The organism is Sphingomonas sp. CCH9-E2 (assembly GCF_001557215.1).
Lineage (GTDB): Bacteria > Pseudomonadota > Alphaproteobacteria > Sphingomonadales > Sphingomonadaceae > Sphingomonas.
In genome coordinates, this window is the sequence record NZ_LSJM01000318.1 from 1 (window position 1) to 55,450 (window position 55,450).

The window sequence follows — 55,450 nt, forward strand, 5'->3', positions numbered from 1 at the left end:
CCCGCCGATCGCAGGGCGGTCATGCCTTGCGCTCAGTCATTGCCGGAGTGTGCCGGGGCAGCGGCGATGGCGGGGTCGCGCACTCTGTCTTTTGCGTTCGGTGCGGGGGGCTGGCGGCAGCGGGTCGGCCTGGCGGCGCGGTCGGGCGATGGCGGGGGCTTGGCCCGGCGGCGCGGTGCGGCGGCGCGCAAGGCCGGGAAGGGGCAGGTTCGGGTTGGGGGATGTCGGGGATGGCGGCGTGTTGCCCCGGCGCTGGGGCACGGGTCCTGCATGGTGCCTGCGTCTTCTGGTCGCTGCCGGTGCGCCTGCCTGCTCCCGGTTTCGGGCAACCCCGGTGGCCGCGTTTGATGGCGGTCTGGCCGGATGACGGCTGCGCCTCGACTGCCTTGCCGCAACTGCTGCGCCGAACTTTCTTCCCCTGGGCTTTCCACCCCGCGCGCAAGCGCGCGGGGACCCCGGATGCGCCCATTCCTCGCGAACCAAGAAAGCCCGGCTTCGCAGTCCTTCGCTGCGCTGCGGGCTGACGCTGCGGCGGCATCGCGATCCGGCCGGTCGACGCCATCGCGGCCGCATGGGGCGGCCCGACATATCGGAGTAAGTGACATGGCGAATATCGGCAGCTTCAAGAAGGTCGGCGAGGACTATCAGGGCTCGATCGTGACCCTCAGCGTCCAGGCCAAGGGCGTCCGCATCGTCCCCGAGGACAACCGCCCGAACGAGAACGCGCCCACCCACCGGGTCTATGTCGGCCGTGCCGAGATCGGCGCCGCCTGGGCCAAGCAGTCCGCCGAAGGCCGCGACTATCTCTCGGTCAAGCTCGACGATCCGAGCTTCGCCCAGCCCATCTTCGCGAACCTGTTCGACGACGAAGGCAGCGAGACCTCGAGCCTGATCTGGTCGCGCCCGCGGCGCTCGGGCAACGACTGAACCAAGGCCAGGGCGCCCCGCCGGATGCGGCGGGGCGCCTTTTTGCGTGGCTGCAGCGGCGTGGAACTCGCGGCGCTATCCCCATGCGGGGAGAACGTCCGGCGCAGTGCGGGTCTTCGATGATGCAGCGGCGCTCGCGAGCCTTGCGGCCGGGAATTGTCCCGACCGGAGCGCTACGCCGTCGCTGTTCGCCCGCCTTTGCCAGCGCATGCCGCCGAGAGGTTCGCGACGCATGATCGCGCCGATTTCGCGCAGGAATTCCTGCGCCGGAGCCCGGCCTATCGCGCGGCCTGGAGCGCCGCGCGCGATGGCGATGCGCGCCGCTGGGGGCTGGTTCGGCTGTTCGATCCCGAGGCGTCGGTGCGCCTGGCGCCAGCAATCTGGCGCGCGACATGCGCCTCGCAAATCGTCGCGCTGGCGCCTGCGCCTGCCGGCGTTGCCGGCGCGGCGGCGCTGCCCGACGCCGCTATCGTGGCCGAACATCTCGCCGAGGGCGAGCGGCATCTCGTGCTCGATTGCCGCGGCGTGCGGCACCGGCTGCGCGTCCTGGCGGACGCGCGCCACGCGCCGCTTGTGATCCTGTTACCGCCGCTCGGCGATACGCTGCGCACCGCCGCATGCGACGCCGCGCGGCGCATGTTCGCCGGGCTGAGCCTCGCCGAACCGGTCGCTGCGCTGCGGCCAAGCGCCTTGCAGCAGCAGCGCCTCGCGCTGTTGCTGCGCGTGCTCGACGCCTGGCAAGCGGGTGCCAGCAACCGCGCGATCGGGCTCGGCATCGTCTATCCCTGGCTCGGCGACATCGACGCGGTCGCGTGGAAGTCGATGAGCGAACGGCGGCGCGTCCAGCGGCTCGTGGCCGAGGCCCGAGCGCTCGCGGCCTCCGGCTATCGCGCGCTGCTGCGCGGATAGGGGCGACAGTTTGGATGCTGCGGTTCTGGCCGCTCCTTCAGGGGCGCCGTCTGCCGCCATTGAGAGCCGGTGATTGGAACGGGCCCCCGGCATGCGCCGGACCCTCGCCGGAGACTTTTAATGACCAGCCAGCCCGTGCAGCCGTTGTTGCGCACCCCCGACGCCGCGCTCCTGCTCGGCCTGTCGGCACGCACGCTCGAGAAGCATCGCTGCTATGGAACCGGGCCTGCCTATCGCAAGCTCGGCGGGCGCGTCGTCTATGCCGTCGACGACCTTATCGCCTGGGCCAACCAGGGTGTGCGCCGCTCGACCTCGGACACCGGCCCCGGCATCGTCCATCCCCCCAAGCGCATCGATCTGAGCCTGCTCGACCGCAAGGGCGCGGTGCGGCGATGAGCGGCGGCTTTATCCCTTCCGGCGCACAAGCCTCTCCCTTCACGGGGATAACGACACTCGAACTGACCTGGGTCGAACAGCAAACCGAGCGCTGGATCCGCTTCGGCGCGCCGCTCTCGGACGCGATCCTCGACCGCCGCCGCCGCCGCTTGTCCTTCGCGGCGGGCAGCGTCTTCGCCTTCGTCCGCTGGGCGTCGAACGACTATGGCACGATCCTGTCGCGGCTCGCGATCCTGCGCGCCGTTGCGCCCGGCGAAGCCTATGCGACGTATCCCTGCGTCACGCCCGGCGGCGAAATCCTCCTCCATCTGCGCGGCTGGCCCCGTGTCCGCCAGGGTCTCGCGCTGATCGATGCGCTCGAAAATTCGGGCTTCGATCCGTGCGCTGTGGCGCCGGATTATTGGAGCCATGCGCACAACCGGCTGATCGTCGGCCATGCGCCGCGCGCCTATGCCCACGCGCGGCATCGCGCCTGGCTGCTGCGCCGCGAGATCGGCGCATGACCCGCTTTGCGATCCTCCTGACCGGCACCTGCGCGATCGGCGCGCTGCTGCTGCCCGTGCTCGCGCGACCGGCACCAAGGCTGGTCTGGAACCTGAGTTCAAGCGTCCCTGTCGGGCTCTATGCCGCGCATCGCTCGGCGCCCAGGCGTGGCGATCTGGTCGCGGCGCATGCGCCGCAGCGCATCGCGCGGCTGATGGCCGAGCGCGGCTATCTTCCGCTTCGCGTGCCGATGCTCAAGCATGTCGCGGCCGCCCCTGGCCAGCGCATCTGCCGGACGGGAACAAAGGTTACGGTCGATGGAATCGTCGTGGCGCAGGCGCGGCTGACGGATCGCGCCGGCCGGTCGTTACCGCGCTGGAGCGGCTGCCGGACGCTGCGCTCCGGCGAGCTGTTCCTGCTCAATCCAGCCTCGGCCGACAGCTTCGACGGACGCTATTTCGGGCCGGTTTCCGCGCGCTCGGTCGTCGCCGTGCTCGAGCCCTTGTGGCTCCCGGGCAGCCCTTCGCCGGCGCCCGCTCGGCGCGAATCCCCTCCCCCACCCGTGAGCAAAAGGAACGCGAAATGATCAGGATCGGCGAGTTTACCGTGCAGGGCGATGGCTATTGCGGGCGCCTGACGACGCTTGGAATCGACGCAGTAGTGAGCATCGTCCCGGCCGCGCGAAGCGATATCCGGAACGCGCCCGACTATCGCGTCCACGCCGGCACAAGCGCCGAGGGGCCCGAGATCGGCGCCGGCTGGAAGCGCACCGGTGCGCGCGCCGGGGCCTATGTCGCGATCGTCATCGACGATCCCCAGCTTCCGCGCGCGATCCGCGCGAACCTGTTCCGCCCGGGCATCGAAGGCCAGCCGCATCTGCTGTTCTGGCAGCGCGCCCAGCGCCGCCGCGAGGCCGCAGACGCGTGATGGCCCATGCGATCGCACGCCAGGTCACGCTGCTCCTCGCGGCGCTGCCGATCGCATCGTTTGCGCTGGCGCCAGCGCAGGCGCAGCCCGTGGCTGGGCCTTGCGGACCGGCAGCACCGCTCGCTCCTGCGATCACCCGCGCGTCGGTCCGCTTCGCGATTCCCGAGGCGCTGGTCCGCGCGGTGATCGCGGTCGAGAGCAACTGGCAGCCATTCGCGGTCTCGCCCAAAGGCGCGATGGGGCTGATGCAATTGATGCCCGGGACCTGGGGCGAACTGCGCGCCCGCTACGCGCTCGGCCCCAACCCGTTCGACCCGTGCGACAATATCCTGGCCGGCACCGCTTATCTTCGCGAACTGCTCGACCGCTATGGCGATCCGGGGTTCCTCGCCGCCTATAATGCCGGCCCCGGTCGCTACGAAGCCTATCTGCGCGGTGCCAAATCGCTGCCGATCGAGACGCTCGCTTATGTCGGCAAGCTCTCGATGCGGAAGCGCGACAATGATCGCAATGCCCCGGCTGCCCTGCCTGATCGCGACGCCTGGCGGCGCGGTTGGCTGTTCGCCGCAGATCGTGATCCCGAGCGCGAACCCACCGCCGGGCAGGACGCACACCCGTCCGATCCCCCACGCAACACCATCTTCGTGCCCCGCACGGGACTGCCGCAATGACGGCCCCGGGCGTTCAGCGGGTCCGACCGTCTGGACTGGCGGGAGGACGGATTCAGCAGGAGAAGGAGCGATGGCAAGATAAAAGCGCCGCCGTCGGCCGGGGCGCAAATGGTTGTTGTGATTGGCAAATTCGCGCCGTCACCCTGGGCGGGGTGCCGTCGCGCATCCGCTTTTCTCCAGCGATTTCAATGTCCCGCGCGCTGGCACCCCGGCCTCAGGCGCGTTCATGATGGCGACCGAGGACGACTTCTGCATCAGGCCCGGCAAGGCAGGCAACCGGGGTTCAGGGCATGCCCGGCCGCCCAGTCTTGCAGCGCAGGTCAGGCGCGCCGCCGCCCGGTCCGGAATCGTGTCGCGGTCTGCGCGCCGTGGCGGCGGCACCGGGCAGCTTGGGCGCGGCCGCGCGGTAGCGCTTGCCGGACGCGGGCAGGCGGCTGCGCGCCGGGTCGTGATCAAGGCGCGGATCGTGCGGCACGGCGGCGCGCGCTTCCGCGCTGCTCCGCTCGCGCGCCACATCGCCTATCTCGAGCGCGAGGGCGTGACCCGCGACGGTCGCGATGCATCCATGTTCGACGCGCGGACCGATCGCGCGGATGGCGACGCCTTTGCGGCCCGCTGCGCAGACGACCGCCATCACTTCCGCTTCACCGTCTCGCCGGAGGATGCCGGCGAGCTCGCCGATCTTCGGACCTTCACCCGCGAGTTGATGGGCGACATGGCCCGCGACCTGGAGACAGGCCTCGACTGGGTCGCGGTCGATCACTGGAACACCGACAACCCCCATGTTCACATCCTGGTGCGCGGCCGCGCCGATGATGGCGGCGATCTCATCATCGATCGCGATTACGTTTCGCATGGGCTTCGCAGGCGCGCGCAGGCTCGAGCCACGCTCGAGCTCGGACCCCGCAGCCAGGTTGAGATCGCTGCGGCGCTGGGCCGGGAGGTCGAGGCCGACCGGATGACCAGCCTCGATCGCAAGCTGATCGGGCGCGCCGACCCGGATGGCATCGTCGATCTGCGCCCCGACAGCGTGGCGGGTGGAGGTCGGGGGGACGTGCTGTTGCGCGGACGTGCCCAGAAGCTCGAACGCCTGGGGCTCGCGACGCCTGTGGGAGCGGCCCGCTGGAGACTGAAGCCCGATCTCGAGCCCATCCTGCGCGACCTCGGCGTCCGGGGCGACATCATCAAGACGATGCACCGCGCGATGCGCGGCGCTGGTCACGCACTCGATGGCGGCCGGCTCGCGATCCACGCGCCGGGTTCCGCGGAGCCGGTGGTCGGTCGCCTGGTGGCGCGCGGCCTTCACGATGAACTGTCCGGCACGGCCTATGCGGTCATCGACGGCATGGACGGGCGTCACCATCATCTGCGCTTCGCCGATCTCGACCTGACCAGCGACGCTGCCGCCGGCGCGATCGTCGAGCTGCGCGAATGGCGCGATGGCAGGGGCGCCGCGCGCGCCGCGCTTGCCGTGCGCAGCGACCTGCCGATCGACGCGCAAATCCGGGCCCGCGGTGCGACCTGGCTCGATCGGCAATTGCTGTCTTCCGGCCTTGCGGAGTCGAACCACGGCTTTGGCGGCGAGGTGCGGGCGGCAATGGCGGCGCGCGCCGAGCATCTGATCGGCGAGGGACTCGCCACCCGGCGCGGCGGCCGGGTGACGCTCGCGCCCGACCTCATCGAAAAGCTTCGCAGCGCCGACCTGCGCGCGGCCACGGCCGGGATCGCCGCGCGCACCGGACTGACGCCGCGCGAGGCCGTCCCCGGCATGCCCATTGCCGGCACCTATCGCGAACGGGTGACGCTTGCTTCGGGGCGCTTTGCGATGATCGACGACGGGCTCGGTTTTCAGCTGGTTCCCTGGCGCCCGGCGCTCGATCGGCAGCTCGGCATGACCGTCACCGGCACCCTGACACCCGGCGGGGTCGACTGGACCCTCGGCCGCAACCGCAGCCTCGGCATCTAGGAGACCCTAAGTGCAATCATCCCGCATCCTCTGGGGGCAGGTCTTCGCAGTGCTCCTGATCGTGCTGGCCACGACCTGGGGCGCGACGCAATGGACCGCCGCTGCGCTCGGCTATCAGGAGGCCCTCGGGCCGCCCTGGTTCAGGATCGACGATTACCCGATCTATCTGCCGCCCGCCTTCTTCTGGTGGTGGTTCAGCTACGATGCCTATGCCCCGAAGATTTTCGTGAAGGGCGCATGCATCGCCGCCTCGGGCGGGATCGCCGCGGTCATCGTCGGGGTGGCGATGTCGGTGTGGCGCGCCCGCGAGCTGCGTGCCGCCGAGACCTATGGCTCGGCGCGCTGGGCAACACCGCGTGAGATCAGGGCCGCCGGACTTCTCGGGGACGATGGCGTCGTCCTCGGGCGGCTGGGCCGCGACTATCTGCGCCATGACGGCCCTGAACATGTGCTGTGCTTCGCGCCGACACGATCGGGCAAGGGCGTCGGCCTCGTCATTCCCTCGCTGCTCACCTGGCCCGGCTCGGCGATCGTCCACGACATCAAGGGCGAGAACTGGACGCTGACCGCAGGCTTTCGGGCGCGGATCGGCAGGGTGCTGCTGTTCGATCCCACCAACCCCGCCTCGGCGCCCTACAATCCGTTGCTCGAAGTCCGCCGCGGCGAATGGGAGGTTCGCGATGTTCAGAATGTGGCCGATGTGCTGGTCGATCCCGAAGGCTCGCTCGAGCGGCGCAACCATTGGGAGAAGACCAGCCACACGCTGCTCGTCGGCGCGATCCTCCATGTCCTCTATGCCGAACCCGACAAGACCCTTGCCGGCGTCGCGGCATTCCTGTCCGATCCGCGCCGCCCGATCGAGGCCACGCTCGCCGCGATGATGTCGACCCGCCACCTGGGCGAGGCCGGTGTCCATCCGGTGGTCGCCTCGGCGGCGCGCGAGCTGCTCAACAAGTCGGAGAATGAGCGCTCGGGCGTGCTGTCGACCGCGATGTCGTTCCTCGGTCTCTACCGCGATCCCGTCGTGGCAAAGGTGACCAGCAGCTCGGCCTGGCGGATCGCCGACCTGGTCGAGGCCGATCGTCCGGTCACGCTTTACCTGGTCGTGCCGCCGTCCGACATCAGTCGCACCAAGCCGCTGATCCGCCTGCTGCTCAACCAGATCGGGCGGCGGCTGACCGAAGAGTTGCGACCGAGCGCGAAGCGGCACCGCGTCCTGCTCATGCTCGACGAGTTTCCGGCGCTCGGCCGGCTGGACTTTTTCGAGTCCGCGCTCGCCTTCATGGCGGGCTATGGGCTCAAGGCCTTTCTGATCGCCCAGTCGCTCAACCAGATCGAGAAGGCGTATGGCGCCAACAACGCCATCCTCGACAACTGCCATGCGCGCGTGAGCTTCGCGACCAATGACGAGCGGACCGCCAAGCGCATCTCGGACGCGCTCGGTACCGCGACCGAGATGCGTGCGATGAAGAATTATGCAGGGCACCGGCTCTCGCCCTGGCTCGGTCATTTGATGGTCTCGCGCACGGAGACCGCCCGCGCCCTGCTCACGCCGGGCGAAGTGATGCAGCTGCCGCCCGACGACGAGATCGTCATGATCGCCGGGACCCACCCGATCCGCGCGCGCAAGGTCCGCTATTATGCCGATCCACGCCTCAAGGCCCGGGTGCAGGATCCGCCCGCTCCGTCCGGGCATGTGCCGCCCTGCGCCAATGACTGGACCGACCGGCCGCAACCCGCCCAGCCGGGCCCGGCTCCTGCACCCGATCCCGCCCGCAGCGATCCCGCAAATGCGGGCATTCGCCGCGAACCCGAGCTTGCCGAGGAACAGGAGATCGTGCCCCGCCCCGCGCCGCCGCGCGGAGAATTCGAGTTCGAAGACGGGGCTGGCGACGATGCCGCCGCCAACAAGCGCGTGCGACACCGGATGCGCAGGGCCGCCCGCCAGGCCTCGCTCGATCCAAATGATGGAGTCGATCTATGAATATGCTGCGGATCAAACACACGTTCCGGCTACCGCCCGACCTGTCGCGCGGGCTTTCCGACTATGCCGCGCGCAAGCGGGTCAGCCAGGCGCTGGTCGTGGAAACAGCGCTCAGGTCCCTGCTTTCGGGAGACAGCGCCGAGCATCTCGAGGCCGTGCTGAGCCGCAGGCTCGACAGGCTTTCAAGGCAGGCGGACAAGCTGGCCTGGCATGTGGAGCTCGGAAACGAGACGCTCGCACTGTTCGTCCGCTTCTGGCTGGTCAACAATCCGCCGTTACCCGACACGGCGCTCGCTGCTGCCCAGGCCATGGGCAAGGAACGCTGGGAGCGCTTCGTTGCAACGCTGAACCGGCGAATGGAATTTGGACCGCGTCTGAAGAACGAGATTTCAGAGGATGTCGATCCGGAATCGGGAGCGTCCCAAGCCTGAGCGAACCTTCCTTTGGAAAGGTTCGCGCGGGCCTGCCTTAGCCCATCGCTATCCATCCGGCGTTACAGCAACGGCCCTGTTGCCTCGACGGAAGCCTTTCGCTTCACCCACGGCTCGGCTGTTCTTTCCATCGCAATCAGGTGGCTCGGGAAGCATCGCTGCTGAAAGCTGACCGCATCATCGAAACTGCCGCGGAGCCAGTGGTCATATTCGTCGGCGTGGAGCAGCACAGGCATGCGATCGTGAACCGGGCGGATCGCCTCATTGCAGTCGGTCATCACGCCCGAATAAACCGCGCCCCACTCGGCGCTGTCACGCCACAGACCCGCCCATGCGAAGATCGGCTGGTCCACAATGCTGAACCATGTGCGCGTCTTGCTGCCCTTCTCACCCTCGGCCTCGGCAAACCCGGTCACCGGGATCAGGCACCGCCATTGAGGCTTTGCCGCCAAGCCCTTCCACATCGGCTTGTTCAGGTCTGCGATGTTGTTGACAGGTTTCGGTTTCGACTCTGGCTTCATGCCCTTGAGGCGGAGCGGAAAGCCCCAGGTCATCGACTGGAGGACGCGGTGACCATCGACTTCCCGCACCACCATGCCCGGTGTGCCGGGGTATATCTCGTCAGCGGCGTTGAAGAGCGCCGGCTGAATTGCGTTGAAGTGCGCCGCGACCTCTGCGGCTGATTTGCGCACGGCGTATAGGTTGCACATGGGGGGAAGGTGCCAGCGAACAGGGCGGGAGTCGATGCTGCTGTCGTGCCCGGCAACGACGAGGTTGGATGACAGGATGAGGAAGCGACTGAAGGTCAGTCGGATCGAACAGGCGCTGGAATATTCGCTGATCGCGGCGTTGCAGCTCGGCAGCTGCGTTGCGGGCGCATTGGGCGCGATCAAATGGGCTTCGAGCTAGTCTACGCTCTGAACCGGCTGACCGCTCGCTTCCATTCCCGATCATCCGGCCAGGGCAGCTCAACGGTAGGTGCGCGCGTTTTCGTCGTGCTGACTGCTGCCCGGCTCTTGCAGATGTCACATTTGAGTCTGTCTCCCACGGCGCTCAGACGGTCATCCCAGCCTTTGGAATGAAACCGCCACCATAGCTGGTGCGGGTTGAAGATCGCGACCCGGCGGCATTGTGGCTTCCGACAAATTGCGAGGATGTTTGTGTGCCAGGCGGCGCACTCGAACAGCGTAGTCGGTATGCGTCCGCCGCTCTCATCAAACCGCGCCACTGCGGGTCACGATTGGCGCGAGGCAAACAACTCGGGCTGGATGCTCGGATCAGTCAGTACGCCCTTTGCCTTCTGCGCTGCGCTCACGGCCTGTCGGTAATGGACTGTGCCGAAGCGCTCGGCCTCGTCGAAGGTGGTCGGGGACCATTCTTCGCTCGGATAGACGGCATCGTAAATCTCGCGCGCAGCCGCACGCAACCGCAAGTCATGCTCCACGGTTCAAGCTCCATCGATGTGAACGGCCGCGAATCGCGGTAAGCCTTGAGTAGAACAATTAGGGAACATCGAACAAGGGCTCGTTATGGCGCATCTTCGTCCGAGTTGAGGTCAGAGGGATTTTGCTCGGGTGCAGTCGGGTATACGGTTGTCCGATCGCGGCCGATCGGGTGCTTCACCGCCTTCAGCCCGCCGGGACTCGTGAAGCAGTTTGCCGCGTTCAAGATCCACTCTATGCTCGCTTAGCGGAGGAGATGCGTGAGCGCGCAGGAACGCAGCGAACTGGCCGAAGACAGGACCGATCTTGCCGAGGACCGGACGGTCCTCGCGCATGAACGCAGCTTTGCCGGCTGGTGCGCACCGGCATGGGCGCGGTCGCTCTCGGTCTTGGGTTTAACGCACTTTTTCGAACGCTTGAGCCAGTCTGGATCGCCAAGGCGATCGCCACCGCATTCCTGTTGATCGCGATCTTCGTGTTTTTGTCCGCCGAACGGCGGGCATGCCGGATCATCAGCAAGCTCGAGGCGCATAAGGTGTCGAGCCTGTCCCCGATGCGCATCCGGCTGCTTGCGTGGATGCTGTCGGTCACGACTGCAGCGCTCTCCGCAGCAATCTGGATCCTGGTCTAGGCGTCACCCATTGCCGCGCTTGCGCCGAGTCTCCCAGCCTTTCTTCGCTGCAGCCGAGCGCTTTGCGGAACTCTGACTTGAGCCACTCTTGTGACCGCCGTTGCGGGCGCTTTCGTGGCTGTCCTTCTTACCGCGTCCGGAGCCGGACTTGTTGCCCCCGCCCGACTCCTTGTTCACCGTGGCCCACGCGCGGCGTTCGGCCTCCCTATGGCTGACGCCGCGATCCTCATAGCCTTCCTCGATATGGTCGGCTTTGCGCTTCTGCTTGTCGGTGTATTTGTCCTTGTCGCCTTGGGGCATGACCTGTCTCCCTTCGAAGATCGACGGCAGTTCAATCGCAATTTACGCGCACTTGGTTCCAAGCCATTCCGGTCCGCCAACATATGTCAGAATGGGCATTTTGAGGCATGGTCTTTGGGCCGGAGTTCTGAAACATGACCCAGACGTCCACGACTGAAGACATGTTCGTTGTGGCAATCCAGGATTTGCTGGACGCGACGCAGGCGTGAATCGAGCGATCCGACGCCCTGTGCGGCGCATTTCGGAAGGGCAAGCAAAGCAAGCGCGCCAGCTACGAAACCGCGATCGATCTGGCGGAACGCCTCGGCGACGCGCAGGCTCGCGGCACCCTGAACGCCTGCCGAGAGTAAAAGATCGAGGCCGATGCGCGGCTGGAGCAACTGCTGGTTGCGCTAGCCGAGGAGATGTGAGGCGGATGATCCTCACCTTTCCTGGTCCGGCTCGAACCAGCGCGAGACATCCTGATCGGTGGAAGGGGCGACGCACGCGCCCATAGAGTACTCCATGATCTCCAGCGCGGCATGGCCGTGCGAAGGGCAAACTGAGACCACGACGTCGCTTGGCACCCAGAGCCGATAGTCCCGCATATGGGCGTCGGCTGCGGTAACAAACACGCACATCTCAGTTGCGACGCCCGCCAGAATCAGTCGATTGATCCCCAATTTCGGCAGAAGAACAGGAAGATTGGTCGCATAAAAGCCCGAGAATTGCGGCTTGATGACGAAATAGTCGAAAGGTCGCGGCAAGACGGGCGCGATCTCCTTGTTCTTCTTCACACGCGCGATCATGCGCGACCGCTCGGAATGCCACTCCCCGAAATTGTCATTGATGTAGATAGTCGGGGATTGGGTACGGTCAGCGGCTTCTCTCAATGCTCTGATCCGTGGGACGACGTCGGGCAATTGCTGACGGGCGGACTCCGCATTAGGGAAATCGAACTGATTGATCATGTCGATGACCAACAATGCGTACCGATGCCTGGGCTGGTCTCGTGTAGGTGCGATTGGGGCGTCAGATGAGATGCGATTCATGATCCGCGATAACGCAGAACCGGCAGTTTGGTCTCAACCGACGGAGCCCTCGGCTGGGGAAACCGTCGTCTTTGGAAAGCGTTACAGCCACTCGAAGACGCAATGCGGGAAGCTGGTCCGTTCCCTGGCCAGTTGAACGCTGTCGGGACAACGGAGGGAGAAATGCACGACACGGCCTATTATCGTGAGCGCGCTCAGAAGGAGCGGCAGGCGGCGGCGCGAAGCGCGGACCCAGCGGTACGCACGGCGCATGAGGTGATGGCCGAAAGATATGAGCGACTAGCAGCAGGAGAGCGTTTGCTTATGGGGATCGTGGAGCGCTATTGAGCGCTGCTCGGCAGCAAGCTGCGGATTGGGCCCCGTCAGGCGGGTAGGCCGTCGTTCGGAAGAACGTCTCCGCCATCCCGGCGAAGGAACCTGATCTTTCCCTCTGGTTCGAGAATTGCCCAGGCGACGTCGTCGAGGCGTGCAATTTCTGCGAGGCGCATTTCCGACTCCGGTTCGCGGCGGGTGTGACGGTCACGCTTCAAGTCCGCCTCGATCCGCCGCCTCTTACGGAGCACCCAAGGCGCGCCTTCAATCCAGCGCTCCGCCTGCCGCCAGTGATAACCGACCCAGCCGAGTACGGTTCCCCAGAATGCGAAGGTCGACACGGCCAGCACCGCGCCGGTCAGGCTGAAATCATTGTAGGTTGAAGCCGTCCGACCACCCAGCTGAACCTGGTCGCTTATGGGTTCAAGGCGTAGCCGTCGGTGACCTTCGAATCGGCGGCGAAAAGCAGCAGGCATCCTTGCCGGCGGCCCGCTAAGCAGCCTTCGATATCCATGCGATCACGCCCAAGGTTTCTTCTTCTACGCTGTACCACGATCCGAATGACATTCTGTTGCCAAGCGTGAATTTCGTGCCTCCTTAGTCACCCCTGTCACCGGCGCACTCCCGCTCCGGACAAGTCGCAGGGTCACCGCAGTGAGCGTCGAGCCATTCCGTTCTGAAGCCTCGCGCCGGGGTGCCCGGATGCTCCGGACCGCGCTCGGATCCGCAATCGCCGAGTGGCTGGACGACGCCGAAGTCGTCGAAATCATGCTCAATCCCGATGGCCGGCTTTGGGTCGATCGGCTCGGTTCGGGGATGGCGGAGACCGGCCTCACCATCTCTCCCAGCGATGGCGAGCGGATTATTCGCCTCGTCGCCCACCATGTCGGCGTGGAGGTCCATCCCAAGGCTCCGCGGGTTTCGGCAGAACTGCCAGAAAGCGGCGAACGCTTTGAGGGCCTGCTGCCCCCGGTGGTCATTGCGCCAGCCTTCGCGATCCGCAAGCCCGCGGTCGCGGTGTTCACGCTCGATGACTATGTCACGGCAGGGATCGTCAGTGTCGCGCAGTGCGCCGCGCTGCGCTCCGCCATTCGTGATCGCACCAATATCCTCGTCGCGGGCGGCACCGGCACGGGGAAGACAACGCTCGCAAACGCGTTGCTCGCCGAGATCGCGGGCAGCAGCGATCGCATCGTCCTCATCGAGGACACGCGCGAGCTGCAATGCACCGCCCCCAATCTCCTCGCCATGCGCACAAAGGAAGGCGTCGCGTCGCTGACCGACCTGGTCCGCTCCGCGCTGCGCCTGAGACCGGACCGTATCCCGATCGGCGAGGTGCGCGGCGCGGAAGCGCTGGATCTGCTCAAAGCCTGGGGCACCGGACACCCGGGAGGGTTCGGGACCATCCATGCAGGCACCGCGCTGGGCGCGCTCCGCCGTCTCGAGCAGCTCATCCAGGAGGCGGTCACCACCGTGCCGCGCCCGCTGATCGCCGAGACCATCGGCTTGGTCGCGGTGCTCGTGCGCGACGGCGCCGGCCGCCGGCTTTCCGAGCTCGCCCGCGTGACCGGCCTCGATCGCTCGGGCGAATACCGCCTCGAATTTCTCACCAACGGAGACTTCGCATGACCTTGTCCCTGTCGACAATAGGCGCCCGAGCGGCAACGCTCACCGGCACCGCCATCCTCGCCCTCGCCGCAGGCCCGGCCTTCGCCTCCGGCTCCTCCATGCCCTGGGAAAGCCCGCTCCAGTCGATCCTGGAAAGCATCGAGGGTCCGGTCGCCAAGATCGTCGCGGTGATCATCATCATCGTCACCGGCCTGACGCTCGCCTTCGGCGAGAGCTCGGGTGGTTTCCGCCGCCTCATCCAGATCGTCTTTGGCCTGTCGATCGCGTTCGCGGCGAGCTCCTTCTTTCTCAGCTTCTTCAGCTTCGGCGGCGGGGCGCTGGTCTGATGGAAACGCTCGATCCCGGCGCGGCCGTTCCAGGCTATTTCGCGCCCGTGCACCGCGCGCTGACCGAGCACATCCTGCTTGGTGGTGCGCCACGCTCCGTCGCGATCGTCAACGGCACCCTGGCGGGCGCGATCGGCCTCGGGCTGCGCCTTTGGCTGGTGGGGCTGCTCCTTTGGGCAGCTGGCCATGCGGTCGCGGTCTGGGCAGCGCGCCGGGATCCCCAGTTCCTCGAAGTCGGGCGGCGCCATATGCGCTATCCCGCCTATCTGCGGACGTGAGACGGCCATGATGTCGCTTCGCGAATATCGCCGCCGCGGCGCAGCGCTCGCCGACTTTCTGCCCTGGGCCGCTTTGATCGCGCCCGGCATCGTGCTCAACAAGGACGGATCGTTTCAGCGCACCGCCGCAATCCGCGGCCCTGACCTGGACTCCGCGACCCCCGCCGAGCTGGTCGCCACCTCGGGCCGTCTCAACAGCGCGCTGCGGCGCCTCGGCTCGGGCTGGGCAATCTTCTTCGAAGCCCAGCGCGTCCCGGCGCAGGACTATCCCGCAAGCACCTTTCCCGATGCGGCATCGGCTCTGGTCGATCGTGAGCGCCACGAACAATTCGCCGAGGAAGGCGCCCACTTCGAAAGTGCCTATTACCTCACCCTGCAATGGATGCCGCCGGCCGAAGACGCCGCGCGCGCCGAGGGCTGGCTCTACGAAGGCCGCGCGAAATCAGGCGTCGACCCGCACGAACTGCTTGCCAGCTTCGTCGATCGCAGCGCCAGGCTCCTCCAGCTGCTGGAAGGCTTCGTCCCCGAGGCCCGGTGGCTCGATGACGAAGAGACTCTGACCTATCTGCACTCGACCGTCTCGACCAAGCGCCAGCGAGTTCGCGTCCCCGAAACACCGATGCACCTTGACGCGCTGCTCGTGGACGAAGCGCTCGTCGGAGGGCTCGAGCCGATGCTCGGCATTCAGCACCTGCGAACCCTCACCATCACCGGATTTCCGAGCGCGACCTTTCCGGGCCTGCTCGATGATCTCAACCGGCTGGCCTTTCCCTATCGATGGGTCACGCGCGCGATCATGCTCGACAAGACGGATGCGATCAGGCTGCTCGGCCGCATCCGCCGCCAATGGTTCGCCAAGCGCAAGTCGATCGCGGCCATCCTCAAGGAGGTGATGACCAACGAGGCGTCCGTCCTCGTCGACAGCGATGCCTCGAACAAGGCCGCCGATGCCGACCTTGCGCTGCAGGAACTGGGCAGCGACCTGGTCGGACAGGCCTATGTTACCGCCACCGTCAGTGTCTGGGACGCGGATGCCGGCCTTGCTGCTGAGAAGTTGCGGCTGGTCGAGAAGGTAATCCAGGGGCGGGATTTCACCGTCATTTCCGAGGGCATGAACGCGGTCGAAGCGTGGCTGGGCAGCCTGCCCGGTCATGTCTACGCCAATGTCCGCCAGCCGCCGATCTCGACGCTGAATCTCGCGCATATGGTACCGCTGTCGGCAATCTGGGCGGGGCCAGCCAGCGACGCGCATTTCGGCGCGCCGCCGCTGTTCTACGCGCGGACCGAAGGATCGACGCCGTTCCGCTTCTCCCTTCATGTGGGCGATGTCGGGCATACACTGGTCGTGGGGCCGACCGGGGCCGGCAAGTCCGTCCTGCTCGCGCTGATGGCGATGCAGTTCCGGCGCTATCGCGACGCGCAGATCTTTGCGTTCGATTTCGGCGGGTCGATCCGCGCCGCCGCGCTCGCAATGGGTGGGGACTGGCAGGACCTCGGTAACGGCGGCGAGGATGGGCAGGAGCGCGCGGTCCGCCTTCAGCCGCTCGCCCGGATCGACAATCTGGCCGAGCGCAGCTGGTCGACCGAATGGATCGCCGCGATCCTCGCCGCCGAAGGCGTGCCGATCGATCCCCAGGCCAAGGAGTATCTCTGGTCCGCGCTGGAGTCGCTGGCCTCCGCCCCGATCGGCGAACGCACGCTCACCGGCCTCGCGGTGCTGCTTCAGGCCCAGCAGCTCAAGCAAGCGCTGCAGCCCTATTGCATCGGCGGGGCGCATGGTCAGCTGCTCGATGCGGAGTGCGAAGCGCTTGGCGAGAGCCGCGTCCAGGCCTTCGAGACCGAGGGCCTGGTCGGAAGTGCCGCAGCGCCTGCCGTCCTCTCCTACCTCTTCCACCGGATCGAGGCGCAGCTCGATGGCGCGCCGACGCTCATCATCATCGACGAAGGCTGGCTCGTCCTCGACAGCCCTGCCTTCGCTGCCCAACTGCGCGAGTGGCTGAAGACGCTGCGCAAGAAGAATGCGAGCGTCGTGTTCGCGACGCAAAGCCTTGCCGACATCGAGACGTCGACCATCGCACCCGCGATCGTCGAGAGCTGCCCCACCCGCATCTTCCTTCCGAACGCGCGCGCCTTCGAGCCGCAGATCGCCGCGATCTACCGCCGCTTCGGGTTGAACGATCGTCAGATCGAGATCCTCGCCCGGGCGACCCCCAAGCGCGACTATTACTGCCAATCGCGCTGCGGCAACCGCCTGTTCGATCTCGGGCTCGGCGAAGTCGCCCTCGCTTATGCTGCAGCTTCCTCGCGTACCGACCAGCGCCGCATCGCAGAGCTCGTCGAGGCCCATGGCCATGCCGGCTTCGCCGCCGCGTGGCTGCGTGCCCGCGGCCTCGACTGGGCTGCGGACCTTCTCCCCCCGACGACCAAGGAGTAACTGTCATGCGTATTGCCTCGCCCCGCCGCTTCGCGCTTTCCGGTGCTTGCGCCTTGCTGCTCGCCTGCGTGGCCGCCCCGGCCAATGCCCAGTTTGGCGGCATCGTCTACGACCCCACCAACTATTCCCAGAACGTCCTGACGGCCGCGCGGACGCTCGAGCAGATCAACAATCAGATCAAGTCGCTACAGAACGAAGCGCAGTCGCTGATCAATCAGGCGCGCAATCTCGAGGCGCTTCCGACCTCTGCGCTCTCCGACCTGCAGACCCAGGTGCGCCAGACCCAGCAGCTGCTGAGCAATGCGCAGCGCATCGCCTATTCGGTCCAGTCGATCGATACCGCGTTCGCGAGCCGCTACCGCGCGTCGAGCATGACCGCGACCGACCGGGCGCTGGTCGACCATGCCCGGGCGCGCTGGGAGGACAGCGTCGGTGCGCTCGAAGACGCACTCAAGGTCCAGGCCGGCGTCGTCGGCAATATCGAAGGAACGCGCGCGGTGATGGACCGACTGGTCGGCGCCAGCCAGTCGGCCTCGGGCGCACTCCAGGTGACCCAGGCCGGCAATCAGCTGCTCGCGCTTCAGGCCCGCCAGATTGCCGACCTGACCGCGCTGGTCGCGGCGCAGGGCCGGGCGCAGGCGCTCGAGGCGGCCCAGCGCGCCGCAGCCCAGGATCAGGCCCGCGAGCAGCTGCGTCGCTTCCTCGCCCCGGGCACCGGCTACAAGCCGACCCGGGTCGAGATGTTCCGTCACTGAAGGCCGGGCCCATGAACTTCCGGCTTCCGGCTCGAATTGGCGCCTTTGCGGGCCTCGGCATCGCCTTCGCGATGGGCACCCTCGCGCTTCGCGAGGTGCCGGATCGGGCAATAGTGCCGCAAACCCTCTCGACCGACCTGCCCAATGACCCGCTCCAGGCAATGTTGCGGAGCTGCCAGTTGGCCGGGCAGGCGGCGGGCCCGGACCCGGGCTGCCTCGCAGCCTGGGCCGAGAACCGCAGGCGGTTCCTCGGGTCGGGCCGCTCGCGTCCGAGCGAACCGGTCTTCGAGGCGTGGCCAGGAAAACTCTCCGAGCCGATGCAGGTCGATGATGGGGGCAGTGCCCCGCAGCAGGAGCAGTGACATGGGCGGTACCGGCGTCGTCGATCGCTTCTTGTCGGTCTTTACCTCCTACATCGATTCAGGCTTTGGCCTGCTCCAGGGCGAAGTCGCGTTCATTGCCACCACGCTGATCGTGATCGATGTCACGCTGGCCGCGCTGTTCTGGACGCTCGGCCAGGGCGACGACATCATCGCGCGGCTGATCAAGAAGACGCTGTTCGTCGGCATTTTCGCCTACATCATCGGCAACTGGAACATGCTCGCGAGGATCGTCTTCGAGAGCTTCGCGGGGCTTGGCCTCAAGGCATCGGGCACCGGCTTTACCGCCGCCGAGCTGCTGCAGCCGGGCCGTGTCGCCCAGGTCGGCCTCGATGCGGGCCGTCCAATCCTCGAATCCATCTCCGGCTTGATGGGCTACATCAGCTTCTTCGAGAACTTCATCCAGATCATCGTCCTGCTGTTTGCCTGGGTGATTGTCCTGCTCGCCTTCTTCGTGCTCGCGGTTCAGCTGTTCGTGACGCTGATCGAGTTCAAGCTCACGGTGCTCTGCGGTTTCGTGCTCATCCCGTTCGGGCTGTTCGGCAAGACTGCCTTCATGGCTGAGCGCGTGCTCGGCAATGTGGTCTCTTCCGGCATCAAGGTGCTGGTCCTCGCCGTGATCGTCGGCATCGGCTCCACCCTGTTCACCGAGTTCACCGACGCAATCGGCGACGCCCAGCCGACGATCGAGGACGCGATGGCGATCGTGCTCGGCTCGCTCTGCCTGCTTGGCCTCGGCATCTTTGGTCCCGGCATCGCGAGCGGCATCGTCTCCGGCGGCCCCCAATTGGGCGCAGGCGCTGCCGCAGGCACCGCGCTTGCAGCAGGCGGCGTTATTGCCGCTGGCGGCGCCGCAGTAGCCACTGCGGGCGGCGCAGCGGTCGGCGCAGTCGCAGGCGCGGCCGCAGGGGCGGGCCGGACCGTCAGCACTGCAGCGAGCGCCTACCGCACCCGTGCCGCAGGTAAGCGTGGCATGGCCAGCAGCGCGGAGGGCGTGGGGAATGTCGAGCGACCCGCGCACGACGGCGCCAGGTCGCCCCTGCGAGGCGGAGCAGGGGCAGAGCCAGCGACACCCGCCAACCGTAGCGGTGCGACCCAACCGGCTGCAGAAGCCCCGCGCGCCGTTGAACGCGACACGGGTGGTCTTTCCCAGGCGCCGGCGGGCGATACCGACGAGGCCGGCGGTGCTGCAATCCCGGAGCCCGCACTAGCCGCCGCCCCCTCGCCGCTGGCCCCCGCCGCAGCCGATCAGGCAGCGCCAGGTGATGCGACGCCAGTTTTCGACGCCCCGCGCAGCGAAGCGCCGGACTGGGCCAGGGCCATGCGCCGAAAGCAGGCGATCGACCATGGCGTCAACGTCGCCGCCCACACCCTGCGCGGCGGTGACAGCCGGGGTCCTGGCGCTTCCGTCAGCGTGACCGAGAAGGAGTAACCAGCATGTTCCGACGATCGACCGTACGCTACGGTGTAACCCCCGAGCCAGAGACCCCCTACCAGCGCGCCGCCCAAGCATGGGACGATCGGATCGGCTCGGCCCGGGTCCAGGCGAAAAACTGGCGCATAGCCGCCTTCGGATCGCTCGGGCTGTCGGCGCTGCTCGCGGCGGGCATGATCTTGCAGGCGTCGCGCGGCACGATCACGCCATGGATCGTGCAGGTCGACAAGTTCGGCGAGGCGCAGGCGGTCGCACCGGCCGAGACCGGCGTCCGCCCGAGCGACCCCCAGATCGCCTTCCACCTCGCGCGCTTGATCGAGAATGTGCGCTCGATCCCCGCCGATCCGGTGGTGCTGCGCCAGAACTGGCTGCGTGCCTATGACTTTACCACAGCCAAGGGCGCGCTCGCGCTCAACGACTACGCCCGGTCGAGTGACCCGTTCACCCAGGTCGGCAAGATCCAGATCGCAGTGGATGTTTCGAGCGTTATCCGGGCTTCCGACAACAGCTTCCGCATCGCCTGGACTGAGCGACGCTATCAGGACGGCAGCCTCACGGCGACCGAGCGCTGGTCCGCGATTGCCACGGTCGTCGTCCGGACGCCGCGCACCCCGGATGCTCTGCGAAAAAATCCCCTGGGCGTGTTCGTCAACGCCCTGAACTGGTCGAAGGAACTGTCGCAATGACTGGTCTGCCCAAGGCAACCCGCCACCCCCTGCTCGCAGCCGCGCTGGTTACCCTCGCGGCCTGTTCGGCCTCGCATGCGCAAACGCAAGCGCTGGCGTTCGAGCGCGCCGCTCCGGCTTCGGCCGAACCCGAACAGCCCCGCGCCATCGAGATTGTGCGGATACCCGAACCGCTGCCACTTCCCGGGCAGCTGAAGTCGATCGAAACGTCTGCCGCGCCCGAGACCGGCGATCCAAAGCTTCGCATCGGCCGGGCGAACGCGGCCGCGCGAATGCAGCCGGTGCGCGACGGGTTCCTCAATGCCATCCAGCAATATCCCTGGAGCGAGGGTGCACTCTACCAGCTTTACGCAGCCCCGGGTCAGGTTACCGACATCGCGCTTCAGCACGGAGAACAACTCGTCGGTCCCGGCCCTGTCGCCGCAGGCGATACGGTCCGCTGGATTATCGGCGACACCGTAAGTGGCACAGGGTCCGCCCAGCGCGTCCACATTCTGGTCAAGCCGACCCGGCCCGGGCTGACCACCAATCTGGTCATCAACACCGATCGGCGGACCTACCATCTCGAGCTCCGCTCAACGCCGGACACCTATATGGCATCGGTCTCCTGGACCTATCCCCAGGATGCGCTGATCGCGCTCACCGCGCGAAACCGGCAAGCCGCGGACATGCAGCCCACTCTTCCCGGCATTGACCTGGAAGCCTTGAACTTCGGCTACCGCATTGAGGGCGACCGCCCGGGCTGGCGGCCATTGCGCGCGTTCGACGATGGCCGACAGGTCTTTATCGAATTTCCTCCCAGCATTGCCCAGAGCGAAATGCCGCCGCTGTTCGTCGCCAACCCCAACGGCGAGGGCGAACTGGTCAACTATCGGGTCCGCGGGCGCTATCTGGTCGTCGATCGCCTGTTCGCGGGCGCCGAATTGCGGCTCGGCGCAGGCAGGTCACAGAAGCGCGTCCGCATCCTGCGCGAAGGCACGCTGCGGGAGGCCACAAAGTGAGCGCGGCTTCTGCGACCGCGCCACTCCAGCCGGCAGACCTTCGGCTGCGTGGCAAGCCGCCGCGCGTCATGCGCCTGTCCCGCAAGGCCCTCGCTACAGTCGGTATGGTCGCCGCAGCCGGAATCGGCGGTTCGCTGATCTATGCATTGCAGCCGGGGACCCAGACCGCTCCAACCGAACTCTACGATACGGACAATCGGGCGACCACCGATGGGCTTTCTGCCGCGCCCAAGGACTATAGCGAGGTCCCTAAACTGGGTCCGCCGCTGCCGGGCGATCTTGGTCGACCGATCCTGTCCGCCCAGCAGCGCGGCACCGATGTCGCGCCTCCGCCAATGGGCACGCCTTCGCCGCCCGCCAGCGCAGCACCGAGCCCGGGTCAGACGGCACGCGAGCGGGCCCGAAACGAGCAGGACGCCGCGCGCACAAGCAGGATGTTCATCGGCAGCGCGGCGCCCACCCCGTCTGGCCCCGCCGCCAATGGGCCGCCTCCTGCGATTGCAGAGGGTGCTGTCGGACCATTGCCGCCGCCCGCCACAGGGCAGGGCGAGCAAGCTGCCAAGCGCGCATTTTTCGGCAGCGGCGACACGGCGGCATCCGAGAGCGGGTTCCGCGTCATTGCTCCGAGCTCGGGCAGCATCGTCCAGGCGGGCAGTATCATTCCGGCGGCGCTGATCACGGGCATCCGTTCGGACCTTCCGGGCATGATCACCGCGCAGGTGACTGAGAATGTCTATGACAGCGTGACGGGCAGGCATCTGCTCATTCCCCAGGGCAGCCGCTTGCTCGGCGAATATGACTCGCAGGTGTCTCTCGGCCAGAGCCGGGTGCTGTTGGCATGGACGCGGCTGATCCTGCCCGACGGACGTTCGATTCACCTCGACCGGTTGCCCGCTACCGATGCAGCTGGCTATGCTGGCCTGCAGGGTCGGGTAAACCATCATTGGGGCGGCATCTTCCGTTCAGCGTTGATCTCCACGCTTCTGAGCATCGGGACCGAGGTTGGAAGCGCTAGCGACGACGACCTCGTTCGGGCGATCCGGCAGGGCGGCTCGCAGTCGATCGGTCGAACGGGTCAGGATCTGGTGCGCCGGCAGATGGGCATTCAACCGACGCTCGAAATCAGGCCAGGCTTTCCGCTACGTGTGATTGTGACCCGTGACCTCGTTCTGCTTTCACACGGAGTTGCAGAATGAACGCGCTCAGGCTCGGTCCCATACCCGATGACAAGCCGGTGAAGCTCACGATCGACGTGCCGCCAGACGTGTTTCACGACCTAAGCCTTTATGCCGAGGCACATGCCGCTGCAGCCGGGCAACAGCCCCACGGGCCCGCCAAGCTGATCGTCCCGATGCTCGCGCAATTTATGGCGGGCGACCGTGAGTTCCTGAAACTGAAGAGAACGGGGCAGATCGGCATGATATGACTGCTATTGGGCCGTAAGCCGACTGGCTTCTGTCGGCGTGACGAAATCCTCACTCGACTCGACGATCACACCATAGATTTCGGCGACCGCGCTCTGGAACTCATCGGCGGCCACTGGACGCACGTTCAACCCGTCCGCCTGCACGATGCTGAGCTTCAGACCCGGAATGTAAGACGCGAACTCCCACCGTGTTCCTCATCGGGCGTAACGCTCAACGGCTCGGCCTTCGCGCCGATCGACAGCTTCCGCAGTTCACGCGGTTTTCTAATCGGCAAGCCCAAAACCCGATCGCTGTCTTGCAAGTTGCCCCCGTCGTTGCCAACGAGGCAGGCTTGTCGATACGGGCCCGAATGGTATTCTGTCGCTTCGAAATTGGAGGTCAGCGATGAACATGAGCGACTGCTGCAATAAGGACTGCCCCTGCTGCGCAAAAGAAAAAGACAAAGGCAAATGACACTCGAGCCTCGGCTTAAACCGAGGCCCCGTCCAATGAGGGCAATCCATTCGACGAGGCCGATTTCGGTAGGCCGCTCAAGGCAAGCATAGCCGCAAGGTCGGCGCGGGTGTTGATGTTGGAGAGGCCCAAACGCGCATCGTCCACTGTTATCGCATTGGTCGCCCCGATCCAGGACCGCAGTGAACGACAGCCGGATTGGATGTGCAGATCCAGCCGTGGACCAAGATCGGTGGGCCAGAGGCCAATCAGATGCTGGGTGGCGAACACGCAGGGGCCGGATAAGCCAAGACGATCGACAAGATCCAGCGGGAGCGGAAATACGTCAACGGGTACCGTCACAACCGCGTCGAATCCGCGCGCGCGCGCGTCGGCGAGCGCGGCGCTGAGCCCGCCCAGCGGCCCGACCCCAGGCGCAGGGCGATCGGAGATCCACCGCATTCGATGCGATGGGCGGCCACAAAGAACTAGATCATCTGTCTGAGCTTCGAGTACGCCGCGCGCATGATCGATCAGGCTCACGCCGCCGATCGTCGCCAGCGCTTTGTCGCTTCCGAAGCGGCGCGAGGCGCCGCCAGCGATAAGCGCCCCCAGCAGCCGCATCTCAATGGCCAAGCGCAAGAGCAGGGACCGGCGCTCCTGCGGGGAGTGCGGGGGCGTTGGCCGGGCGGCGGATGAGAAACCGGGTATGTGCAAGCAGCGCCTGTCCCGACGCCGATTGGCGGTCGAGCATGCGAACGCGGTCGCCTTCTTCGGCCGCGCAGAGAAAGGCCTCACGCGAACCGTTGGCCGGGACCGCGTCCACAAGCGCTGCGGTGCGCCAATCCAACGCGCTTGCAGGGTGGCGCCCGCTGAGACCCGCGAGCAAAGGTGCGAGGAACAGGCGGGCGACAGTTAGCGCTGCCGTCGGATTGCCGGGAAGGCCCAGCACCCCAAGGCCGCCGAGACGCCCGAACCAGACGGGCTTGCCTGGCTTGATCGCCAGGTCGGCAAAGGCGATCTCGAGCCCCATCGCGGTCAGTGCAGCACGACAGTGGTCGCGTTCACCGCGGGATGCGCCGCCGGCGATGACCAGCAGATCGGCCTCGGCGAGCGCCTCCCGCGCGGCCGCGCGGATCGCAGACGGGTCATCGGCGACACGCCGCGTTGAGATGTCGCCACCGCCCCATTCGCCCGCGAAAGCGCAGAGCGCGATCGACAGGCTGTCGGGGATCGCCTGCGCATTGCCAATCGCTGTCCCCGGTTCGACGATCTCATCCCCGGTTGCAAGGATGAGGACCCGGGGTTTTCGCCATACCCGCACCACTGCGACATCGGCGGCAGCCGCGGCGACCAGCGCGAAGGGATCCAGCAACGCACCACGTGGTAGCAACGTCGCCCCAGCTTGAAAGTCGCTTCCCCGCAACCGGACATGCGCGCGCTCACCGGGAGACGCATGGAGAACAACATGGTCGCCTTGGCGAACGCTCCGCTCGGCGACGATGACCCGATCAGCGCCACGCGGCATCGGCGCGCCCGTCATCACCCGCATCGCCTCGCCCGCCGCGACCGATCCGGCATCGCACGCACCGGCGTAGCACGTCCCCGCAATCCGAAGCGGCACGCCATCAAGGTCGACGCTTCGCACCGCATAGCCATCCATCGCCGCGCAATCACGCCGGGGTGAGTCGATCTTCGCGATCACCGGTTCGGCGAGGACACGACCGGCCGCCGCTGCAAGTGCAATCTCTTCTTCGCCTAGCGGGAGAGCGTGGAGAGTGAGGATGGCCTGCGCGACGTCGTAATCCATCGCGGCGGCGCAGGGTTCAGGGTTGGCAGCAAGTGCCTCAGGCTTACCCATGGGCGACCCTCCGACCTTTGTCATCGACCAGAGCGCCATCCTCGACCCTTATCGCTTCCCCGATCAGGATCAGCGTCGGCGCGTCATCGGCGAATGCACGGGTAGCGATGTCGAGCAGATCAAGTCGTGTCGAGAGCCGCTTTTCAGTTCCCAAGCTGACATTGCATGCAATCAGAACTGGGGTCGCGCGGTCCACACCCGCCGCGATCAGCCGTCGTGCAATCTCTCCCGCCGCGCCACGGCCCATATAGAAAGCGAGCGTCGCGCCTGGCGTGGCAAGCGAGGCCCAGTCCAGATCGAGCGCCGCGCCGTTTCGGCTGTGCGCGGTCACGAACCGCACTTCGCGCGCCAGACCGCGCAGCGACAGCGACACCCCTGCGGACGCCGCCGCCGCACTTGCCGCCGTGACGCCCGGGCAGACCTGCACGATGCACCCCGCCTCGCGCAACGCGGTCATTTCTTCGGCTGAGCGTCCAAACAGCGACGGATCGCCACCCTTCAGCCGAACCACGCGCCTTCCCGCGCGCGCGGCGGCGACCAGCAGCGCATCGATGCTGCTCTGATCCTTCGAATGCCGCCCGGCGCGCTTACCGACACTGACGCGCTCTACACCGGCAGGGATCAGGTCGAGAACGCCCCGTCCGACCAATGCGTCATGATAAACGATGTCGGCCACTTCGATCAGCCGCACCGCCTTGCGCGTCAGCAGGTCGGGATCGCCCGGACCTGCGCCGACCAGCCAAACGCTACCCCGTGGAAACGCGTCATGCGGCATCGGACGTCACCTCCGAAAGAATGCGGGCGAGTGCCGGCCGGCACGATCCGCAATTGGTGCCGGCCTGCAGCGCCCCGCCGATTGCGGCGACATCAGCAAGCCCACGGTCACGGATCGCCGCGACGATGGTGTTGAGCGCGACGTCGAAACAGGCGCAGATCACCGCACCGCGATCGGGCTGAGCCCCGGGTGCGCGACCGGCGAGCAGGGTCGGTGCGGCGTGTTTCTCACTCAGTTGCGCGATCAGCCAGTCACGTGTCGGCAGCTCGCCGGTGCGGGTGACGAACAGCACCGCCGCCAGCTTTCCGTGATCGAGCACGGCGATCCGCCGCGTGCCGCGCGCGGCATCGATCGCCTCAACCCGCTCGCCGCGCGGCAGCAGCGCCTCGATCCGCGCGGCGTCGCCATTGCCCGCGAGCTCCCACAGGCTGCCCTGCGGCACCGCCACCCGCGTCGCCCACAGGCAGCGCGGCGGTGCGGCCAACTCGCCCGACAGGATCAGGAAGCCGCGCCATTCGGTCGCGATCGGCGTGATCTTCGCCGGCGTCGATTTGAATCCCGGCTGGCCCGAATGCGGATCGGTGAGCGGGCGCGGGAGCAGCCCGGTGCGCCCACCGGTCGAAGTGCGGTCGGTCCAGTGGATCGGCGTGAACAGCTCGCCGCGCCGCTGTGCATCGGTCAGCGCGACGCGGAAGATGCTGTCCCCCTGTGGCGTTGCCACCCGCGCAAGCCCGCCATCGGTCAGCTCGAGTTCGACGGCATCCTCAGGATGCACCTCGACCAGCGGCTCCTCGCGGTGACGCGCCAGTTTCGGCGACAGGCCGGTGCGCGTCATCGTGTGCCACTGGTCGCGATAGCGCCCGGTGTTGAGCGTCATCGGCCAGTCGCGCAGCGGTGCCTGCAACGGCTTCTGCACGACGCTCACCAGCCGCGCGCGACCGTCGGGGGTCGAATAGCGGCCATCGGCGAATGGCGTCCCACCCCAGCGGAAGGGCGTCATAGCGCCATAGGCCGCATTGCCCCCCGCTCCGCCATCTGGCAGCGCGAACAGCCGCTTGTCGTCATTGCCATAGGTCGACAACCGGCAATGTTCGCGCCAGATTTCGGCGGGACGGTCATAGGCAAAGGCGGTCTTCCACCCCATACGCCGTGCGACCTCTTTGATAATCCACCAATCGGGTTTCGCCTCACCGGGGAGAGGGAAGAGCGCGCGCTGGCGGCTGATCGTGCGGTCGCTGTTTGTGACGGTCCCGTCCTTCTCCCCCCAGGCAGCGGCGGGCAGGCGGACATGGGCATAATCGGCGCTGTCGGTCCGCTCGATCACGTCGCTGATCACGACGAACGGACAGCCAGCCAGCGCCTCACGCACCCGCCCCGCGTCGGGCATCGAAACCGCCGGATTGGTCGCCATGACCCACAGCGCCTTGATCCGCCCTTCGCCGATCGACCGGAACAGGTCGACCGCCTTCAGCCCCGGCTTCTGAGCTATGACGGGCGAGGCCCAGAAGCGCTGGACAAGGTCGCGGTTCTCGGGCGCGAAATCCATGTGCGCGGCAAGCGTGGAGGCAAGCCCTCCTACCTCACGCCCGCCCATCGCATTGGGTTGCCCGGTGATCGAAAACGGCGCCGAGCCCGGCTTGCCGATCCGTCCGGTGGCAAGGTGGACGTTGAGGATCGCATTGACCTGATCGGTGCCGCTCAGCGCCTGGTTCACCCCCTGGCTGAACATCGTCACCGTCCGCGGCGTCGCGGCGAACAACTCGTAGAAGCGCCTGAGGTCCGATGGCGGCACGTCACAGACGCGCGCCACCGACCACAGGTCGCTCCCCTCTCCAACCTCGACCCAGAAATTCTCGGGCGTCGCGACATGTGCTGCGAGATAGGCCTCGTCGATCGCGCCAGCCTCGCGGCACCAGTGGAGCAAGCCGTTCATCAGAGCGACGTCGCTTCCGGGCCGGATCGCCAGATGCAGGTCGGCTTCCTCCGCGGTCTCGGTGCGGCGGGGATCGATCACCACAAGCTTGGCGCCCGCTTCGCACCGCGCGCGGATACGCTGATAGACGATCGGGTGGCACCAGGCGGTATTGCTGCCGACCAGAACGATCAGGTCGGCGGCGTCGAGATCGTCATAGCTGGCGGGAACCACATCTTCGCCAAAAGCGCGGTTATGGCCCGCCACCGCGCTCGACATGCACAGCCGCGAATTGGTGTCGATATTGGCCGTGCCGATGAACCCCTTCATCAGCTTGTTGGCCACATAATAGTCCTCGGTCAGCAACTGGCCCGAAACATAGAAGGCGACGCTGCCCGGCCCATGCCGCGCGATCGTGTCGCGAAAACGCTTCGCAACCAGGTTAAGCGCCTTGTCCCAGCTTGCGCGCTTGAGGCCGATCATCGGATGGAGTAGCCGCCCCTCCAGACCGACGGTTTCGCCAAGATGCGTGCCCTTTGAACATAGCCGCCCGCGATTGGCGGGATGGTCGGGATCGCCCTCGATCCGCACCGCGCGCTCACCCGTGACGGTCGCGCGAATGCCGCAGCCGACCCCACAATAGGCGCAGGTGGTGCGGATCACTTCGTTCATCAGGCGGCGGCCTTCAGCGTGCTCGCGCGGCAGATCAGCACGCGGCCTGCGCTGATCTTGACCGGAACGGTCGGCGTGCACCCCTTGTCCTCGCCCAGCGCTTCGCCAGTGGTCAGCGAGATGCGCCAGTTATGAAGCGGACACGCCACCGCGCCGCCATGGACGATCCCCTGCGACAGGCGCCCATGTTTGTGCGGGCAGCGGTCGCGCAGCGCGAACACCTTGTTCTCGCCCGTGCGGAAGATGGCGATATCGTCGCCACCCTCGACCTGCACCGTGCGGCTGCCGCGTACCGGAATCTCGTTCAGCCAGCCGATATCGAGCCACTCTGCGGTGGTCATGCCATCTCTCCAACCGGGGTAAACCGCGCCATCGGCGCGTGATGTTCGCGCTCGGCACCCTGCGCGCGCTGCGCCCAAGGGTCGTCCTGCGAGAACGTCTGGGAATGGAAGAAGCGCGCGGCGAGGTCGGCGCGGACGGCATCGTCATCGAGCAGCCGCGACCGCACATACTCGACGCCCACCCGCTCGATCCACGGCGCGGTGCGCTCCAGATAGCGCGCTTCCTCGCGATAAAGCTGGATGAAAGCGGCGCAATGCTCGATCGCCTCGGCCTCCGTCGCGACCTTGCACAACAGGTCGGTGGCGCGGACATGGATGCCGCCATTGCCGCCGACATGCAGTTCGTAGCCGCTGTCGACACAGACCACGCCGAAATCCTTGATCGTCGCCTCGGCGCAATTGCGCGGACAGCCGCTGACCGCGATCTTGAATTTGTGCGGCATCCACGACCCCCAGGTCGCGCGTTCGATTCCGACGCCTAGCCCGGTCGAATCCTGCGTGCCGAACCGGCACCATTCGGAGCCGACGCACGTCTTCACGGTGCGCAGCGACTTGCCATAGGCATGGCCGCTGACCATTCCCGCGGCGTTGAGGTCGGCCCAGACCGCTGGCAGATCCTCTTTCCTGATCCCGAAAATGTCGAGCCGCTGGCCGCCGGTCACCTTGACCATCGGCGCGTTGTATTTCTCGACCACATCGGCGATCGCGCGCAGCTCGCGCGGGTTGGTCAGACCACCCCACATGCGCGGGACGACCGAATAGGTGCCGTCCTTCTGGATATTGGCGTGCATGCGTTCATTGACGAAGCGGCTCTGCTGGTCGTCGACATACTCGCCGGGCAGCGCACAAAGCAGATAATAGTTGAGCGCGGGGCGACAGGAAGAGCAGCCGTCGGGGGTACTCCAGTGCAGCTTCTGCATCACCTCCGGGATCGAGCGCATGTCCTGTGCCACGATCTCGCGGCGGACGTCGTCATGGCCAAAGCTGGTGCATTTGCACATCGTCCTGGCACCAGCCTGAACCTCATCGCCAAGTGTCAGCGCGAGGATGCTTTCGACCAGGCCTGTGCAGCTTCCGCAGCTCGCCGACGCTTTGCACGTGGCGCGCACCGCGTCGAGGCTGTGCGATCCCTTGGCGATGCACGACACCACCTGTCCCTTGGTCACGCCGTTGCAGCCGCAGATTTCCGCATCGTCGGAAAGCGCCGCAACGGCCGCCTTAGGGTCCGCCGCGCCCCCTCCCTGGGCGAAGGCCTGACCGAAGATCAGCAGGTCGCGGACATCGGCGACGCTCTCCTGCTTCTTGAGCAGGTCGAAATACCAGTTGCCGTCCGCGGTATCGCCATAGAGCACCGCTCCGACGATGCGGTCTGCCTTGACCACGACGCGCTTGTAGATGCCGCGTGCGGCGTCGCGCATCACGATGTCTTCGCACCCATCCCCGCCGGAGAAATCCCCCGCCGAGAAGACGTCGATCCCCGACACCTTGAGCTTGGTCGAGGTGACCGATCCGCGATAGCCGCTCGGGCTGCCGGTCATGTGATCGGCGAGGCTGCGGCACATGTCCCACAAAGGCGCGACCAGCCCATAGACGTTGCCGTCATGCTCGACGCACTCGCCGACAGCGAGCACATCGGGATCGGACGTGACCATATGATCATCGACCTTGATCCCACGCCCGATCTCAAGCCCCGCCGCCCGAGCAAGCCCTGTCGAGGGGCGGATGCCGACCGCCATCACCACCAGATCGGCGGGGATATGCGTCCCGTCCTTGAGCACCACGCCCTCGACTTGGCCGTCGCCGATAATCTCGGCGGTATCGGCCCCGGTCAGGATCGCCTGCCCGCGCGCTTCCAGCGCCTGTTTGAGCAGCCATCCCGCCGCCTCATCGAGCTGCCGCTCCATCAGCGTCGGCATCAAATGCAGCACGGTGACCTTCATGCCCCGCAGACTGAGGCCATGCGCCGCCTCCAGCCCGAGCAGCCCGCCGCCGATCACCACCGCGCTCCCGCCCTTTTCCGCAGCAGCGAGCATCGTGCCGACATCGTCCATGTCGCGGAACGCGATCACGCCGGGCAGCTGGTGTCCCGGCACCGGGATGATGAACGGGTCAGAGCCGGTCGCGATCAGCAGTTTGTCATAACCAGTGCTCACCCCCGCCCGTGACGTCACCGTCTTGGCCGTGCGGTCAATCGCCATAACCGGGTCGCCAGCGATCAGGTCGATGCCATGATCGGCATACCAGTCCGCGCCGTTGATAACGATATCGTCGAACGCCTTCTCCCCCGCGAGTACGGGCGAGAGCATGATGCGGTTATAGTTCACGCGCGGCTCGGCGCCGAAGATCGTCACGCGATAGCGGGTGGGATCGCGCGCCAGGATTTCCTCGACCGCGCGGCACCCGGCCATGCCGTTGCCGATCACCACTAGGTGCTCGCGCATGTCGTCCTTCGCAGCCGTGACAGGGTGCAGTTCCATCAAAGTGTCCAGTCCAGTTGCAGCCAGAATTTGCGCGTGTCCGTGGCAAAGCCGGTCGCGCGATAATCGGCGAAGCGCGCCGATGCCGTGGTCCTGCCCAGCTTTGCCGAGGCCATCAGGTTGAGTTCGTCGCCATAATGGCGGGTCAGCCGATCACTTTCGAAGCGGTGCCACGCGGCTTGCAGTGTCACCCCCTTGGCCGGGCCGATCGCCTTCCAGCCCCAGCCCGCGCTCAGATACAGGTCGCGCACGCCATCGGCCGGCGTCACCAGATATTTGTCAGCCCAGCCCTGAAATTTGAAATTGGTGCCGAGCGGGGTCTGGAAGCTGGTCAGCGCGACGCCAGTGTCGGCACCGAGCACCTCATAGCCCGCCCCGAGCTTCGGCCCGTTGAAGTCCACCGACACCTCCGCCAGCCAATAGGCCGCGGCATAGTCATTGGGGTTGGGCCCCATGTCGCTCTGGCGCGCATGGCTGAGCTGATACGCCAGCTTCGCCTTGCCCAGCATCCGCATACCCGCCAGCCGCACACCAAAGGTCCGGCTCGACAGGCGGTAGCCCTGCACCGTCGCCTCGTCCTGATCGACCCAATAGCCAAAGCCGGTCAGCGTCCCGATCGGGCTGACCCAGGACAGGTTGGCGAAGATATTGTCTCCGCCCACCGCACGCTGCCGCGCGCCCGTGCCATCGATCCCCCAGATGGTGCGGACGCTCCACGCATAGGCGAGGTCGGCCTTAAGCCCCTTCATCGGCGTGACCTCCGCGCGCACCGCGTCGAAGCTCTGCCCGTTCTGGCGGAACCCGACCGCGCCTACAAAGCGCTCATCGTCGAGCGTGATCCGCTGGCGCCCCGCGGTCAGCGTTACGACCGGCAGCTTGAGCGCAAGCTGTGCGCGATGAATCGCCACATTCTCCGGATCGGCGATCAGAGGACGCGCCGCCGATCCGGAGAGCCCGTCGAAGCTGTCATCGACGATGGCGATATTGCCCTGCGCCTCGATGATTGCCGTCAGCGGACCCTGGCTCGCCTGAACCCCCGCGCGAACGCGCAGTGTCACCGCCTCGGCATCAAGCGTCAGTCCATCCTGCTCGACCTGTTCGTAGCGCAACCGCGCGTCAAGCATGGGCTTCAGGCTCTGGCCGTTGGCCGGCGTCGCTGCCACCAGCCCGATCAGTGGGATTGCATACCGCATCGGATCAGATCCGCACACCGGCAGCGGTGCCCCAGCTCGTCCGCCACTTCGCCTTGACCAGCGTCAGACCAAGCAACGCGACCAGCGCGAGCCCCGAAAAGATCAGGAATCCCGGTGAGAAGCTGCCAGTCCACTGCTTCGCGAGGCCAAGCGAGGAGGCGAGGTAGAAGCCGCCAACGCCGCCGGCCATGCCGACCAGGCCCGTCATCACACCGATCTCCGCCGAAAAGCGCTGCGGAACCAGCTGAAACACCGAACCGTTACCCGTGCCAAGCGCTAGCATGCCGATGACGAACAGCATGAGCGCGCTCGTGAAGCTGTCGGCAATCGACACTCCGACAAGTGCGAGGGCAGCGACGATGAACACACCGGTCAACGCCTTGACCCCGCCGACCGAGTCAGCCAGCGCCCCGCCCATCGGCCGCACCAGCGACCCGGCGAACACACATGCCGCCGTGGCATAGCCGGCCTGGACCGTGGTTAGTCCGAACCGGTCGGTGAAGTAGATCGGCAGGCTGGCGGCAAGTCCCACGAAACCGCCAAAGGTGACCGCGTAAAAGCCCATCAGCCACCAGCTGTCGGCGGTCTTGAGCGGCTGGAAATAGTCCTTGAGCGACTTTGGTGCAGGGCGACCCGGCGCGTCCTTCGCCATGATGACATAGGCAATCAGCACGATCGCCAGCGGGATACAGGCCAGCCCCAGCACATCGTTCCAGCCAAAGATCTTGGCGAGCCCCGGCGCGAACAATGCGGCGAGCACCGTTCCGGAATTGCCCATGCCCGCAAGACCCATCGCCTTGCCCTGATGCTCAGGCGGATACCAGCGGCTGGCGAGTGGCAGCGCGATGGCGAAGCTTGCGCCCGCAAAGCCGAGGATGACACCCAGCGCGAGCGTACCGGCAAAGCTGGTCACCCCCATCGCCCAGGCGGTGAACAGCCCGATGATGACGATGATCTGGCTGATCGTACCCGAGTTTTTCGGCCCGATCCGGTCAACCAGCAGGCCGTTAACCACGCGCAGCAGAGCCCCGGCCAGCGTCGGCACCGCGACCATCAGACCCTTCTCAGCGGGGGTTAGCGCCAGCGTCTTGGCAATTTCCGGAGCCAGCGGGCCAAGGATTACCCAAACCATGAAAGCGAGATCGAAATACAGGAACGCTGCGATCAGCGTCGGATTGTGCCCGCTTGACCAGAAGCTGGGTTTCGTCGCGGACGGCTGTGCGTCCAGAAAGGTGGTTGCCATCGTCTCAGTCCCCGAATGCGACCGGCACGAAAAAGCCGCCAGAACGGCGACCCTGCGGGCGCGTCCTGGCGGCTTCGTTGCCTGTTGAGGTGAAGGAGCTTGCGCCCCGGCCCGTTGCGCTTCGCTCCCCCCGTTGGCAGCGATACGCATCAATCTTTCCGACTTCTTCGTCGGACAACCCGAAAATTGCCCGATTCGCCTGCCACGCGCAAGCCGAATCTTCGCAAGTGCAATATTTTTAGGTGTGGCGCGTCACGGCAATGCGGCGAGATATCCCGCGATATCCTCGGGATCGAAGGCGCGACCGTCGAAAAAGCCGTCAGCGCTCAGCACAAGGCGGCCCTGTATTGAACCCACCCCGATCGGTGCATCAAGCCCGCCCTCCAGCTTCGAGCTCGCCCCGGGCAGGGGCGCCCCCGATCCGGCCAGTGCCTCGCGATAGATGTTCGGGCAAAACACCTCCATCGCGGTTGCCGCATCCGTGTCGCAATACGCTATCCCGTCCCAGCGGGTCATCTGGGCGTAGAGCCACGCGGCCTGGCTGCGCCAGGGGAAGTTCGCGGCTTCGCGATACTGGAACATGAAGTCGGGATAATGCACCGGTTCGCCTCCCGGTGTCAGTCGCAACCGATCGGTGATCGCGCGCAGAACCGCGTCAGGTGACGACCCGAGATACTCCGCCCGCGCCAGGATCGCAGCGTTCGCCTCGGCATTGGCCGGATCGACGAAGTGGGCCGCTGCCGCGTGAAGCGCGCGGATCAGCCGAAGCAGCGCTTCGCGACGCTCCTCGACTACGGCGCTGCGCATCGCGAGCACCTTTTCGACCCCACGCCGCCAGATCTGTGCGGTGGCGAGCGCAATCCGCCCGACCCCGCGGTCGACTGCGATCGAATTCCACGGCTCGCCGACGCAGATGCCATCGACTTCCCCCGCCGCCAGTGCATCGGCGGCAAAGGGCGGGCTAGTGACGACGATATCGATATCGACATCGGGGCGGATGCCCACCCCTGCGAGCCAGTAGCGCAGCATGTAATTGTGGCTGGAATAGCGATGCACGACGCCAAAGCGCAGCCGCCGTTCCGCCACGATCTGTTTGAGCGCGCGCCCTATCGTGAGCGGATCGCCCAGCGTGTCGCCCAACCCGATCGCATCGGCCAGGGCGGTCGAAAATGTCACCGCATTTCCATTCAGCCCGAGCACGAAGGGGACCGCCATCGGTACCGCCGTCCGCCCTCTGCCCAATGCCGTCGCGATAGCCAGCGGTGCGACCATGTGCGCGGCATCGGTATGGCCATAGAGCAGCCGGTCGCGCACCGTCGCCCAGGTCATGTCGCGCACCAGCTCGAGCCTCAGTCCCTGCGCTTCGGCAAAGCCAAGTTCATGCGCCAGTATCGGGAGCGCCGCATCAACCAATGGGAGAAAACCGATCCGCATCGTCTCTTCGGTCACGGCAAGTCCCCCATCAGCGCTTCGGCGGTGACGATCGCTTCGGCAATCTCCACGATCCGGCGGTTCGTGCGCATCGCCTGCCCACGCAGCAGTGCATAGGCGGCGGGTTCGTCGATCCCGCGCTTCTTCATCAGGATCGCCTTGGCGCGATCCACTGTCGCGCGTTCGGCGAGCGCGTTCTTCGCTGCATCCAGTTCGCGCTGGAGCCGCGAAAACGCCTGGAACCGCCGCACCGCCAGATCGATCACCGGCTTGATCCGCTGCTTCGACAGCCCGTCGACGACATAGGCGCTGACGCCGGCATCGATCGCCGCGCCGGTCGCCTCGGCATCGCTCTGATCGACGAACATCGCGATCGGTCGGTCGAGCGCGCGCGACATGGCAAAACAATCCTCAAGCTGGTCGCGGCTCGGATTTTCAAGGTTGATCAGCACCACCTCGGGACGCGCGGCCTCGATCTGCGCTGCCAATGGCCCACCGGGGTCGATCAGCACCAGATCGTCGAGCCCGGCTTCCCGCAAGCCATCGGATATGATCGCTGCGCGCGTTGAGCTGGTGTCGATGATCGCGATCCGCATAGCGCGCTGATATGCAAGCGCGGCCGCATTTTCCAGAAATGTCTGATACTGAACGCGACGCTGAGGCATAGAGCTGTACAACGTTGGAGCGGCACATCTGCGGCCGAGGCGAGCCGCTCTGCGGTCAGATCTCTGTCCGCTCTGCGAGGACCAGACCGTCTTCGACTCCGACGCCGAGATATCTAGCCGTATTTTCGATCTTCGTATGATCCAAGAGAATTTGGATTGCGCCAAGATTACCCGTAGCTTTGTAGATTATCGACGTCCTGGTCCCGCGAAGCAAATGCGTGCCATACTCGGCGCGTCAAAGACCGGCGGCATCGACCCACCCACCTACAAGCCTCGCTACTGGCGCGTGCTGAGATGGCCTGCATGCTCCGCCCGGCTCGGAAATGCGAAGTCGTGGACGGCCCCGCCTCGACGCTTGAGCAAGCAAATAGGCTGCCCTATGCGCGCCGCTTTCGCTACAGCAACGCCCTGATACTGGTGGCGAGGTCGACCTGACGAAATGGCTTCGTCAATCTTGGCAGATCGACGTCGATGCCGGCAGCATCAGAATATCCGGAGATCACGAGTATCTTTATTCCGGGCAGGCGCTCCGTGCACATTCGAGCAAGCTGCGTGCCCGTCATTTCAGGCATCAAATGATCGGTGACCAGGAGGTCAACGCGCAGCCCTTGTTCAATCCGTTCGAGCGCTTGCGCGGCGGACGCAACACTGGTGACCTTGTAGCCGAGATCAACCAGCATTTGCGCAACAGAGTCGCGCACAAGTTCTTCGTCATCGACAAGCAGCGCTACGCCTTCAATGAGCGACTGCTCTTCGGGCGGCTCCGAAGCACACCCCGCTTCCGCCGTCTGCTCGCTCTGTGGCAGCCACAGCGCAATCTCGGTCCCGCGCCCTGGCTCGCTTGCAATTGTCATTGTTCCACCGAGTTGCGAAGCGAGCCCGTGCGCCATCGACAGACCAAGCCCAGTGCCGCGGCCCAGCCCTTTGGTAGAGAAGAACGGTTCGATCGCCCGCTTGAGCGTGTGCTCATCCATGCCAATACCGGTGTCGGCAACGCAGAGCCGGATATAGTTCCCGGGGGACAGTCCTCCTATATCGCCATGGCCGACCTTTGCACGCGTAAGCGAAATGCGAAGGCTGCCGCCCTGGGGCATGGCATCGCGCGCATTAACGCACAAATTGAGCAGCGCCATTTCGAGCTGATTGGGATCTGCCATTGCCGCTGGAAGGGTCGCCGGGGCGTCCACAACCAGCTCGATGTGGGGTCCGGTCGTGCTCGAAACCAGGTCGACCATGCCCACCACCAGTTGCGACACATCCACGGGCACGGATTGAAGCGGCTGGCGGCGAGCGAAGGAAAGCAGCCGCTGCACCAAGGTTCGCGCGCGCTCGGCGGACTGAAGCGCGCCTCCAACCATCCGGCGATCCCGCTCGTCGCCGACCCCCTTGCTCTGCAACCGATCCAGCGCGCCAAGGATCGGGGTCAGCAAATTGTTGAAATCGTGCGCCACGCCGCCGGTCAGTTGGCCCATCGCCTCCATCTTCTGCGATTGGCGAAGCGCCTCTTCAGCATTCACCTCCCGGGTTACATTGCGACTGGTGCCGATGATCCGTCCAACGCGGCCATCCTCATTGAGCAGGGGCACCAGCGTCGTGTCCCAATATTGTGACTGCCCCGCGAGATGGAACGTGTCGCGATATTGGTAGATTTCGCGTGTGTCCACGACATGGCGATAGGTTTTCAGAACGCGCGCCGCCGCTTCAGCAGGCATGAACGCATCGATCCGCTTGCCTTTGATGTCGTTGAGCTTGAAGCCGATTCCAGCTTCATGGGCAGGGTTAATCTGCTCGACGACGAAGTCTCCGTCAGGTGTAACCGCGACGACAAACAGGGGGTCGGGCGTATTCTCAAAATAGGCGCGATGGAGCGCATCCGCTTCGCGCCGTTCCGCCTCGGCGTGGTGCAGGGCCCTAGTCCGCGCCTCCACTCTGGCCTCGAGGCTGGCATTAAGCTCCCGAAGCTGCGCCTCGACAGCGAGACGCTCGATCACGAGCCGCACGCGCTCGGCCACCTCTTCCATGAACGCAACCTCATCCGCCCGCCACTTGCGGGGTCGGCGGTCGTTCAAATAGACGATGGTCCGCAGTTGCCCGTCGCGTACGAACGGAACGACCAGGATCGCGCGAGTATCCACTTCGCGCGCCGTCGACTTTGTACGCGCCTCGTCGCTCAGCGAGGCGGCCAGAAGATCCTCCACCACGACCGTCTTGCCCGCGTTCAACGCAGCGACGATCTTTACGCCAAATGCGGCAGCAGGAAACTTGCCAAGCAAGGGCGCTGTCGCGCCATCGGTCCAGCAGACCGTATAGTCGAATTGATCTTCCGCCGCATTGAGGTCACCAAAACCGGTGCGCGTGACTTCGAAATGGTCACCCATCAGCGTGGCGACTTCAGTGAGCGCCTCCTCCGTGCTGCACCCGCGCAGGATGTCGGCGATTTTCAGACGAAGTGCAGTGCGCGCTTCCCGCCGCGCGGCGTGCTGAAAAATTCGTTCGAGCCATGCCGCGCCCAGCGACAGCAACAGGATCACGACGGTAATCAGGCTGATCGCTATCGCGAGATACGCCTGCCCAACGCCTGAGCCGACCTGTGCGTCGTCTGCGGACGATGCATTGGTGAACGTCGCCGCATACATGCCGGCATAGTGCATGCCAGAAATCGCAGCGCCCATTACGACTGCCGCCACGAGCCGCTGGCTCGTCTGCTGGTCCCGCGCTGCGAGCCACACCGCAGCGGTCGCCGCAACAAGAGCGATCACGATTGAGATGGCAACCCACACCCAGTCGTAGCTCAACGCTCCCGGCATTTGCATGGCCGCCATGCCAACATAGTGCATTGCAACGACGCCAGTGCCGATCAGCAAGCCGGCAATGGCAATCCGCGGGGAGGAAACCTCGTGCCAATTGAACGTTGCAAAACCCGCGCCGGTGAAGCCGATCGCAAGCGCCAGCGAGAGCAAGGTCGGTGCCAGATCATAGCTCATCGGCATCCCTGGCATGCTGAAGGCCAGCATCGCCACGAAGTGCATCGACCAGATACCGCCTCCCAAGGCGCCCGCTGCTGCCCACAGCCAGACGCGCGATGCCAGGCGGCGCGAGGCGCGAATACGACTCGCCAAACTGAGCGCAGTAAACGACGCGAAGACGGCTACCATGATTGATAGGACCACAAGAAAATTATCGTGCGCCCCGTTCATGACCATGACTGCGAAAATTCCCCAAACGAAGGTGCCTCATGGTACATTGAAGCACGTATCACCTCAGTGCACCCACTGGCCAGTCTCACGCCATATCTACCGGATCCTTCTACAGCACAGCGCGCCACCTCCAAAAAATCTCCTAGCTTCCAGATCGTTAGCTATCAATCTCGGGAACTGATCCAATCGCCATATCTTGGTGTCGGGAGGGGCAGCGCATGGCAACCGAATTTGGCCGAGGCGGAAAGCCGCAGGCGCATACCCGCCACAAGATGTTTGAACTCGCACAGGTGTGGACGCCTGCGGACAATGCCCCCCGGACCCGCGGTCGTGCGTTGAGCGGCAATGACTGACACAATTGAGGATCTCCAGCGCTCGATGGACGCTGCGGCGGGCGCGCTCGATTTCGAGGAAGCGCGGCGCATTCGCGACCGCATCAATCTGATGCGAGGCGGAGCGAGTGCTGCAGAAGTCGCCCAGGCCGACACGTCGGGTCTGGTTCGCCAGCAGCCGGGTGCCATGGGGCTTGGCACGAGCCGACAGCGTCTGGTTCCTCCACCAGGGTGGAAGCCGCCGCCCAAGCCCGACCTCATGACATCCGGCCCGAAACGAAAGTGAGGGCCGGCACGCAGCTTGAGCCCGCCTTATCGGCCGTCACTGGGGTTTAGTTTCTCGCTGGTCCGCCTCGACGCATTGATCAGCCCCCTGAAACGTCGTTCTTGGCAGCGAATTGGCTCCCCGTATGCTGAAACAACTTCCCATCCGACGGTCCAAATGTCGTCGAACACGGGGCGGACTTCGCATCCCGCCTTCGCGGTGCGGCTGCGCCGGGAAGCGGCGGTCGAATGAGACCGGAGCGCCATCGGCTATCCATGGGCTAAAGCGGTGCCGTCAGCGCCTCAATGTACGAAAGTGCCAATGGCGCGATGAAGCGAACACCACATTTATTGGATCCCGCCCAGACGACCACCGCCCGCCAGTGCTCCTGTTGCCAGCGAAGTGTCACGGCGGTTCCAACGCTTAACACAGTTGGACAGTGCAGCCGCGCCCCTCCTTCCGATATGTCGAGGAGATGCACGCGCAGTGATCGATCGCCGAGACAAAGCTCGCCCAGCTGGAAAATCTTGCGGCGCGCCTGAGGGCGAGCGTTCATGACAGATGTTGGCATCTCGAGCTCCCGCTGCGAGCTTCGACGTTCCAGTTGAGCAGGGGTTCCGCAGGAAAAGTGCCTAACATATTGCGAACTATGAATATCGGCCGCCGCAGTGAGCAGGTGTCACTCACTTGCTTTGAAGTTCCGACTTTGCCTAATCTTGCGCTCGAATAGCGGGGAGGGGGCTTATGCGCGCGAGACGGATTCTCTTGGCCGGCTGCGCGATGCTACTGGCATTTTCCGCGGAAGGGGTCGCTGCGGCGAGTGACGAAATGAAGGCGGCGCGCAGCGCAGTCGATTCGACAATGTCGGGTCGCCCTCTCACCGTCGCAATCGAAGCCAAGCCTCTGCGTTGCAACCCGCAGAGCGAACTGTGCTATTCGAACCACTACCCCCGCCTCTATTGGTTTCGCGATCCTGCTCCCCGGCATGCCTCTCGCACGGTCATGTCGCCGCGCCGCACGCCGAAAGTCGCATTGAGCGACGAAGGGGAGGTGCCATTTGCCCCGGCGGCGGTATTTGCACGATCCGCCAACCCACAGGACGCGTGGATCGACTGGAGGGGTGTCACGTCGGTCCAGGCCGAGGCACGGACCGTGGTGCTGACAACCCCCCTCAATGCCTACGCGTGACCTTTTCCTTCCCGCGCGTTGAAGCCGCAGCTGCGGCTGCAGCGGTGTTCGAGCGGCTGCGGGTGGCTTGCGACGACGGCCCCAGCCCCGTAATTGACCTTTTGCAGGCACATCGGGTCGCCGTTGCGACGTTGCAGCGGCATCTGGTCTCGGCATCCTTCAACTCGCGGCGGCTCGGGCGGGAGGAATTTGCCGAGAACTGGCGTGTCGTGCGATTCCAGAAATTCGAAGGCGGGATGTGTGCCCGGGGCGCGTTGAGAGGCACAAGCGACGGCAAGCCATTCGTCGCCATCCTGCCATCGCCCGTAACCCATTCGGTGACCCGATCAGGCAAAACGGTGTCGATCTTTCGGTTGTCTGAAAGCCCTGCACCCGAAGAACGCCTGCAGCTTAACATGGATAGCCCCGTTGCGGCGCAGCGCCTAGTCGAAGGGCTCGATCACGTCCGTAACTGGTGCGCGACGCAGTATGACGAGCGAAAATTCTACCCGCGCGTGCTTTAGTTCTTCTCGAACACCATTTGGGGACGCACTCGTAGTCACCGAAGTTCCGTTATCGGGGGCGATGATCCGTCGGCGTAAAAGTTACGACGCGCCACACCACCTCAAGATGCTGGCAAATATCGCTCCTCTTCCATGCCGAGCAATCAATCTCGCGTCCGACCGGACCCGCTGCGGCTATTTGGTAGTGGCATTCGGATTGTCCGGCCCGCGATACGCCTTGTCGCTCTGGCCGCCGTCGAAGCCCTTAGGCTTCTTGCCGGTATGTGGGTTTGGATAAGCACCACCTCCGCTCTCCCCCTCGCTGGCGGGAATGGTGACGCCATCGCTCGCGACCGACGTGCCCTTGCCGTCCGCCTGCATCGGTTGCTTCTTCGTCATCGCGTCCTCCATGAACTTCATTCGCCGATTGCGGCGAGGGCCATCGTTTCCCAGACATCCGCATCGCCTGCGGCAGCCATTGTCGCATCCGGCTCGCGTAGCGTCTTCAGCACCGCCAGCGCCTGATCGCGATATTCGGGCCAGGCCGCATCCACGTCGGAGCCAGCCGAACGCTGATCGCCATGCGCGTTGGCGCTGGCGCGATCCGCCGCTAGGACGCGCGCGACGCGCTCAATGGCTGAAGTCTTGGAAATCGGCATGATCGTGTCTCCTCCTCGGTCCAACCCCCGACCCGCCCACATGTTCATTGCAGAAATGCAGGCCGGCCCGGAATATATGCTGCGCCGCAGCAACTTGCCCGTGAACGATACGTTCTATCTGTGTTCGGCCCCTCGGTTCCTCGGCCGAAGGAGTTTCCATGAGATCCATTTCCAGCACGATCGCCCGTCTGGCGAAGCTCCGCGAGGCGCCCCGCCCTGACCGGGTGCGCACGTCGGGCCGGCTGCGCGAACTTCGGGACTTCGGCTCCAATCCCGGGGCGCTGGGCGCCCATTATTATGTTCCGCCAACCGTGCGGCAAGGCGCGCCATTGGTCGTCGTCATGCACGGCTGCACTCAAAACGCTGTCGATTACGACATTGGTTCGGGCTGGTCCCAGCTCGCCGAGGAGCAAGGCTTCGCTTTGCTCTTTCCCGAGCAGCGGCGTACCAACAACTTCAACCTGTGCTTCAACTGGTACGAGCCTGCGCACATTCGGCGCGGGGCGGGTGAGCCGCTGTCGATTGCCCAGATGATCGACACGATGGCGACGCGCCACGGCATTGATCGATCACGAGTCTTCGTCAACGGTCTGTCGGCTGGCGGCGCAATGACATCGGTCATGCTCGCAACCTATCCGGAACTGTTCGCCGGCGGCGCGATCATCGCGGGCCTACCATTTGGCTCGGCGGCCAGCGTGTCGCAGGCGCTTGATCGCATGCGGGGCAGCGGCAGTCCCGGCGACGCGCTGCTCGCAGCCGCGATCGCGAAGGCCTCTCCTCATAGTGGGCCGTGGCCGACCGTCTCGATCTGGCATGGCACCTCGGATCATGTCGTCGGAATTGCCAATGCCGACGCCATCCTCAAGCAATGGCAGGCGATGCATGGCGTGGCCGCGAACCCGGACCATTCCGACATCATCGATGGAGTCCCTCACCGCGTGTGGCAGGACGCAAACGGGCGCGTGGTGATCGAGGAGTATCGCGTGCCGGGCATGGGGCATGGCACGCCGCTGGCAACGCGAGGCGATACGCCTTGCGGACAAAGCCGCCCGCACATGCTCGAGGTCGGCATCTCATCGACGCGCCGCTTGGCGACGTTTTGGAAGCTGCTGGACGCCGAACCGCGTTCGCGTCGCGCACCGCCACAGGCCGATCGCGGCGCTGAGAAATTGGCGGAGCCTGCGCCTTCCGGCGTTACGAAGGTTATCGAAGATGCACTGCGCGCCGCCGGACTGGTGCGATAAGGGCAGGGAAGCCGCCGTGACGGGTCTGAGGCTGCACGCTCTATCAAATGGATGGAGCTTTCTCCCAGTCCCCGGCGAATTAGGCGTCAAGCCCCTGGGCCACTTGAAAAGAGTTTCGATCGCCCGGGAACATCGCACCCAGCGCATTGTTCTGACTTAACATTTTCAGGAGGTTATGATGAGCGACGCGCTCGACCAACCGCGGGCGGACGACGCGCCGCTGAGCACTTCTAAGCACGAACGCGCGGCTGTTGATGCCGCCACTGCGGGGTTGATCGAGCCGAGGGGCGACACGCTCATCGGCCGCACCGTGACGGTCAACCGGCCGCGTGCTGAGCTGTTCGCTTACTGGCGCGACTTCACCAACCTTGCGAGCTTCATGGACAATGTCGAGCGGATCGACATCCTCTCGCCCACCCGCTCGCACTGGGTCGTCAAGGCGCCCGGCGGCAAGACCGTCGAGTGGGACGCGACGATTACCGAGGAGGTTGACGGCACGTTGCTCGCCTGGGCCTCGGACGACGGCGCGGATGTCCCGAACAGCGGGCGTGTCGAGTTCACCGACGCCGGCGCGCGCGGTACCATCGTCACCGCGACGATCCTCTACGATCCGCCGATGGGTGCGATCGGAAAGCTGGTCGCCAAGATGTTTCAGCGCGAGCCCGCGATCCAGGCCCGCCGTGACTTGCGCCGCTTCAAGCAACTCATGGAAACCGGTGAGATTGCCACCAGCGCATGGACGCGCAAGCAGCTCGAAGAGGAAAAGACCTGATGCGCGCTCTGACATGGCACGGGAAGCATGACGTCCGCATGGACACAGTGGACGATCCCGAGATCCTCAATCCGCGCGATGCGATCATCAAGATCACCTCGACCGCGATCTGTGGCTCCGACCTCCATCTCTATGACGGCTACATCCCCTCGATGATGGCCGGCGATATCCTCGGTCACGAATTCATGGGTGAAGTGGTCGAGACGGGCGCGCAGTCGACGCTCCAGAAGGGCCAGCGCGTCGTCGTACCCTTCACCATCGCCTGTGGCAGCTGCTTCCATTGCGGCAAACATCAATATTCGGGGTGCGAAAACGGCCTGCCCGCCGACAATCAAGACATCGCGCAGACGGCCTATGGCCATCCGATGTCGGGGCTGTTCGGCTATAGCCACATGACCGGCGGCTACGCCGGCGGCCAGGCCGAATATGTCCGCGTGCCCTTTAGCGATGTTGGCCCAATCGTCATCCCCGACGGTATCGAGGACGAGAAGGTTCTATTCCTTTCGGACATCCTCCCCACCGGGTGGATGGCGGCTGAGAACGCCGACATCGAGCCCGGCGATACCGTTGCCGTATGGGGTTGCGGCCCGGTCGGACTGTTTGCGGTGCAATCGGCCTTCCTGATGGGCGCCGAGCGCGTCATCGCGATCGATCATTTCCCGCACCGGCTTGAACTCGCGAAGCGCTTTGGTGCCGAGACGATCAATTTCGAGGAAACCGCGACCTATGAAGCGCTGATGCAGATGACGGGCGGGATCGGCCCTGACGCCGTCATCGACGCGGTCGGTCTGGAGGCGCACGGCATGTTTGTCGATAACGTCATCGACCAGGTCAAGGCGTCGACCTTCCTTGGCACCGATCGTATCCATTCGATCCGGCAGGCGATCCACGCGTGCCGCAAAGGCGGACGCGTTTCAATGCCGGCGGTCTATGGCGGCTTTGTCGATAAATTCCCGCTGGGCGCGTTCATGCAGAAGGGTCTCACGCTCAAGACCGGACAGACGCACGTCCAGCATTACATGCCGGCGTTGCTCAATGCGATCATGGAGGGGAAGATCGATACGACCTTCCTGATCAGCCACACGCTGCCGCTCGAGCAGGCCCCGAAGGGCTACAAGATGTTTCATGACAACCAGAATGAAGTGACCAAGGTCGTTCTGAAACCCGAATGGGCCGTGGCCGCCGAGTAAGGAGAGCAACATGGCAGACAAGTTGGCGATCATCACCGGCGCGTCGACCGGGATCGGGTTCGAACTAGCAACGCTGGCGGCGAAGGATGGATATGACCTCATCGTGGTTGCCGACGAGGCGTTGATCGAGGCCTCTGCGCGCGACTTCAAGCAGTTTGGCACGCATGTGACGTCGGTCCAGGCAGATCTGGCGACGATCGACGGAGTGGACACGTTGCTCGCCGCCGCGAACGGTCGTCGGATCGATCTGCTGTGCGCCAATGCGGGGACCGGCACCGGCGGCGCATTCCTCCGTCAGGAAGTCACGATGTGGCGGCATTCGATCGACACCAACGTCACCGGTACCGTCTATTTGCTGCAAAAGGTGCTGAACCAGATGATCGCGACGGGCGCGGGCAAGGTGCTCGTGACCGGATCGATCGCGGGTTACATCCCGGGCAGCTTCAACGCGATCTACAACGGTACCAAGGCGTTCATCGATAACTTCACCGAGGCGCTGCGCAACGAGTTGAAGGATGTCGAGGGTGTGACGCTCACTACCTTGATGCCCGGTGCGACCGACACCGAATTCTTCGCGCGTGCGGGCATGCTCGATACCAAGGTCGGTCAGGACGAGAACAAGGCCGATCCGGCCAAGGTTGCCAAGGATGGGTGGGACGCGCTGATGGAGGGCAAGAGCCACATCATCTCGGGACTAGCCAACAAGCTGCAGGTCGCAGGCGCGAGCGTATTGCCACAATCGATGCTCGCGGAAATGCACCGCGGCATGGCCGAGCCTGGCAGCGGCAAGGAATAGGATGAAAGGCATGAACGACCCAATGTCGCAGGCCTGCTTGCCGACGCTGGTCCTCCCGCGTGATAGCGGTGGCGTCGCGATGCGCGAGGGCGCGGCACTGCGATGTCTGCGTTAGGACGAAAGCGTCGTTAAACATGCGACCTTCAGAGACGTCGCTCTCGATTATATCCTCCATAGCGCACATCAACTGTGGTCTGAAGCCACTCTCGCCTTCCGCCAGCTGGTGGATCCCGAGGCTTGCCCGCGCTCCTACTTCATTTTGTTCGGCAGGATGCCTCCCGCAACCAAGGCCAAATGAACGGCGACTGCGAGGGACTTTACGTCCAGCCGGGTCATCAGGTTCCCGTGGTGCGTTTGACCGGGTGATGTGCTCGCTGTCCGACAAATCCTCCAGCGACCGGTGACCCCACGATCGTGCTCGTTGATGGGACATTGGGCGAATGGCCGCTTTCGAGGTCGCCCGACGATTGGTTGAACGTCTGATATTAGGGCGCTTAGGGGTTGTAAACTGCGATGGGCAATCAACGCGCCAGTGCCCCCGGCGGGCAGAACAGCAGATCCGTGAAGCGCGACTAAAGCGATCCGCTTAGCCGACCTCCATCCCGAGCTTCCTCACTGAAGCCCGACGCTTTACGTGCGACGATGTGGGCTGGGGTTCTGTGTGTCAGTGCGGAGTTGGATTAGCGCACGCCCATTTGTCGACCGGCGACGCCAAGGCTCATTAACAGCGAAGTGTCTGCAATCGCTACGTTTGTTACGGCTCTTGCATTTCTCGCGCATCCGGTCCTAGTCTGGCCGCGTGTCGCGAACAATGCGATGCCGAGGCGTGAGAACCTCGTTTGGGGCACCTAACCAGGCACATCACGGCCGGGTGGCCGACGCGCATGTCCAGGCTGCTTGCGGCTAAAGGCGTCGGCGCAAGTCCTCAAACTTGTTCTCAACACCCGGTCACCTGGCCGGCCCGCCTCGCAAGCGGGAGCCAGGCGCGTGTGCAGCGTAAGTGTTGAAGATGGCGCGTTCGCCCTCCGCTGGGGGCATTGAATGACCAGCCCCCTCCCCGCGCCCTGCACCCCTGATGACGTCACACCGGACGCCAGCGACATCGAACTGCTCTATCGGAGCGAGCGACACGCGCTCGCCCGGTTCTTCACCCGCAACCGCGCCAGTCCCGACGATGCGCGCGATCTGGTCCAGGAAACGTTTCTGCGCCTGGCACGCGCTGCTCCTCCACGACAGGAGACGATCGCCCGCCCCAGCGCCTATCTGCGCCAGATCGCCCGCAACCTGCTGCGCGACCGCGCCAAGACTGCAGGCCGGCGCGCGGAGGCACATCATATTCCCTTTGACGACACCATTCCGGACGCGAACGGGATCGACCGGCTGGAAGCCCGGGATGGTCTCGCGCGGGTTGAGGCTGCTATGCGCAGCATGAAGCCAAAGACTCGGGAAATTTTCATGGCGCATCGCCTTGATGGCCTCACCTACGCGCAAATTGCCGAGCGCACCGGCCTTTCGATCAAAGGCGTCGAGAAGCAGATGAGTCGGGCCATGGCTCAACTGCTGCGCCATGCAGGTGGGGAGCGATGACCCGCGAAGGCGAGCGCGGAAGCGCCGGCCGCGACCCAAGGGTCGACCGCGCGGCGGCGGAGTGGTTCGCGCGCATGCACGGCCCCGAGCGAGAGGCAGTGCGCCCGGAGTTCGAGCGATGGCGATCGCGCAATCCCGCGCACCGCGCTGCCTATGCCGAGGCCGAGCGACTGTGGCAGGTTTCGGCCGGACTTGCCCGGACCGAGCTGGGACGCACGCGAAACCTTTCGGGGTCAAAGCCCTCGATCTGGTCGCTGCCGGCCAGGCAACCGGCGCTGGCCGCGCTTGCCGCCATGATCCTCGTGGTAATCGGCCTCGTTGCACTGCAGCCATTCGGAACGGAACCGGGAGAACTTGTCGCCACCGCGACCGCAGCGGAGCGCACCCGCGTTGGGGAAGTTCGCACCATCGCCCTGGCCGATGGCACTTCCGTGACGCTGGACACCGACAGCGCCATCGAGATCGAGCTGTCCCAAGCGGGTCGGCGCGTCCGGCTGTCGCGCGGCCGCGCCCGCTTCGACGTTGCGCCTGATCCTGTGCGGCCATTCCGGGTCGAGGCCGACGGACGGCTCGTCACCGCTCGCGGCACGCTGTTCGATGTCGGGTTCGAGCCGGGAGGGGTGCGGGTGACATTGCTGCGCGGTTCGGTCGAGGTTCGCGGCCGCGCAGCGGCGGGCGCAGTCGCGTCCGTCGCGCGGCTCTCGCCCGGGCAGTGTTTCTCCGATGCCGGGCGCGACCCGGTCGTCGCCCCTGCCCCGCGCGGGATCGATCAATGGGTCGCGGGCATGCTCAGCTTCGATGGCACGCCGCTCGGCGACGTTCTCGTGCAGACCAACCGCTATTCCGAGCGCAAGATCCGTCTCGGCGACCCCTCGCTTGCAGCATTGCGGGTGACCGGGGCGTTCAATCCGCTCCCGGCCGATGCGCTTGCGTCGAGCCTTGCAGCAACATTCGGCCTGCGCGTCGTGCGCACGCCTGCTGGCGATTTCATCCTCCGGCGCAAATAATCCCGGACACCCGAATTTTTTCGGGGGGAGTTTGCAGCGAGCGTCGTCGAGTCCCTCAAGACAGCCGCATCACCGGCGTCGAGCGACGGGGAGACTATGATGAATCTTGGCAATCTGAGCGCGCTGGCACTGGCCGGCACGGCAATAGTGCTTGTGGCACCGGCAGCGCTCGCACAGACCGATGGCGCGCGGGATTACGACGTCCCGAGCCAGGACCTTGGCGCGGCGCTCCGCGCGGTCGCGCAGCAGTCGGGAACGCAGGTCTTCGCATCGACCGACCTGGTCGAAGGGCTTCGCGCGCCGGCGCTCAAAGGGCGGTATCGCCCGGAGGAAGCGATCCGTGAACTGCTCCGCGGGACTCGACTGCGCGCGGTCCCCGTCGGCCAGACGCTCGTCATCCAGAATGACATCCAGGGCGAAGCCGCGGACCGCACCGGTAGCGATGGTGAGGTGCTGATCACCGGCACCCGCATCCGCGGCAGCGGCCCGGTCGGCGTTCCGGTCATCGCGATCGATCGCGCCGCCATCGAGGAGGGCGGCTTTGCCACCACACAGCAGATCGTGCAGTCGATCCCGCAGAATTTTGGCGGTGGCGCGAATGAGGGCACCAGCGGCCTGATCACCGCCGCTGGCAATGGCAACGTCGCCCGCGGCGCGGGCGTCAATCTGCGCGGTCTGGGTCCAAGCTCGACCCTGCTCCTCATCAATGGCGACCGTCCGCCGCTCGGAGGGTTTTCAGGGACCTTCTCCGACCTGTCGGTGATGCCCGCGTCCGCGATCGAACGCGTCGAGATCGTGCCCGATGGATCTTCGGCGATCTATGGCTCGGATGCCGTTGCCGGCGTCGTGAACATCGTCACCCGCGACAATTTTCGCGGCGCCGAAACCAGCTTCCGGATCGGCACCGCCGACGGAAGCGCGCAGGAATATCAGTTCAGCCAGCTGCTCGGCACGCGCTGGGCAAGCGGCCATGCAATGATCGCCTATGAATTCTATCATCGCGACAACCTGTCCGCAGACAGCCGCGCCTATATCACCGACGATCTGCGCGCCTTTGGCGGCGGGGATTATCGCGGCAATTTCGCAAGCCCGGGGACGATCGTCGCCGGCGGCATCAACTTTGCGATTCCTGCCGGTCAATCCGGAGTCGGACTCACCCCGGCACAGCTGACGCGCGGCGCGGTCAACCGCGGCGATGGATGGGATGGGGTCGATATTCTGCCCCAACAACGGCGCCATTCGGTGTTCGTGTCAGCAAGCCAGGAGCTGACCGACTCGCTGCGGGTGTATGCAAGGATCCTGTCGACGTGGCGGGATTTCGATGTCGCCACCCGGACCGGGACCGATAGCCGGCGCACCGTCCCGGTCACCAATCCTTTCTACATCGATCCGATCGGCACCGGCCAGCCGATCGGGGTCAACTACAGCTTTTCGCGCGATCTTGGAAACGAGCGCAATCGCGGCACGGTCCGGGCCTATGGCGCAACCGCCGGCCTCGAATTCCAGCTCGGCACATGGACGGTGGATGCCCATGGCACCTGGGGCCGTCAGGACGAGCGCTATGACTATCTCAACCGGGTCAACAGCGCGCGGCTCGCGCTGGCGCTTGCCGACACCAACCCGGCCACTGCCTATAATCTTCTGGGTGATGGCGGGTCCACCAACCCCGATACGATCGCGTCGATCCGCGGCTACAACAAGCGGCGCTGGGACGCTGTCGTATGGTCCGCCACGCTGCGTGCCGACGGCCCCTTGTTCGCGCTTCCTGCGGGCGCTGTCCGACTCGCGATCGGCGCGGAATATCGCGAGGACCGCTACCGCGATCGCGAAAGCATCGCCTATACCTCGACCCTGACGCCACAGGCGGTGGCGCTCACCCCGCTACCCGGCCCGCGCAGGGTCACCGGACTCTATGCCGAACTGCGCGTGCCGGTGTTCGGCGAGCGCGTGGCGCTGCCGCTGCTGCACCGCCTCGACCTCTCGGCCGCGGTCCGCAGCGAGCGATACAGCGACTTTGGCAGCACGACCAATCCCAAGTTCAGCTTTGCCTGGGATCTGGTCGACGGGCTGCAGCTTCGCGGCAGCTACGGCAAATCGTTCCGTGCGCCCGGCGTCACCGAGCTGCGACAGGACCCCGGCACGCTGGGTCACTTCGCCTATCCGGCCGTCGATCCGCAATCGCCCACGGGCATTTCGAATATCATGGTCATCCGCGGCAATGATCCTGACATCGGCCCCGAGCGCGCGACGACATGGACGCTGGGTGCGGATCTGAAGCCCGCCGGCCTGACCGGTCTTCGCGCGGGAGTGACCTGGTTCAACGTCAGTTATCGCGATCGCATCGCCTCGGTCGCATCGTCGGTGACCAGTTTTCTGATCAACCGCGACATCTATGCGCCCATCCTGACCTACAATCCGCCGGCCGCGCAGATCGCCGAGCTGTTCGCATCGCCTTACTATCTCAATCTTGCCGGAGTTCCGAGCACGGCGCCGATCCTGGCCATCGCCGATGCGCGAACGCGCAACCTGTCGGTGGTCAAGCAGTCCGGGCTCGACCTCGATCTCCAATATGGCTTCAAGCTCGCGGGCGGAAATGCCGAGCTCGGGGCGGTCGCGACCTATATTTTCGGGATCAAGCAGCAGGTCACCGCGACGTCAGCTCCGGTCGATGTCGTCGATACGGTCGGCAATCCGATCGACCTGCGAATCCGCGGACGGGCGAGCTTCAGCAAGGATGGCGTAGGCGTCGCGCTCTTCGCCAACTATGCCGATCGCTATACCAACCGCACGGTCACGCCAGCCCAGCGCGTGGCGGCCTGGACGACGTTCGATCTCAATCTGAGCTACAGCTTCCAGCATCGGTCGGGCGCACTTGCCGGCGTGCGGGTGGCGCTCAATGCGAGCAATCTGCTCGATGCCGACCCGCCTTATGTGAACTATGTCGTGGGCACGCTCGGCCTTGGTTTCGATGGCGAAAATGCCAGCCCGATCGGTCGGTTCATCGCGCTGCAGGTGAGCAAGGCGTGGTAAGGCGTCTGCTCTCCACGACCGCACTGGCGCTGAGTTCGTGCATGGCCGGCGCGGCGCACGCAGCAGCGCCGGCCTGCGCCGAACGCCTGTTGCCGCCCTCCCCCGGGGCGGCAACAGGCCAGCGGGCGATCACCGCGCGGGACCTGATCGAACTGCGCGATTTCGGAAAGCTGAGCGACCATAGTCGCAGTCACTCCTTTCGACTCTCGCCAGACGGAAAATTCGCCGCGCTGATCCTGCGGCGGGCCGATACGGGTTCGAACAGCTATTGTTTTGGCGTCATGCTGGTGCCGCTGGACGGGCGCAGTCGGCCGAGGCTGCTCGACAGCGGGGGTGAATTCATCGCGACAATGACCGACCCCTATGGCGCAGCCGGGGTTCCGAGCGGGCTGCCCATGACCGACGCGCCGGTCTGGTCCCCCGATAGCCGGTCGCTTGCCTATCTTCGCCGTGATCGGGGCCGCACCCGGATCTGGCGGGTGGATCTCGCTGGCGGTCCGGCGCGCCCGGTGGCGCGGCCCGCGTCCGAACCGCAGGACCTCGCCTGGTCGATCGATGGTCGGCATCTGCTGTTCACAACACGTCCCGGCTATGAAGCCGGTCTCGCCGAGATCGAGCGCGAAAGCCGAAGCGGCTTTCTCTACGACACGCGCTTCTGGGCACTCGCCTTCGCCAGACCCACACCACGGCTTCCGATCCCGTTCGAAACCCACGCGCTCGATCTTGCAACCGGCCGGGCCCGCATCGTCACTGCGGGCGAAGCCGACGCGATGAAGGGAGCGCGCGCGCAGGGGGCGGCCGGAGCACCGCTTCGTGCGCGATCGGCGTCGGGCACAACCGCCTGGGCAGAACCCGATCCGGCGCGTCCGCGCGGCGCGGCGCGCCTGCTGCTGGCGCGTGGCGATCGGTCGATCCGCTGCAAGGCACCCATGTGCACCGGTCCGATTGGAGGTCTCTGGTGGCTCGACGACACCACGCTGCTGATCCTGCGCGCAGGCAATGCCGAAAATGGCGGTCGCAGCGCATTGTACCGCTGGCGCATGGAGGGGGATGCCGAACTGCGGAAGGTTCTTGAGACCGATGACTGGCTCGCGCATTGCGCGCTTGCCGGAGACACGCTGATCTGCGCGCGCGAAACGGCAACCTCGCCCCGGACACTGGTGCGGATCGATCCTGCAACCGGTCACAGCGTGACGCTGTTCGATCCCAACCCCGAGACGGCGAGCTGGCGCTTCGGCAAGCATGCACGGCTGGTCTGGAGCGATCGCGATGGCGTTCGCAGCTATGGCGATCTCATGCTTCCGCCCGATCACAAGCCGGGCGCACGCCACCCGCTGATCATCGTCCAGTATCTCTCGCGCGGCTTCCAGCGCGGCGGTCTGGGCGACGAATATCCGATCCAGCTGCTTGCCGCGCGCGGCTATGCGGTACTCAACTTCCACGCCCCGCAGGAGTCGGATGAAGCTGCGGCCGCGCCCGACGCGATCGCGGCGCAGCGCATCAAGGTGCAGGACTGGTCGGGTCGGCGGCGCATCCTGACCGCGCTTGAAGCGGGCGTGGATACCGCGATCGCGCTTGGGGTCGTCGATCCCGGTCGCATCGGAATCACCGGCCTGAGCGATGGCGCGAGCACCGTTCAGTTCGCGCTGAACAATTCCGACAGGTTCAAGGCGGCGATCGTCTCAAGCTGCTGCGACGAGCCCAGCGCGGTGTTCAGCGTGGGCCCGGCCTATGGCGGTGTCGTCGCACAGGTCGGGTATCCGCCCGCAGGTGAGGACGGGCGGGCATTCTGGCGGGCGCAGTCGCTCGCCATGAATGCACATCGGATCAGGGTTCCGTTGCTGATGCACCTTGCTGACGCCGAGTTTCGGATGGCGCAGGAGACGTTCAGCGCGCTGCGCGCCCATGATGCCCCGGTCGAGATGTATGTGTTCGAGGACGAATGGCACACCAAGCAACATCCCGCGCATCGGCTCGCCATCTATGAACGTAACCTCGCCTGGTTCGATTTCTGGCTGCGGGGCGTCAAAACATCAGATCCGTCACGCGGAGCCGAAATCGCGCGCTGGACAGCGATGCGGTCAGTTAACGATGCGCGCCGATGACTGGCGCTCCCAATGCCGAACCCAGGCCTCAACATCGACCAGCGCCATCAGTTCAGGGAGCAAGCCGCCCTTGCTCAGCTCATCCGCGAAATATCGTTCGAGGCGCTTGCGGTCGATCAGTCGCTCTTTCGCCAGCGCGCCTCCCAGCAGCATGTCGCGCAGGCGCGGCAGGTTGGCGGCAATCACGCGGTGAACCAGCGTGTTGAACGCGACCTTGCTACGGCGGTCGATCACTGCCGCCGGCAAGGCGTCGCGAAACGCCTCACGCGCGGCCGCGCGGTTGTTGCCGCCAATGCACCAATGCCAGCTCGGGATCCGCAGGCAGGTCTCGAAGATCGGCTGCGACATCAGTGGCGCAATGAAGGGTGCAATTGACTCCCGGCCATAGCCCTCGAGATGGTTCTGAATTGCGATGATCGACCAGACATGGCGCCTCTTTCCCGGGGCTATATCGTCTCGGGCCCTCAGCCAGGGATTCCCCGCAGGCCAGGGGAGGGTCGCGCAGACATCTTCAGCCAGAAACGGATTGGCCATCGGGGTCGGCAACACGTTCACCGGTTGCATGGATCGGCGCACTGCGGTGAGCAGCACCACCCATGCGTTGGTCCCGGCGAGCCGAGCAATATCGGCAGCCGTCTCGAACACCCCCCTGCCGAAACCTTCCGCGCGAAGCCGGTCGATGACGGGCAGTGCCGAATGAAGCAGGCAGAACATGCTGTCGCCTCCGGCCCCGCCCAGAAATGCATCGGCGCCGCGCTGCTTTGCGAATGCCTGGATCGAGCGATCAAAGGCCTGCGATAATGCGCGCGCGCAGGGCCGGGGTTGTCGCCATGCGTCGCTGCGTTCGATGTCGACCACCGCGGCATCCGCCAGCATCTCCTTGAGCGGCAGCCCTATATGGGCTGCAACCGCGCGTGCCCAGGGACGCTCGTCGGCCTCGCCGGGCTCGGGTCCGAAGGTCAGGCAATGCGCATCTGCAACGCCGGATAGGCCAGCAGCAACGATTGCCGAGTCGAGGCCGCCCGAAATCTCGATCAGCGGTCGGTCGAAGCATTCACCCCAGCTCTGCAGCGCCGCTAATCCGACGTCCCGAAGTGCGGCAATCGATCTCGCGCTGTCAGCGAACTGCGCATCCCGGGCGGCAAAGCGCCACGGGGTCCAGTCGCATCGAGCGCTCGCCGCGTTGCGCTGGACTGTAAGGCAGACACCGGGCAGCAGCTCGCTGACCCCGCGCAGCGCGGTCTGCGCGGGGCGCAGATCTCGAAACGCAAGCGATTGTGCGATTATGGTCCAGTCGATCGACGGAACTACCAGCCCATGCTCGAACAGCAGATCAGGGCGCGAGGTGACCAGATGCACCCCGTCGCGCTCGAAATGGTAACAGGCGACCGTGCCGGACGGATCGCGCAGGATTTCCACGCCATCGCCTTGCACCCGAATGGCGACATATCCGCCCCAATAGCAGTCCAGCAGTTCACCTGTCTCCAGCTCTGCCAAGGCGGTCGGGGGCGATTGCGTGATGCGCGAGAAGGTGTCGCGGCGGAACAGATGACCCCAGATCACGCCTCGACCTTCGCCAAGGACCAGGTGCGCCGCGCGAGCGTCACCCAGAATCTCCAGACCATCGCGCTCGACAAGCGGTACGAGCCGGTGGTGCGCTGCGAGCGCGTCGAGAAACTGCCTCAGCCAATCCGGTGCCGTGCACGCGGGCGCGGTGACGCAAGCGATGAACGCGGCGTTGTTCATAGCGCGAGGATCGGGGTGAAGCCCGATACATGGTCGTAGCTGTCGTTCAGGAGCGCTTGCGGTGTCTGAAGCCAGCAGTGCGCGGCG

At 65.5% G+C, this 55,450-nt stretch carries 57 protein-coding genes and 2 pseudogenes (1 of these 59 cut by a window edge); 35 read left to right on the top strand and 24 right to left on the bottom strand.

What is annotated here, in order from left to right; translation table 11 throughout:
- Window positions 1-603: 603 nt before the first annotated feature.
- From AX681_RS14865 to AX681_RS14910, 10 genes are all read left to right on the top strand, one after another.
- Window positions 604-927, top strand: a complete 324-nt coding sequence (locus AX681_RS14865) for a DUF736 domain-containing protein (RefSeq protein ID WP_066656851.1) — start codon at window positions 604-606, stop codon at window positions 925-927.
- 156 nt (window positions 928-1,083) lie between these two features.
- Window positions 1,084-1,836 (top strand): DNA -binding domain-containing protein, encoded by a 753-nt coding sequence (locus AX681_RS14870; RefSeq protein WP_197424297.1) that lies wholly within the window; start codon window positions 1,084-1,086, stop codon window positions 1,834-1,836.
- Window positions 1,837-1,956: 120 nt separating this feature from the next.
- Window positions 1,957-2,232, top strand: a complete 276-nt coding sequence (locus tag AX681_RS14875) for a helix-turn-helix transcriptional regulator (protein ID WP_066659874.1) — start codon at window positions 1,957-1,959, stop codon at window positions 2,230-2,232.
- The gene (locus AX681_RS14880; RefSeq protein WP_066659872.1) at window positions 2,229-2,735 is read left to right on the top strand and encodes a DUF2840 domain-containing protein; all 507 of its coding nucleotides are present in this window, start codon (window positions 2,229-2,231) and stop codon (window positions 2,733-2,735) included. Before AX681_RS14875 ends, AX681_RS14880 begins: the two co-directional genes overlap by 4 nt.
- The gene (locus AX681_RS14885; protein ID WP_066659871.1) at window positions 2,732-3,301 is read left to right on the top strand and encodes a S26 family signal peptidase; all 570 of its coding nucleotides are present in this window, start codon (window positions 2,732-2,734) and stop codon (window positions 3,299-3,301) included. Before AX681_RS14880 ends, AX681_RS14885 begins: the two co-directional genes overlap by 4 nt.
- Window positions 3,298-3,642: a DUF736 domain-containing protein gene (locus AX681_RS14890; protein ID WP_066659868.1), complete on the top strand. Its 345-nt coding sequence runs from the start codon at window positions 3,298-3,300 to the stop codon at window positions 3,640-3,642. The genes AX681_RS14885 and AX681_RS14890 overlap by 4 nt, the downstream gene beginning before the upstream one ends.
- Window positions 3,642-4,313 (top strand): lytic transglycosylase domain-containing protein, encoded by a 672-nt coding sequence (locus AX681_RS14895; protein ID WP_066659865.1) that lies wholly within the window; start codon window positions 3,642-3,644, stop codon window positions 4,311-4,313. The genes AX681_RS14890 and AX681_RS14895 overlap by 1 nt, the downstream gene beginning before the upstream one ends.
- A 226-nt stretch (window positions 4,314-4,539) precedes the next feature.
- Complete coding sequence (locus AX681_RS14900; protein WP_066659862.1) at window positions 4,540-6,279, top strand: relaxase/mobilization nuclease domain-containing protein; 1,740 nt, start codon at window positions 4,540-4,542, stop codon at window positions 6,277-6,279.
- Window positions 6,280-6,289: 10 nt separating this feature from the next.
- Window positions 6,290-8,263 (top strand): conjugal transfer protein TraG, encoded by a 1,974-nt coding sequence (locus AX681_RS14905; RefSeq protein WP_066659860.1) that lies wholly within the window; start codon window positions 6,290-6,292, stop codon window positions 8,261-8,263.
- Complete coding sequence (locus AX681_RS14910) at window positions 8,260-8,694, top strand: CopG family transcriptional regulator (protein WP_066659858.1); 435 nt, start codon at window positions 8,260-8,262, stop codon at window positions 8,692-8,694. Before AX681_RS14905 ends, AX681_RS14910 begins: the two co-directional genes overlap by 4 nt.
- A gap of 62 nt (window positions 8,695-8,756) precedes the next feature.
- Here the strand turns inward: AX681_RS14910 and AX681_RS14915 are convergent, their stop codons facing one another.
- On the bottom strand, window positions 8,757-9,404 hold the full coding sequence (locus AX681_RS14915) for an SOS response-associated peptidase (protein ID WP_066659877.1): 648 nt from the start codon (window positions 9,402-9,404) through the stop codon (window positions 8,757-8,759).
- 76 nt (window positions 9,405-9,480) lie between these two features.
- Between AX681_RS14915 and AX681_RS23225 the strand changes: the two genes are divergently transcribed.
- Window positions 9,481-9,603, top strand: a complete 123-nt coding sequence (locus tag AX681_RS23225; protein ID WP_269450352.1) for a hypothetical protein — start codon at window positions 9,481-9,483, stop codon at window positions 9,601-9,603.
- A 325-nt stretch (window positions 9,604-9,928) separates the two neighbouring features.
- Here AX681_RS23225 and AX681_RS14920 read toward each other — a convergent pair whose 3' ends face one another.
- Window positions 9,929-10,138 (bottom strand): hypothetical protein, encoded by a 210-nt coding sequence (locus AX681_RS14920; RefSeq protein ID WP_066659851.1) that lies wholly within the window; start codon window positions 10,136-10,138, stop codon window positions 9,929-9,931.
- A 365-nt stretch (window positions 10,139-10,503) separates the two neighbouring features.
- Between AX681_RS14920 and AX681_RS14925 the strand changes: the two genes are divergently transcribed.
- A complete protein-coding gene (locus AX681_RS14925) occupies window positions 10,504-10,767 on the top strand; it encodes a hypothetical protein (RefSeq protein ID WP_066659846.1) in 264 nt (87 codons plus the stop codon).
- 3 nt (window positions 10,768-10,770) lie between these two features.
- On the opposite strand, the gene AX681_RS14930 is transcribed toward AX681_RS14925, so the two are convergent.
- From AX681_RS14930 to AX681_RS14935, 3 genes are all read right to left on the bottom strand, one after another.
- Window positions 10,771-11,067, bottom strand: coding sequence for a plasmid stabilization protein (locus AX681_RS14930; RefSeq protein WP_066659843.1), 297 nt, complete (start codon window positions 11,065-11,067; stop codon window positions 10,771-10,773).
- A gap of 86 nt (window positions 11,068-11,153) precedes the next feature.
- Entirely contained in the window at window positions 11,154-11,447 is a 294-nt protein-coding gene (locus AX681_RS22055) for a hypothetical protein (protein ID WP_156442728.1), read from the bottom strand.
- A gap of 42 nt (window positions 11,448-11,489) precedes the next feature.
- Window positions 11,490-12,098 (bottom strand): isochorismatase family cysteine hydrolase, encoded by a 609-nt coding sequence (locus AX681_RS14935; protein WP_066659840.1) that lies wholly within the window; start codon window positions 12,096-12,098, stop codon window positions 11,490-11,492.
- A 162-nt stretch (window positions 12,099-12,260) separates the two neighbouring features.
- Between AX681_RS14935 and AX681_RS14940 the strand changes: the two genes are divergently transcribed.
- The gene (locus AX681_RS14940; RefSeq protein WP_156442727.1) at window positions 12,261-12,425 is read left to right on the top strand and encodes a hypothetical protein; all 165 of its coding nucleotides are present in this window, start codon (window positions 12,261-12,263) and stop codon (window positions 12,423-12,425) included.
- Window positions 12,426-12,460: 35 nt separating this feature from the next.
- On the opposite strand, the gene AX681_RS14945 is transcribed toward AX681_RS14940, so the two are convergent.
- Window positions 12,461-12,886 carry a YetF domain-containing protein gene (locus AX681_RS14945; RefSeq protein ID WP_156442726.1) on the bottom strand — a complete coding sequence of 142 codons (426 nt, stop codon included), beginning with the start codon at window positions 12,884-12,886 and terminating at the stop codon, window positions 12,461-12,463.
- Between the two features lie 178 nt (window positions 12,887-13,064).
- Between AX681_RS14945 and trbB the strand changes: the two genes are divergently transcribed.
- The 11 genes from trbB (at window position 13,065) to AX681_RS15000 (ending at window position 22,760) form a co-directional block, all read left to right on the top strand.
- Window positions 13,065-14,039 carry a P-type conjugative transfer ATPase TrbB gene (gene trbB / locus AX681_RS14950; RefSeq protein ID WP_197421911.1) on the top strand — a complete coding sequence of 325 codons (975 nt, stop codon included), beginning with the start codon at window positions 13,065-13,067 and terminating at the stop codon, window positions 14,037-14,039.
- Window positions 14,036-14,365, top strand: a complete 330-nt coding sequence (locus tag AX681_RS14955; RefSeq protein ID WP_066659831.1) for a TrbC/VirB2 family protein — start codon at window positions 14,036-14,038, stop codon at window positions 14,363-14,365. The genes trbB and AX681_RS14955 overlap by 4 nt, the downstream gene beginning before the upstream one ends.
- Window positions 14,365-14,643: a VirB3 family type IV secretion system protein gene (locus AX681_RS14960; protein WP_066659829.1), complete on the top strand. Its 279-nt coding sequence runs from the start codon at window positions 14,365-14,367 to the stop codon at window positions 14,641-14,643. Before AX681_RS14955 ends, AX681_RS14960 begins: the two co-directional genes overlap by 1 nt.
- 7 nt (window positions 14,644-14,650) lie before the next feature.
- Window positions 14,651-17,077, top strand: a complete 2,427-nt coding sequence (gene trbE / locus AX681_RS14965; protein WP_066659826.1) for a conjugal transfer protein TrbE — start codon at window positions 14,651-14,653, stop codon at window positions 17,075-17,077.
- A 5-nt stretch (window positions 17,078-17,082) separates the two neighbouring features.
- Window positions 17,083-17,832, top strand: a complete 750-nt coding sequence (trbJ, locus tag AX681_RS14970) for a P-type conjugative transfer protein TrbJ (protein WP_066659823.1) — start codon at window positions 17,083-17,085, stop codon at window positions 17,830-17,832.
- 11 nt (window positions 17,833-17,843) lie between these two features.
- Entirely contained in the window at window positions 17,844-18,194 is a 351-nt protein-coding gene (gene trbK-alt, locus AX681_RS14975) for a putative entry exclusion protein TrbK-alt (protein ID WP_066659820.1), read from the top strand.
- 1 nt (window position 18,195) lies between these two features.
- A complete protein-coding gene (gene trbL / locus AX681_RS14980; protein ID WP_066659817.1) occupies window positions 18,196-19,644 on the top strand; it encodes a P-type conjugative transfer protein TrbL in 1,449 nt (482 codons plus the stop codon).
- A gap of 5 nt (window positions 19,645-19,649) precedes the next feature.
- Window positions 19,650-20,333, top strand: coding sequence for a conjugal transfer protein TrbF (trbF, locus tag AX681_RS14985; RefSeq protein WP_066659813.1), 684 nt, complete (start codon window positions 19,650-19,652; stop codon window positions 20,331-20,333).
- The gene (trbG, locus tag AX681_RS14990; protein ID WP_066659810.1) at window positions 20,330-21,334 is read left to right on the top strand and encodes a P-type conjugative transfer protein TrbG; all 1,005 of its coding nucleotides are present in this window, start codon (window positions 20,330-20,332) and stop codon (window positions 21,332-21,334) included. The genes trbF and trbG overlap by 4 nt, the downstream gene beginning before the upstream one ends.
- A 104-nt stretch (window positions 21,335-21,438) precedes the next feature.
- On the top strand, window positions 21,439-22,530 hold the full coding sequence (locus tag AX681_RS14995; protein ID WP_231734965.1) for a TrbI/VirB10 family protein: 1,092 nt from the start codon (window positions 21,439-21,441) through the stop codon (window positions 22,528-22,530).
- The gene (locus AX681_RS15000) at window positions 22,527-22,760 is read left to right on the top strand and encodes a DUF2274 domain-containing protein (protein ID WP_066660667.1); all 234 of its coding nucleotides are present in this window, start codon (window positions 22,527-22,529) and stop codon (window positions 22,758-22,760) included. Before AX681_RS14995 ends, AX681_RS15000 begins: the two co-directional genes overlap by 4 nt.
- A 45-nt stretch (window positions 22,761-22,805) precedes the next feature.
- On the opposite strand, the pseudogene AX681_RS21510 reads toward AX681_RS15000, so the two are convergent.
- The 13 genes and pseudogenes from AX681_RS21510 to AX681_RS15055 form a co-directional block, all read right to left on the bottom strand.
- Window positions 22,806-22,931, bottom strand: a pseudogene (locus AX681_RS21510) (hypothetical protein); the annotation flags it as partial.
- 298 nt (window positions 22,932-23,229) lie between these two features.
- A complete protein-coding gene (gene mobA / locus AX681_RS15005; RefSeq protein ID WP_231733752.1) occupies window positions 23,230-23,829 on the bottom strand; it encodes a molybdenum cofactor guanylyltransferase in 600 nt (199 codons plus the stop codon).
- The gene (locus AX681_RS15010; protein ID WP_066660674.1) at window positions 23,819-25,054 is read right to left on the bottom strand and encodes a molybdopterin molybdotransferase MoeA; all 1,236 of its coding nucleotides are present in this window, start codon (window positions 25,052-25,054) and stop codon (window positions 23,819-23,821) included. The genes mobA and AX681_RS15010 overlap by 11 nt, the downstream gene beginning before the upstream one ends.
- Window positions 25,047-25,829, bottom strand: coding sequence for a uroporphyrinogen-III C-methyltransferase (gene cobA / locus AX681_RS15015; protein WP_066682449.1), 783 nt, complete (start codon window positions 25,827-25,829; stop codon window positions 25,047-25,049). Before cobA ends, AX681_RS15010 begins: the two co-directional genes overlap by 8 nt.
- On the bottom strand, window positions 25,819-28,413 hold the full coding sequence (locus AX681_RS15020) for a nitrate reductase (protein WP_066682451.1): 2,595 nt from the start codon (window positions 28,411-28,413) through the stop codon (window positions 25,819-25,821). The genes cobA and AX681_RS15020 overlap by 11 nt, the downstream gene beginning before the upstream one ends.
- On the bottom strand, window positions 28,413-28,754 hold the full coding sequence (gene nirD, locus AX681_RS15025) for a nitrite reductase small subunit NirD (RefSeq protein WP_066661227.1): 342 nt from the start codon (window positions 28,752-28,754) through the stop codon (window positions 28,413-28,415). Before nirD ends, AX681_RS15020 begins: the two co-directional genes overlap by 1 nt.
- Window positions 28,751-31,231: a nitrite reductase large subunit NirB gene (nirB, locus tag AX681_RS15030; protein ID WP_066661229.1), complete on the bottom strand. Its 2,481-nt coding sequence runs from the start codon at window positions 31,229-31,231 to the stop codon at window positions 28,751-28,753. Before nirB ends, nirD begins: the two co-directional genes overlap by 4 nt.
- Window positions 31,231-32,424, bottom strand: a complete 1,194-nt coding sequence (locus AX681_RS15035) for a hypothetical protein (RefSeq protein ID WP_066661231.1) — start codon at window positions 32,422-32,424, stop codon at window positions 31,231-31,233. The genes nirB and AX681_RS15035 overlap by 1 nt, the downstream gene beginning before the upstream one ends.
- Window positions 32,425-32,428: 4 nt before the next feature.
- Window positions 32,429-33,667, bottom strand: coding sequence for a nitrate/nitrite transporter (locus tag AX681_RS15040; RefSeq protein ID WP_066661233.1), 1,239 nt, complete (start codon window positions 33,665-33,667; stop codon window positions 32,429-32,431).
- 252 nt (window positions 33,668-33,919) lie between these two features.
- Complete coding sequence (locus AX681_RS15045; RefSeq protein ID WP_066661329.1) at window positions 33,920-35,101, bottom strand: CmpA/NrtA family ABC transporter substrate-binding protein; 1,182 nt, start codon at window positions 35,099-35,101, stop codon at window positions 33,920-33,922.
- 11 nt (window positions 35,102-35,112) lie between these two features.
- On the bottom strand, window positions 35,113-35,694 hold the full coding sequence (locus tag AX681_RS15050) for an ANTAR domain-containing response regulator (RefSeq protein ID WP_066661326.1): 582 nt from the start codon (window positions 35,692-35,694) through the stop codon (window positions 35,113-35,115).
- Window positions 35,695-35,818: 124 nt separating this feature from the next.
- A pseudogene (locus AX681_RS23730) lies at window positions 35,819-36,123 on the bottom strand (tyrosine-type recombinase/integrase); the annotation flags it as partial.
- Window positions 36,124-36,158: 35 nt separating this feature from the next.
- Window positions 36,159-38,960 carry an MHYT domain-containing protein gene (locus AX681_RS15055; protein ID WP_197421962.1) on the bottom strand — a complete coding sequence of 934 codons (2,802 nt, stop codon included), beginning with the start codon at window positions 38,958-38,960 and terminating at the stop codon, window positions 36,159-36,161.
- Between the two features lie 345 nt (window positions 38,961-39,305).
- Between AX681_RS15055 and AX681_RS15060 the strand changes: the two genes are divergently transcribed.
- On the top strand, window positions 39,306-39,578 hold the full coding sequence (locus AX681_RS15060) for a UvrB/UvrC motif-containing protein (RefSeq protein ID WP_066661235.1): 273 nt from the start codon (window positions 39,306-39,308) through the stop codon (window positions 39,576-39,578).
- A 259-nt stretch (window positions 39,579-39,837) separates the two neighbouring features.
- Here AX681_RS15060 and AX681_RS21520 read toward each other — a convergent pair whose 3' ends face one another.
- Window positions 39,838-40,128 (bottom strand): PilZ domain-containing protein, encoded by a 291-nt coding sequence (locus tag AX681_RS21520; protein WP_082738002.1) that lies wholly within the window; start codon window positions 40,126-40,128, stop codon window positions 39,838-39,840.
- 173 nt (window positions 40,129-40,301) lie between these two features.
- Between AX681_RS21520 and AX681_RS15065 the strand changes: the two genes are divergently transcribed.
- Both AX681_RS15065 and AX681_RS15070 read left to right on the top strand, forming a co-directional pair.
- Window positions 40,302-40,745, top strand: coding sequence for a hypothetical protein (locus AX681_RS15065; protein WP_156442791.1), 444 nt, complete (start codon window positions 40,302-40,304; stop codon window positions 40,743-40,745).
- A complete protein-coding gene (locus AX681_RS15070) occupies window positions 40,742-41,248 on the top strand; it encodes a hypothetical protein (RefSeq protein WP_156442792.1) in 507 nt (168 codons plus the stop codon). The genes AX681_RS15065 and AX681_RS15070 overlap by 4 nt, the downstream gene beginning before the upstream one ends.
- 174 nt (window positions 41,249-41,422) lie before the next feature.
- Here the strand turns inward: AX681_RS15070 and AX681_RS15075 are convergent, their stop codons facing one another.
- Both AX681_RS15075 and AX681_RS15080 read right to left on the bottom strand, forming a co-directional pair.
- Window positions 41,423-41,626, bottom strand: coding sequence for a hypothetical protein (locus AX681_RS15075; RefSeq protein ID WP_066661332.1), 204 nt, complete (start codon window positions 41,624-41,626; stop codon window positions 41,423-41,425).
- Window positions 41,627-41,643: 17 nt separating this feature from the next.
- Window positions 41,644-41,886: a hypothetical protein gene (locus AX681_RS15080; protein WP_066661240.1), complete on the bottom strand. Its 243-nt coding sequence runs from the start codon at window positions 41,884-41,886 to the stop codon at window positions 41,644-41,646.
- Between the two features lie 158 nt (window positions 41,887-42,044).
- Here AX681_RS15080 and AX681_RS15085 point away from each other — a divergent pair, with 158 nt between their 5' ends.
- The 8 genes from AX681_RS15085 (at window position 42,045) to AX681_RS15120 (ending at window position 53,617) form a co-directional block, all read left to right on the top strand.
- Window positions 42,045-43,130 carry an extracellular catalytic domain type 1 short-chain-length polyhydroxyalkanoate depolymerase gene (locus tag AX681_RS15085; RefSeq protein WP_066661249.1) on the top strand — a complete coding sequence of 362 codons (1,086 nt, stop codon included), beginning with the start codon at window positions 42,045-42,047 and terminating at the stop codon, window positions 43,128-43,130.
- Window positions 43,131-43,308: 178 nt separating this feature from the next.
- Window positions 43,309-43,902 carry an SRPBCC family protein gene (locus AX681_RS15090; protein WP_066661334.1) on the top strand — a complete coding sequence of 198 codons (594 nt, stop codon included), beginning with the start codon at window positions 43,309-43,311 and terminating at the stop codon, window positions 43,900-43,902.
- Window positions 43,902-45,092 (top strand): zinc-dependent alcohol dehydrogenase, encoded by a 1,191-nt coding sequence (locus AX681_RS15095; RefSeq protein ID WP_066661251.1) that lies wholly within the window; start codon window positions 43,902-43,904, stop codon window positions 45,090-45,092. Before AX681_RS15090 ends, AX681_RS15095 begins: the two co-directional genes overlap by 1 nt.
- A gap of 10 nt (window positions 45,093-45,102) precedes the next feature.
- Complete coding sequence (locus AX681_RS15100; RefSeq protein WP_066661253.1) at window positions 45,103-45,888, top strand: SDR family NAD(P)-dependent oxidoreductase; 786 nt, start codon at window positions 45,103-45,105, stop codon at window positions 45,886-45,888.
- 1,041 nt (window positions 45,889-46,929) lie between these two features.
- Entirely contained in the window at window positions 46,930-47,475 is a 546-nt protein-coding gene (locus AX681_RS15105) for an RNA polymerase sigma factor (RefSeq protein WP_066661255.1), read from the top strand.
- Window positions 47,472-48,482 carry a FecR family protein gene (locus AX681_RS15110; protein WP_066661257.1) on the top strand — a complete coding sequence of 337 codons (1,011 nt, stop codon included), beginning with the start codon at window positions 47,472-47,474 and terminating at the stop codon, window positions 48,480-48,482. Before AX681_RS15105 ends, AX681_RS15110 begins: the two co-directional genes overlap by 4 nt.
- Window positions 48,483-48,581: 99 nt before the next feature.
- Window positions 48,582-51,512: a TonB-dependent receptor gene (locus AX681_RS15115; protein ID WP_197424298.1), complete on the top strand. Its 2,931-nt coding sequence runs from the start codon at window positions 48,582-48,584 to the stop codon at window positions 51,510-51,512.
- On the top strand, window positions 51,506-53,617 hold the full coding sequence (locus tag AX681_RS15120) for an Atxe2 family lasso peptide isopeptidase (protein WP_156442793.1): 2,112 nt from the start codon (window positions 51,506-51,508) through the stop codon (window positions 53,615-53,617). The genes AX681_RS15115 and AX681_RS15120 overlap by 7 nt, the downstream gene beginning before the upstream one ends.
- On the opposite strand, the gene AX681_RS15125 is transcribed toward AX681_RS15120, so the two are convergent.
- Both AX681_RS15125 and AX681_RS15130 read right to left on the bottom strand, forming a co-directional pair.
- Window positions 53,594-55,363, bottom strand: coding sequence for an asparagine synthase-related protein (locus tag AX681_RS15125; protein ID WP_066661267.1), 1,770 nt, complete (start codon window positions 55,361-55,363; stop codon window positions 53,594-53,596). The genes AX681_RS15120 and AX681_RS15125 overlap by 24 nt on opposite strands.
- Window positions 55,360-55,450, bottom strand: partial view of a lasso peptide biosynthesis B2 protein gene (locus tag AX681_RS15130; RefSeq protein WP_156442794.1) — the final stretch only. It continues 563 nt past the right edge of the window; 91 of the gene's 654 nt are visible here — the last part of the coding sequence; its start codon lies beyond the right edge, outside the window — the gene reads right to left on this strand; the stop codon is at window positions 55,360-55,362. Before AX681_RS15130 ends, AX681_RS15125 begins: the two co-directional genes overlap by 4 nt.

Bases quoted from the DNA above. Each gene is read 5' to 3' on its own strand.
- AX681_RS14865 (WP_066656851.1), top strand. From the start codon at position 604: ATGGCGAATATCGGCAGCTTCAAGAAGGTCGGCGAGGACTATCAGGGC.
- AX681_RS14875 (WP_066659874.1), top strand. From the start codon at position 1,957: ATGACCAGCCAGCCCGTGCAGCCGTTGTTGCGCACCCCCGACGCCGCG.
- AX681_RS14880 (WP_066659872.1), top strand. From the start codon at position 2,229: ATGAGCGGCGGCTTTATCCCTTCCGGCGCACAAGCCTCTCCCTTCACG.
- AX681_RS14885 (WP_066659871.1), top strand. From the start codon at position 2,732: ATGACCCGCTTTGCGATCCTCCTGACCGGCACCTGCGCGATCGGCGCG.
- AX681_RS14890 (WP_066659868.1), top strand. From the start codon at position 3,298: ATGATCAGGATCGGCGAGTTTACCGTGCAGGGCGATGGCTATTGCGGG.
- AX681_RS14895 (WP_066659865.1), top strand. From the start codon at position 3,642: ATGGCCCATGCGATCGCACGCCAGGTCACGCTGCTCCTCGCGGCGCTG.
- AX681_RS14900 (WP_066659862.1), top strand. From the start codon at position 4,540: ATGATGGCGACCGAGGACGACTTCTGCATCAGGCCCGGCAAGGCAGGC.
- AX681_RS14910 (WP_066659858.1), top strand. From the start codon at position 8,260: ATGAATATGCTGCGGATCAAACACACGTTCCGGCTACCGCCCGACCTG.
- AX681_RS14915 (WP_066659877.1), bottom strand. From the start codon at position 9,404: ATGTGCAACCTATACGCCGTGCGCAAATCAGCCGCAGAGGTCGCGGCG.
- AX681_RS23225 (WP_269450352.1), top strand. From the start codon at position 9,481: ATGAGGAAGCGACTGAAGGTCAGTCGGATCGAACAGGCGCTGGAATAT.
- AX681_RS14925 (WP_066659846.1), top strand. From the start codon at position 10,504: ATGGGCGCGGTCGCTCTCGGTCTTGGGTTTAACGCACTTTTTCGAACG.
- AX681_RS14930 (WP_066659843.1), bottom strand. From the start codon at position 11,067: ATGCCCCAAGGCGACAAGGACAAATACACCGACAAGCAGAAGCGCAAA.
- AX681_RS14935 (WP_066659840.1), bottom strand. From the start codon at position 12,098: ATGAATCGCATCTCATCTGACGCCCCAATCGCACCTACACGAGACCAG.
- AX681_RS14940 (WP_156442727.1), top strand. From the start codon at position 12,261: ATGCACGACACGGCCTATTATCGTGAGCGCGCTCAGAAGGAGCGGCAG.
- AX681_RS14945 (WP_156442726.1), bottom strand. From the start codon at position 12,886: ATGCCTGCTGCTTTTCGCCGCCGATTCGAAGGTCACCGACGGCTACGC.
- AX681_RS14955 (WP_066659831.1), top strand. From the start codon at position 14,036: ATGACCTTGTCCCTGTCGACAATAGGCGCCCGAGCGGCAACGCTCACC.
- AX681_RS14960 (WP_066659829.1), top strand. From the start codon at position 14,365: ATGGAAACGCTCGATCCCGGCGCGGCCGTTCCAGGCTATTTCGCGCCC.
- trbE (WP_066659826.1), top strand. From the start codon at position 14,651: ATGATGTCGCTTCGCGAATATCGCCGCCGCGGCGCAGCGCTCGCCGAC.
- trbJ (WP_066659823.1), top strand. From the start codon at position 17,083: ATGCGTATTGCCTCGCCCCGCCGCTTCGCGCTTTCCGGTGCTTGCGCC.
- trbK-alt (WP_066659820.1), top strand. From the start codon at position 17,844: ATGAACTTCCGGCTTCCGGCTCGAATTGGCGCCTTTGCGGGCCTCGGC.
- trbL (WP_066659817.1), top strand. From the start codon at position 18,196: ATGGGCGGTACCGGCGTCGTCGATCGCTTCTTGTCGGTCTTTACCTCC.
- trbF (WP_066659813.1), top strand. From the start codon at position 19,650: ATGTTCCGACGATCGACCGTACGCTACGGTGTAACCCCCGAGCCAGAG.
- trbG (WP_066659810.1), top strand. From the start codon at position 20,330: ATGACTGGTCTGCCCAAGGCAACCCGCCACCCCCTGCTCGCAGCCGCG.
- AX681_RS14995 (WP_231734965.1), top strand. From the start codon at position 21,439: ATGGTCGCCGCAGCCGGAATCGGCGGTTCGCTGATCTATGCATTGCAG.
- AX681_RS15000 (WP_066660667.1), top strand. From the start codon at position 22,527: ATGAACGCGCTCAGGCTCGGTCCCATACCCGATGACAAGCCGGTGAAG.
- AX681_RS15010 (WP_066660674.1), bottom strand. From the start codon at position 25,054: ATGGGTAAGCCTGAGGCACTTGCTGCCAACCCTGAACCCTGCGCCGCC.
- cobA (WP_066682449.1), bottom strand. From the start codon at position 25,829: ATGCCGCATGACGCGTTTCCACGGGGTAGCGTTTGGCTGGTCGGCGCA.
- AX681_RS15020 (WP_066682451.1), bottom strand. From the start codon at position 28,413: ATGAACGAAGTGATCCGCACCACCTGCGCCTATTGTGGGGTCGGCTGC.
- nirD (WP_066661227.1), bottom strand. From the start codon at position 28,754: ATGACCACCGCAGAGTGGCTCGATATCGGCTGGCTGAACGAGATTCCG.
- nirB (WP_066661229.1), bottom strand. From the start codon at position 31,231: ATGGAACTGCACCCTGTCACGGCTGCGAAGGACGACATGCGCGAGCAC.
- AX681_RS15035 (WP_066661231.1), bottom strand. From the start codon at position 32,424: ATGCGGTATGCAATCCCACTGATCGGGCTGGTGGCAGCGACGCCGGCC.
- AX681_RS15040 (WP_066661233.1), bottom strand. From the start codon at position 33,667: ATGGCAACCACCTTTCTGGACGCACAGCCGTCCGCGACGAAACCCAGC.
- AX681_RS15045 (WP_066661329.1), bottom strand. From the start codon at position 35,101: ATGCGGATCGGTTTTCTCCCATTGGTTGATGCGGCGCTCCCGATACTG.
- AX681_RS15050 (WP_066661326.1), bottom strand. From the start codon at position 35,694: ATGCGGATCGCGATCATCGACACCAGCTCAACGCGCGCAGCGATCATA.
- AX681_RS15055 (WP_197421962.1), bottom strand. From the start codon at position 38,960: ATGAACGGGGCGCACGATAATTTTCTTGTGGTCCTATCAATCATGGTA.
- AX681_RS15060 (WP_066661235.1), top strand. From the start codon at position 39,306: ATGACTGACACAATTGAGGATCTCCAGCGCTCGATGGACGCTGCGGCG.
- AX681_RS21520 (WP_082738002.1), bottom strand. From the start codon at position 40,128: ATGCCAACATCTGTCATGAACGCTCGCCCTCAGGCGCGCCGCAAGATT.
- AX681_RS15065 (WP_156442791.1), top strand. From the start codon at position 40,302: ATGCGCGCGAGACGGATTCTCTTGGCCGGCTGCGCGATGCTACTGGCA.
- AX681_RS15075 (WP_066661332.1), bottom strand. From the start codon at position 41,626: ATGACGAAGAAGCAACCGATGCAGGCGGACGGCAAGGGCACGTCGGTC.
- AX681_RS15080 (WP_066661240.1), bottom strand. From the start codon at position 41,886: ATGCCGATTTCCAAGACTTCAGCCATTGAGCGCGTCGCGCGCGTCCTA.
- AX681_RS15085 (WP_066661249.1), top strand. From the start codon at position 42,045: ATGAGATCCATTTCCAGCACGATCGCCCGTCTGGCGAAGCTCCGCGAG.
- AX681_RS15090 (WP_066661334.1), top strand. From the start codon at position 43,309: ATGAGCGACGCGCTCGACCAACCGCGGGCGGACGACGCGCCGCTGAGC.
- AX681_RS15095 (WP_066661251.1), top strand. From the start codon at position 43,902: ATGCGCGCTCTGACATGGCACGGGAAGCATGACGTCCGCATGGACACA.
- AX681_RS15100 (WP_066661253.1), top strand. From the start codon at position 45,103: ATGGCAGACAAGTTGGCGATCATCACCGGCGCGTCGACCGGGATCGGG.
- AX681_RS15105 (WP_066661255.1), top strand. From the start codon at position 46,930: ATGACCAGCCCCCTCCCCGCGCCCTGCACCCCTGATGACGTCACACCG.
- AX681_RS15110 (WP_066661257.1), top strand. From the start codon at position 47,472: ATGACCCGCGAAGGCGAGCGCGGAAGCGCCGGCCGCGACCCAAGGGTC.
- AX681_RS15115 (WP_197424298.1), top strand. From the start codon at position 48,582: ATGAATCTTGGCAATCTGAGCGCGCTGGCACTGGCCGGCACGGCAATA.
- AX681_RS15125 (WP_066661267.1), bottom strand. From the start codon at position 55,363: ATGAACAACGCCGCGTTCATCGCTTGCGTCACCGCGCCCGCGTGCACG.